Source organism: Microbacterium galbum, from assembly GCF_032464915.1.
Lineage (GTDB): Bacteria > Actinomycetota > Actinomycetes > Actinomycetales > Microbacteriaceae > Microbacterium > Microbacterium galbum.
On sequence record NZ_JAWDIS010000002.1, the window covers coordinates 284,473 to 342,143 of the forward strand.

The 57,671-nt window shown below is 68.4% G+C and carries 49 protein-coding genes and 1 tRNA gene (2 of these 50 only partly in view); 21 read left to right on the top strand and 29 right to left on the bottom strand.

Annotated elements, in window-relative coordinates:
• The 8 genes from RWH45_RS10520 to RWH45_RS10555 all read right to left on the bottom strand — a co-directional run.
• Positions 1-1,060: the 5' portion of a DNA polymerase III subunit delta' gene (locus RWH45_RS10520; RefSeq protein WP_315994852.1), read on the bottom strand. The gene continues 119 nt to the left of window position 1, outside the view; the window shows 1,060 of its 1,179 coding nt (coding positions 1-1,060); its start codon is at positions 1,058-1,060; its stop codon lies beyond the left edge, outside the window.
• 65 nt (positions 1,061-1,125) lie between these two features.
• Entirely contained in the window at positions 1,126-1,800 is a 675-nt protein-coding gene (gene tmk / locus RWH45_RS10525) for a dTMP kinase (protein WP_315994853.1), read from the bottom strand.
• Positions 1,797-4,706 carry a type I DNA topoisomerase gene (topA, locus tag RWH45_RS10530; RefSeq protein ID WP_315994854.1) on the bottom strand — a complete coding sequence of 970 codons (2,910 nt, stop codon included), beginning with the start codon at positions 4,704-4,706 and terminating at the stop codon, positions 1,797-1,799. Before topA ends, tmk begins: the two co-directional genes overlap by 4 nt.
• Positions 4,707-4,766: 60 nt before the next feature.
• Positions 4,767-5,096 carry an Rv3654c family TadE-like protein gene (locus RWH45_RS10535; protein WP_315994855.1) on the bottom strand — a complete coding sequence of 110 codons (330 nt, stop codon included), beginning with the start codon at positions 5,094-5,096 and terminating at the stop codon, positions 4,767-4,769.
• Positions 5,096-5,464 carry a TadE family type IV pilus minor pilin gene (locus tag RWH45_RS10540; protein WP_315994856.1) on the bottom strand — a complete coding sequence of 123 codons (369 nt, stop codon included), beginning with the start codon at positions 5,462-5,464 and terminating at the stop codon, positions 5,096-5,098. Before RWH45_RS10540 ends, RWH45_RS10535 begins: the two co-directional genes overlap by 1 nt.
• Before the next feature lie 110 nt (positions 5,465-5,574).
• Positions 5,575-5,811: a DUF4244 domain-containing protein gene (locus RWH45_RS10545; protein WP_315994857.1), complete on the bottom strand. Its 237-nt coding sequence runs from the start codon at positions 5,809-5,811 to the stop codon at positions 5,575-5,577.
• A 43-nt stretch (positions 5,812-5,854) separates the two neighbouring features.
• A complete protein-coding gene (locus RWH45_RS10550) occupies positions 5,855-6,727 on the bottom strand; it encodes a pilus assembly protein TadB (RefSeq protein WP_315994858.1) in 873 nt (290 codons plus the stop codon).
• The gene (locus tag RWH45_RS10555) at positions 6,724-7,752 is read right to left on the bottom strand and encodes a TadA family conjugal transfer-associated ATPase (RefSeq protein ID WP_315994859.1); all 1,029 of its coding nucleotides are present in this window, start codon (positions 7,750-7,752) and stop codon (positions 6,724-6,726) included. The genes RWH45_RS10550 and RWH45_RS10555 overlap by 4 nt, the downstream gene beginning before the upstream one ends.
• 387 nt (positions 7,753-8,139) lie before the next feature.
• Between RWH45_RS10555 and acs the strand changes: the two genes are divergently transcribed.
• Positions 8,140-10,107, top strand: coding sequence for an acetate--CoA ligase (gene acs / locus RWH45_RS10560; RefSeq protein WP_315994860.1), 1,968 nt, complete (start codon positions 8,140-8,142; stop codon positions 10,105-10,107).
• A gap of 88 nt (positions 10,108-10,195) precedes the next feature.
• Here the strand turns inward: acs and RWH45_RS10565 are convergent, their stop codons facing one another.
• From RWH45_RS10565 to sp36, 3 genes are all read right to left on the bottom strand, one after another.
• Positions 10,196-10,900 (bottom strand): phosphatase PAP2 family protein, encoded by a 705-nt coding sequence (locus tag RWH45_RS10565; RefSeq protein WP_315994861.1) that lies wholly within the window; start codon positions 10,898-10,900, stop codon positions 10,196-10,198.
• A gap of 142 nt (positions 10,901-11,042) precedes the next feature.
• A complete protein-coding gene (locus RWH45_RS10570) occupies positions 11,043-11,510 on the bottom strand; it encodes a RidA family protein (RefSeq protein ID WP_315994862.1) in 468 nt (155 codons plus the stop codon).
• Positions 11,507-11,725: a Sp36 family protein gene (sp36, locus tag RWH45_RS10575; protein WP_108317699.1), complete on the bottom strand. Its 219-nt coding sequence runs from the start codon at positions 11,723-11,725 to the stop codon at positions 11,507-11,509. The genes RWH45_RS10570 and sp36 overlap by 4 nt, the downstream gene beginning before the upstream one ends.
• 117 nt (positions 11,726-11,842) lie before the next feature.
• Here sp36 and RWH45_RS10580 point away from each other — a divergent pair, with 117 nt between their 5' ends.
• The 3 genes from RWH45_RS10580 to RWH45_RS10590 are packed head-to-tail and all read left to right on the top strand — an operon-like array spanning position 11,843 to position 16,827.
• A complete protein-coding gene (locus tag RWH45_RS10580) occupies positions 11,843-14,545 on the top strand; it encodes a transglycosylase domain-containing protein (RefSeq protein ID WP_315994863.1) in 2,703 nt (900 codons plus the stop codon).
• An 11-nt stretch (positions 14,546-14,556) separates the two neighbouring features.
• Positions 14,557-15,465, top strand: coding sequence for a metallophosphoesterase (locus RWH45_RS10585; RefSeq protein ID WP_315995266.1), 909 nt, complete (start codon positions 14,557-14,559; stop codon positions 15,463-15,465).
• A 51-nt stretch (positions 15,466-15,516) separates the two neighbouring features.
• Positions 15,517-16,827, top strand: coding sequence for a recombinase family protein (locus RWH45_RS10590; protein WP_315994864.1), 1,311 nt, complete (start codon positions 15,517-15,519; stop codon positions 16,825-16,827).
• Positions 16,828-16,870: 43 nt separating this feature from the next.
• On the opposite strand, the gene RWH45_RS10595 is transcribed toward RWH45_RS10590, so the two are convergent.
• From RWH45_RS10595 to RWH45_RS10605, 3 genes are all read right to left on the bottom strand, one after another.
• Complete coding sequence (locus RWH45_RS10595; RefSeq protein ID WP_315994865.1) at positions 16,871-17,083, bottom strand: hypothetical protein; 213 nt, start codon at positions 17,081-17,083, stop codon at positions 16,871-16,873.
• 119 nt (positions 17,084-17,202) lie between these two features.
• The gene (locus RWH45_RS10600) at positions 17,203-17,424 is read right to left on the bottom strand and encodes a hypothetical protein (RefSeq protein ID WP_315994866.1); all 222 of its coding nucleotides are present in this window, start codon (positions 17,422-17,424) and stop codon (positions 17,203-17,205) included.
• A complete protein-coding gene (locus RWH45_RS10605) occupies positions 17,421-18,707 on the bottom strand; it encodes a DNA primase family protein (protein WP_315994867.1) in 1,287 nt (428 codons plus the stop codon). The genes RWH45_RS10600 and RWH45_RS10605 overlap by 4 nt, the downstream gene beginning before the upstream one ends.
• A 2,159-nt stretch (positions 18,708-20,866) precedes the next feature.
• Between RWH45_RS10605 and RWH45_RS10610 the strand changes: the two genes are divergently transcribed.
• The 14 genes from RWH45_RS10610 to RWH45_RS10675 all read left to right on the top strand — a co-directional run bounded on the left by RWH45_RS10610 (position 20,867) and on the right by RWH45_RS10675 (position 33,866).
• Complete coding sequence (locus tag RWH45_RS10610; protein ID WP_315994868.1) at positions 20,867-22,354, top strand: hypothetical protein; 1,488 nt, start codon at positions 20,867-20,869, stop codon at positions 22,352-22,354.
• A 188-nt stretch (positions 22,355-22,542) separates the two neighbouring features.
• Positions 22,543-23,547: a phage portal protein gene (locus RWH45_RS10615; protein WP_315994869.1), complete on the top strand. Its 1,005-nt coding sequence runs from the start codon at positions 22,543-22,545 to the stop codon at positions 23,545-23,547.
• Between the two features lie 2 nt (positions 23,548-23,549).
• Positions 23,550-25,196, top strand: coding sequence for a phage major capsid protein (locus tag RWH45_RS10620; protein WP_315994870.1), 1,647 nt, complete (start codon positions 23,550-23,552; stop codon positions 25,194-25,196).
• A 19-nt stretch (positions 25,197-25,215) separates the two neighbouring features.
• Positions 25,216-25,545: a hypothetical protein gene (locus RWH45_RS10625; protein WP_315994871.1), complete on the top strand. Its 330-nt coding sequence runs from the start codon at positions 25,216-25,218 to the stop codon at positions 25,543-25,545.
• Positions 25,527-25,913 carry a hypothetical protein gene (locus RWH45_RS10630; RefSeq protein WP_315994872.1) on the top strand — a complete coding sequence of 129 codons (387 nt, stop codon included), beginning with the start codon at positions 25,527-25,529 and terminating at the stop codon, positions 25,911-25,913. The genes RWH45_RS10625 and RWH45_RS10630 overlap by 19 nt, the downstream gene beginning before the upstream one ends.
• Positions 25,914-25,916: 3 nt before the next feature.
• Positions 25,917-26,330: a hypothetical protein gene (locus RWH45_RS10635; RefSeq protein ID WP_315994873.1), complete on the top strand. Its 414-nt coding sequence runs from the start codon at positions 25,917-25,919 to the stop codon at positions 26,328-26,330.
• 4 nt (positions 26,331-26,334) lie between these two features.
• Positions 26,335-26,844, top strand: a complete 510-nt coding sequence (locus RWH45_RS10640; RefSeq protein WP_315994874.1) for a hypothetical protein — start codon at positions 26,335-26,337, stop codon at positions 26,842-26,844.
• Entirely contained in the window at positions 26,844-28,088 is a 1,245-nt protein-coding gene (locus RWH45_RS10645; protein ID WP_315994875.1) for a hypothetical protein, read from the top strand. Before RWH45_RS10640 ends, RWH45_RS10645 begins: the two co-directional genes overlap by 1 nt.
• Positions 28,088-28,456 (top strand): hypothetical protein, encoded by a 369-nt coding sequence (locus tag RWH45_RS10650; protein WP_315994876.1) that lies wholly within the window; start codon positions 28,088-28,090, stop codon positions 28,454-28,456. Before RWH45_RS10645 ends, RWH45_RS10650 begins: the two co-directional genes overlap by 1 nt.
• Positions 28,453-30,825: a hypothetical protein gene (locus tag RWH45_RS10655; protein WP_315994877.1), complete on the top strand. Its 2,373-nt coding sequence runs from the start codon at positions 28,453-28,455 to the stop codon at positions 30,823-30,825. The genes RWH45_RS10650 and RWH45_RS10655 overlap by 4 nt, the downstream gene beginning before the upstream one ends.
• 11 nt (positions 30,826-30,836) lie before the next feature.
• Positions 30,837-31,709, top strand: a complete 873-nt coding sequence (locus RWH45_RS10660) for a hypothetical protein (RefSeq protein ID WP_315994878.1) — start codon at positions 30,837-30,839, stop codon at positions 31,707-31,709.
• 2 nt (positions 31,710-31,711) lie between these two features.
• Positions 31,712-32,026 carry a hypothetical protein gene (locus tag RWH45_RS10665; RefSeq protein ID WP_315994879.1) on the top strand — a complete coding sequence of 105 codons (315 nt, stop codon included), beginning with the start codon at positions 31,712-31,714 and terminating at the stop codon, positions 32,024-32,026.
• Between the two features lie 105 nt (positions 32,027-32,131).
• Complete coding sequence (locus tag RWH45_RS10670; RefSeq protein WP_315994880.1) at positions 32,132-33,631, top strand: hypothetical protein; 1,500 nt, start codon at positions 32,132-32,134, stop codon at positions 33,629-33,631.
• A gap of 158 nt (positions 33,632-33,789) precedes the next feature.
• Positions 33,790-33,866, top strand: a tRNA-Pro gene (locus RWH45_RS10675).
• Between the two features lie 556 nt (positions 33,867-34,422).
• On the opposite strand, the gene RWH45_RS10680 is transcribed toward RWH45_RS10675, so the two are convergent.
• Positions 34,423-36,450, bottom strand: coding sequence for a hypothetical protein (locus RWH45_RS10680; protein ID WP_315994881.1), 2,028 nt, complete (start codon positions 36,448-36,450; stop codon positions 34,423-34,425).
• Between the two features lie 159 nt (positions 36,451-36,609).
• On the opposite strand from RWH45_RS10680, the gene RWH45_RS10685 reads away from it, so the two are divergent.
• Together RWH45_RS10685 and RWH45_RS10690 are read left to right on the top strand one after the other, a co-directional pair.
• Entirely contained in the window at positions 36,610-36,966 is a 357-nt protein-coding gene (locus RWH45_RS10685) for an META domain-containing protein (RefSeq protein WP_315994882.1), read from the top strand.
• Positions 36,967-37,107: 141 nt separating this feature from the next.
• On the top strand, positions 37,108-37,887 hold the full coding sequence (locus RWH45_RS10690; protein ID WP_315994883.1) for an HAD-IIB family hydrolase: 780 nt from the start codon (positions 37,108-37,110) through the stop codon (positions 37,885-37,887).
• Between the two features lie 115 nt (positions 37,888-38,002).
• Here RWH45_RS10690 and RWH45_RS10695 read toward each other — a convergent pair whose 3' ends face one another.
• From RWH45_RS10695 to RWH45_RS10725, 7 genes are all read right to left on the bottom strand, one after another.
• The gene (locus RWH45_RS10695; protein WP_315994884.1) at positions 38,003-38,824 is read right to left on the bottom strand and encodes a siderophore-interacting protein; all 822 of its coding nucleotides are present in this window, start codon (positions 38,822-38,824) and stop codon (positions 38,003-38,005) included.
• Positions 38,825-38,834: 10 nt separating this feature from the next.
• Positions 38,835-39,608, bottom strand: coding sequence for a FadR/GntR family transcriptional regulator (locus RWH45_RS10700; RefSeq protein WP_315994885.1), 774 nt, complete (start codon positions 39,606-39,608; stop codon positions 38,835-38,837).
• Between the two features lie 62 nt (positions 39,609-39,670).
• A complete protein-coding gene (gene galE, locus RWH45_RS10705; RefSeq protein ID WP_315994886.1) occupies positions 39,671-40,699 on the bottom strand; it encodes a UDP-glucose 4-epimerase GalE in 1,029 nt (342 codons plus the stop codon).
• Positions 40,700-40,858: 159 nt separating this feature from the next.
• A complete protein-coding gene (locus tag RWH45_RS10710) occupies positions 40,859-41,464 on the bottom strand; it encodes a thymidine kinase (RefSeq protein WP_315994887.1) in 606 nt (201 codons plus the stop codon).
• A 7-nt stretch (positions 41,465-41,471) separates the two neighbouring features.
• Entirely contained in the window at positions 41,472-42,944 is a 1,473-nt protein-coding gene (locus tag RWH45_RS10715) for a malate:quinone oxidoreductase (protein ID WP_437127334.1), read from the bottom strand.
• A 100-nt stretch (positions 42,945-43,044) separates the two neighbouring features.
• Entirely contained in the window at positions 43,045-44,115 is a 1,071-nt protein-coding gene (locus RWH45_RS10720; RefSeq protein WP_315994888.1) for an aspartate-semialdehyde dehydrogenase, read from the bottom strand.
• A gap of 227 nt (positions 44,116-44,342) precedes the next feature.
• Positions 44,343-45,629, bottom strand: a complete 1,287-nt coding sequence (locus tag RWH45_RS10725; RefSeq protein ID WP_315994889.1) for an aspartate kinase — start codon at positions 45,627-45,629, stop codon at positions 44,343-44,345.
• 180 nt (positions 45,630-45,809) lie between these two features.
• Between RWH45_RS10725 and RWH45_RS10730 the strand changes: the two genes are divergently transcribed.
• Positions 45,810-47,207 carry a threonine/serine exporter family protein gene (locus RWH45_RS10730; protein ID WP_315994890.1) on the top strand — a complete coding sequence of 466 codons (1,398 nt, stop codon included), beginning with the start codon at positions 45,810-45,812 and terminating at the stop codon, positions 47,205-47,207.
• A 69-nt stretch (positions 47,208-47,276) separates the two neighbouring features.
• Here RWH45_RS10730 and recR read toward each other — a convergent pair whose 3' ends face one another.
• From recR to RWH45_RS10765, 7 genes are all read right to left on the bottom strand, one after another.
• Positions 47,277-47,870, bottom strand: a complete 594-nt coding sequence (gene recR / locus RWH45_RS10735; RefSeq protein WP_315994891.1) for a recombination mediator RecR — start codon at positions 47,868-47,870, stop codon at positions 47,277-47,279.
• Positions 47,870-50,947, bottom strand: a complete 3,078-nt coding sequence (locus tag RWH45_RS10740; protein WP_315994892.1) for a DNA polymerase III subunit gamma and tau — start codon at positions 50,945-50,947, stop codon at positions 47,870-47,872. The genes recR and RWH45_RS10740 overlap by 1 nt, the downstream gene beginning before the upstream one ends.
• 256 nt (positions 50,948-51,203) lie before the next feature.
• The gene (locus tag RWH45_RS10745) at positions 51,204-53,741 is read right to left on the bottom strand and encodes a glycoside hydrolase family 65 protein (protein ID WP_315994893.1); all 2,538 of its coding nucleotides are present in this window, start codon (positions 53,739-53,741) and stop codon (positions 51,204-51,206) included.
• A gap of 121 nt (positions 53,742-53,862) precedes the next feature.
• Positions 53,863-54,597, bottom strand: a complete 735-nt coding sequence (locus RWH45_RS10750) for an HAD family hydrolase (RefSeq protein WP_315994894.1) — start codon at positions 54,595-54,597, stop codon at positions 53,863-53,865.
• Between the two features lie 84 nt (positions 54,598-54,681).
• Entirely contained in the window at positions 54,682-55,839 is a 1,158-nt protein-coding gene (locus RWH45_RS10755) for an N-acetylglucosamine-6-phosphate deacetylase (protein ID WP_315995268.1), read from the bottom strand.
• Positions 55,839-56,624 carry a glucosamine-6-phosphate deaminase gene (gene nagB / locus RWH45_RS10760; RefSeq protein ID WP_315994895.1) on the bottom strand — a complete coding sequence of 262 codons (786 nt, stop codon included), beginning with the start codon at positions 56,622-56,624 and terminating at the stop codon, positions 55,839-55,841. The genes RWH45_RS10755 and nagB overlap by 1 nt, the downstream gene beginning before the upstream one ends.
• A 49-nt stretch (positions 56,625-56,673) precedes the next feature.
• A protein-coding gene (locus RWH45_RS10765; RefSeq protein WP_315994896.1) for a PTS transporter subunit EIIC crosses the window boundary here: on the bottom strand, positions 56,674-57,671 show its 3' portion. 592 nt of this gene lie beyond the right edge of the window; only the last 998 of its 1,590 coding nucleotides appear in the window; its start codon lies beyond the right edge, outside the window; the stop codon is at positions 56,674-56,676.

A 57,671-nucleotide genomic window follows, 5' to 3' on the forward strand; every position in this document is an offset into this window, starting at 1 on the left:
GCGCGGGCGTCCATTGCGTCGCCAGCGCGCGCAGAGCGTCGAGGCGTTCGACGTTGACCAGGTCGGCCTCGCGGCCGTATTGGACCATCACGACATCGCGGAACAGGGATTGCAGATCGGTGAGCACACGATCGATGCCGTCGCGCAGGCTCCGCGTGGCCCGGCGCTTCTGATCGTCTTCCAGCGCGTTCACCTGCCCCCGCACCGAGGGCGGGACCGCGGCCCCCTCGGCCACCCCGAGCATGCGCAGCAGAGCACGTCGCTCCTCCTCGTCGCGAGTGGCGGTGAGCGCCTTGGCGTCCTCCGTGGCCAGGCGCACGATCTGGCCCGCGACCTCGACGGCGTCGCCGATCCCCCGCACGGCCAGCACGGCCGCGAGGGTCTCGGCGCGCCGCGCCCGGGCGTCGTCGTCGGTGGCCAGACGCTGCGCCATGCCGATGTGCCTCTGCGCGTGACGCGCCGACTCTTCGGCCACGTCGGGCGTGACCCCGGTGCGCTCGACGATGAGACCCGCGACATCGGCCACGGAAGGTTCCCGCAGCCGAAGAACGCGCACCCGCGAGCGGATGGTGGGCAGCAGATCGGCGTCGCTCGGGGCGCAGAGCACCCAGACGGTCTTCTCCGGCGGCTCCTCGAGAGCCTTCAGCAGCACGTTCGACGTGCGCTCGGCCATGCGATCGGCGTCCTCGACGACGATGACGCGGTGCCGACCGAGCGAGGGCGCGAAGGACGCGCGCTCGACGAGACGGCGCGCCTCGTCGATGCGGATGACGACCTGCTCCGTCCGCAGAGCGGTGAGATCGGGGTGCGTCCGCGCGAGCACCTGATGCTGCGCCCGCTCGTCGCCCGGGTCGGCGATGAGCTCCGCGGCGAACGCGTAGGCGAGCGTCGAACGCCCCGAACCGGGCGGCCCCGTGATGAGCCACGCGTGGGCGAGCGCGGAGGGGTCGGATGCCGCATGGCGCAGGGCAGCGACGGCCTCGTCCTGACCCCACACGGCGTCCCACGGGAAGGGGGCCGCACCGGCGGCCCGCGGAGACGGCTCGAGCGCGACGGACATGCGTTCCAGCCTAATCCCGGGGTCGGACAGCGCTGCTGAGCATCGACTGTCGGTGCGCGTCCGACTCAGCGGAACCGCGCGACGACGGCGTCCCGTACCCGTGCGGCCAGGACCTCGGGCGTCTGCGTCGCGTCGAGGACGACGAACCGATCGGGCTCGCGTCGCGCGAGGGCCAGGAAACCCTCGCGGACTCGGGCATGGAAGTCGTTCTTCTCCGCCTCGAGCCGATCGAACGGCTTGTCATCGGCGTCGAGCCGCTGACGCGCGGCTGTCGGGTCGAGGTCGAGCAGCACGGTCAGGTCGGGGAGCAGGCCTCCGGTCGCCCACAGCGACAGCGCTCGCACGTCATCGGGGTCGAGCACCCGGCCCGCACCCTGATAGGCCACCGACGAGTCGAGATAACGGTCCTGGATGACGACATCGCCACGGGCGATGGCCGGCTGCACGACGGTCTCCACATGGTGCGCCCGATCGGCGGCGTACAACAGCGCTTCGGCACGCGCGGCGATGTGACCGCGGTGGTGCAGGACGATCTCGCGAATGCGCACGCCCACCTCGGTGCCGCCCGGCTCGCGCGTGCGCACGACGGTGCGCCCGTCGCCCGTGAGCCACTCTTCGAGCATCGACGCCTGGGTCGTCTTGCCCGCGCCGTCTCCCCCCTCGAAGGTGACGAACAAGCCGGGACCCCCGGCCGACGCCGCCCGAGGGGCGTGCAGCGGCCGAGGCTCGAGGCCGGTCACGAGTTCTTCGCCGGGGCCTTGCGGGTGGTCGAGGTCGTCTTGGCCGCGGTGGTCTTGGCCGTTGTCGTCTTGGCTGCCGTCGTCTTGGCAGCCGTGGTCTTGGCAGCCGTCGTCCGCGTCGCGGTCGTCTTGGCGGCGGCCGTCTTCGTCGTGGCGGTCTTGGTCGCCGTGGTCTTGGCCGCCGTGGTCTTGGCAGCGGCGGTCTTGGCGGCCGTCGTCTTGGTGGCAGCCGTCTTCCGCGCGGTGGTCGTCTTCTTGGGTGCCGGTCCCTTGGCGCGCTTGTCGGCGATCAGCTCCACCGCGCGCTCGAAGGTGATCTCCATCGCGTTCTCGCCGCGGGGAACCGTGGCGTTCGTCTCCCCGTCGGTGACGTACGGCCCGAAGCGACCGTCCTTGAGCTTGATCGGCTTCCCGCTCACCGGATCGGCATCGAACTCCTTGAGCGCGCTCGACGCGCGACGCGCGCCGTACTTCGGCTCGGCGTACTTCGCCAGCGCCTCCTCGAGGGTGATGTCGAAGATCTGCTGCTCGTTGTCGAGCGACCGCGAATCGGTGCCCTTCTTCAAGTACGGACCGAAGCGACCGTTCTGCGCGGTGATCTCGTCACCCGTCGACGGGTCGGCGCCCACGACGCGCGGAAGGGAGAGCAACTGCAGGGCGGCGTCGAGCTCGATGGTGTCGACCGACATCGACCGGAACAGCGACGCCGTGCGGGGCTTCGGGGCCGCCTCCTTCTTCGCACCGCGCTTCTTCGGGGCCTCGACGACCTCCCCCGTGGCCTGATCGACCTCTTCGGGCTCCTCGGCGTCGACCTCCTGCACGTAGGGGCCGAAGCGACCGTCCTTGACGACGACGAGCTTGCCGTTCTCAGGGTTCTCCCCCAGCACGCGGTCGCCGGCGACGGGCGCGTCGATCAGCTCCCGGGCCTTTTCGGGGGTGAGCTCGTCGGGCGCCAGGTCTTCCGGAATGTTCACGATCCGCGGCTTGGCCTCGGCGTCGCCCGAGGGGTCGGCGACCTCGAGGTAGGGACCGTACTTGCCGAACCGCAGCGTCGCCGTGTCGGTGATGCGCGTCGAGTTGAGCTCGCGGGCATCGATCTCGCCGAGGTTGTCGACGATGTGACGCAGGCCGACCTGCTTCTCCGACCCGAAGTAGAACGACTTGAGCCACTCGGTGCGGCGCTGCTCGCCGCGGGCGATCGCGTCGAGGTCGTCTTCGAGTGCTGCCGTGAAGTCATAGTCGACGAGGTCGGCGAAGTGCTCCTCGAGCAACCGCACCACGCTGAAAGCGAGCCAGCTCGGGACGAGCGCCTGCCCCCGCTTGGTGACGTAGCCGCGGTCGAGGATCACGCCGATGATGCTCGCGAAGGTCGACGGGCGACCGATGCCCTTCTCCTCCAGCGCCTTGACCAGGCTCGCCTCGGTGTATCGCGGCTTGGGAGAGGTGCTGTGCCCCTTGGGCTCGACGTCGCTCATCGAGAGCTCGTCGCCCACCGCGACGGCAGGCAGCGACTGGTCGGCGTCGTCGTCATTGCGCTTCTCGTCGGCGCCTTCTTCATAGGCCTCCAGGAAGCCCTTGAAGGTGTAGACGGTCCCGGATGCCGTGAACTCGGCGACCTGCGCGGCGGCCTGCACCGTGAGGGTGACCGTCGTCGTCTCGTACTTGGCATCCGCCATCTGGCTGGCGACGGTGCGCTTCCAGATGAGGTCGTAGAGCTTCTGCTCGTCGCGGTCGAGCGACGAGGCCAGCGAAGCAGGGGTGCGGAAGGTCTCGCCCGAGGGGCGGATGGCCTCGTGCGCCTCCTGGGCGTTCTTCGACTTGCTCTTGTAGACGCGGGGGTTCGCGGGGACGGCCTTGTCGCCGTACAGAGCCACGGCCTGCGCGCGGGCGGCCGAGATGGCCTGTCCCGACAGCGCGACCGAGTCGGTTCGCATATAGGTGATGAAGCCCTTCTCGTACAGACGCTGCGCCACGCCCATGGCGTGCTTCGCGCTCATCGAGAGCTTGCGACCGGCCTCCTGCTGCATGGTGGACGTCGTGAAGGGCGCGCGAGGGCTGCGGGTACCCGGCTTCGCCTCGACCTTCGACACCGTGGCGCGACCGGCGGCGGTGATCGCGTCGGCCAGCGCACGGGCGGCCGCCTCATCGAGCACCACGACGGCCTTCTTGAGCTGACCGTTGTCGTCGTAGTCCCCACCGCGGGCGATGGGAGCCCCATCGAGACGGTTCAGTCGCGTGGTGAACGACGAGCCCGACCGCGAGGCGAGCGCTTCGACGTCCCAGTACGACGCCGACACGAACGCCATGCGCTCGCGTTCGCGCTCGACGACCATGCGCGTGGCGGCCGACTGCACGCGGCCGGCGCTCAGCGCCGTGCCCTCGCGACCGGAACCGACCTTGCGCCAGAGCACCGGCGAGACGTCCCAGCCGTAGAGGCGGTCGAGGACGCGACGCGTCTCCTGTGCGTCGACGAGCGAGACGTCGAGGTCGCGCGTGTGCTCCGCCGCGTCACGGATGGCGTCCTTGGTGATCTCGTGGAAGATCATGCGGCGGACGGGGACCTTGGGCTTGAGGACCTCGAGCAGGTGCCACGCGATGGCTTCGCCTTCGCGGTCACCATCAGTGGCGAGCAGGACTTCGTCGGCGGTCTTCAGCGCGCGCTTGAGCTCGGCGACCGTCTTCGTCTTGCGATCGTTGACCACGTAGAAGGGATCGAAGTCGTTCTCGACGTCGATGGAGTACTTGCCGTACGCCGCCTTCTTGTCGGCCGGGATCTCTTTCTTCGACGCGAGGTCGCGGATGTGACCGACCGAGCTGAGCACCTCGTAGTCGTCGCCGAGGTATCCCTGGATCGACTTCATCTTCGTCGGGGACTCGACGATGACGAGCTTCTTTCCGTTTGCCACTGGGGTCCTTTCTTCGATGCACACCATACACACGCCTCCCTGTTCGGGTTCCGGGAGGTCTCACGGGCTCGAGACGACGGGAGGTCCGGCTCGCGAGCGCGCATCGAGGGGAACTCCACCGTACGCCCCGGCGACCGTGACCGTGGCGACCAGGCCGTCGACATGGCACTCCGCCAGCTCCCACCCCGCTGCGGCGGTCACCCGTGCGGCCGCGTCGCACGGGTAGCCGGTCACCGCACCACTGGCCGTGTCGGCCGCCGCGAGAGCCGCCGCATCCGCCGTCTCCGCCACCCGCCGCGCCGTCACCGCAGCACCGCCGACCGCGGCCACCGCCACCGTCAGGGCGGCGACGACCGCCACGACGCCGACGGTCGACGCGCTGCCCGCCATCAGCGGCCGCCGTCGAGGGCGCAGGCCCGCGCCTCCGCGGGCGGGAGCGGAAGGGCGATCGGGATGGAGCGCGTCGCCGACGTCGACACGCAGACGAGACCGTCGCCGCGCACCACGGTCATCGAGCCGCCTGCCGCGGCGAGCGCGGCCGACGCCCCCGCGTCGTCCCCCCGACCGAGGAGCCGGGCTCCCTCGGTCGCCGCCTGCTGCAGACGGAGCGTCGTCATGGCCGTGCCGAGCACCCCCACCCCGAGCGCCAGGACGAGGAGCACGGCGGGGAGGGTCACGGCGAACTCGGCCGCGACCGCGCCCCGCTCCCCCAGCGGGGAGAGCGGGATCCCGGTCGCACCCCGATCCTCCCGCTGCACGCGCGTACCGGCGGCCGTGACAGACCCTCCCCGCGGGAGTCTCCACCCCGCGCCCGTTTTCCGCTCCCCGGGCGGGACGCTCGAGCCCGCCCGCGACCGACCAGGCGTCGTCATTGCACGGTGAGCGCGCGGCGAACGACGTCGGTGAGGATGCCGCGCACCTCGTCGCTGCGCATGATGGCGACGAGCAGCCCGGCGAAAGCGACGGCCGCCATTGTCGCGATGGCGTACTCCGCGGTGGCGGCGCCGCGCTCGTCGAGGAACACGCGTCGCGCGCCGGCTCCGGTCAGCAGCGGGAACGGCGACGTGTCGCGGGAGAAGAGGGATCGGGGGTCGAGGTCGGACATGGGTTCTCCTTGTTCTTCGGAGGGATTCGGGTCGACGACGTGGTCAGGGGACGACGTCGGAGCGGAGCAGGCCGAGCACGATCGGGGCAACGGCGAGCAGGAGGAACGCGGGCAGGGTGCAGATGCCCAGCGGGAGGAGCAGCCGCGTCGACAGGCGCGCGGCCGCCTCTCGACCGTCGGTGCGTGCCCGGTGACGCGACGCCCAGGCGTCGGCGCGGAGCAGCTCGGCGGCGGGGATGCCGGCTCGCAGCGCCAGGTCGAGCGTCTCGTCGATGGCACGCGTCCCGGACTCGCCGGGGCTGCGCGCGCGGCGCGCGATCACGGTCCGGGCCCGCTCGGGGGACGCGCCCGCGGAGAGCGCGACCGCCCACAACTCGGCTTCGAGGCCCGGCACCGACGCGGACGGACGCGCGGACCGCGCCAGCCTCCGCGTCCAGACGCGCGCAGCAAAGACCAGGGCGACTCCGCCGGCCAGGCACCCGCGTCCGATCGGATCGGCGAGGAGCGTGCCGACGGTATCTGCTCCGAGAAGGATCCCCAACGGCACGCCGGCAACGGGGAGCCAGCCGAGCAGGCGGGCCGTCGCGAGCGGCTCGGCCACCGCGACACGCACGTCCGAGGTGACTTCGGCTGCATCGCGAAGGGCCCCCGCGACGGAACGGAGCGTCTCCGCCAACGGTGCGCCCGTCTCGACGGCGACGCTGTAGACGGCGGCGATGTCGGCCCATGCCCCTCCGGCGGCGGTGAGCACGACGCCGACGTCATCGCCGCCCTCGGCGGCTCGGGCGGCGGCCAGCACGGCGGGGTCCCCTCCCGCCGCCAGGTGCTGCCACGCGAGGGCGGGCGCGGCACCACCGCCCAGCAGCACCGCGAGCCGCACCACGACCGCGTACGGGTCGGTCCGCGGCGCCGTCACGACCACTCCTGCGGGCAGATGGTCAGTCGGCGGCCGCGCAGGACGGGGCGCCCCCACCCTGTCACGCGTCGGAGTCCGTCCGAGCGCTCGACATGCACCACCGCGCCGACGGCGCTCACGACCTGCCGCGCCGTGGTCACGGCATCCATTCCGGAGAGTGCGCCCAGCGCCTCCAGACGCGTCGCGACGTCGGCGAGGCTGCTCGCATGGAGCGTGCCGGCGCCCCCGTCGTGTCCGGTGTTCAGGGCCATCAGGAGCTCGCGCAGCTCTTCGCCGCGACACTCTCCCAGAACGAGACGATCGGGCCGCATGCGCAGCGCCTCCCTTAGGAGCCGCGCGAGGGGGATGCCGCCTGCTCCCTCGATGTTGGCCTGGCGGGCCTCGAGGGCGATGTGGTGAGGATGCGCGGGGCGCAGCTCCGCCACCTCCTCGATGGTGATGACACGCTCCGTCGGGGGCGCGCATGACAGCAGGGCGGAGAGCAGAGTCGTCTTCCCCGCGCCCGTCGCCCCCGTGATGAGTACGTTCTCGCGTCGGTCCACGAAGCCCTCAAGACGCTCGCGCTGCGCGGCCGACAGCATCCCGGTCCGTTGCAGCAGCGCGAGGTCGGGTGCATGCCACCGGGGGACGCGGATGGAGATGGTCGTCCCGCGGGCGGCGACGGGGGCCAGCACCGCGTGCACCCGGACGCCCCGCTCCCAGCGCACGTCGACGCACGGAGAAGCATCGTCGAGATGCCGTCCGCCTCGCGCGATCAGCCGGACCGCCAGACGGCGCACCTCCGTCTCGGTCGCCCGCCACGACGCCACGCGCTCGATTCCCGCGCCCCGATCGACGAACAGGCCGTCCTCTCCGTTGATGAAGAGGTCGGTGACGAGGGGGTCGTCGAGGAAAGGGCGGAGGAAGGTCACCGCGGCGTCGTCGTCGGCTGCGACGGCGCCGTCGTCCTGCGCCGCCGGCCGGGATTCGGCCGGCGCGATGCGTGCGGGGGAAGGGAGGGATGCCACGACCACGACGGTAGGCATCGCCGGAGCCCCGGCACGGGGCGGAGACGGGCATCCGTGGACAACGGCCCGGATCTCCTCGCTGGGGAGGAGGGGTCCGAGGGCCCGGAAAAGAAGGGGGCGGCATCCCTACAGTGGGGGGCGAGGGATGCCGCCGCGCGCCGGAGGAAAATTGGGGGGCTCCCCCCGACGCGAGTGCCGGAAGCGATGTTCGGGCGTTCCTAGAGTACGCGCGCCGATGAGCCGGGCCAACTCTCGCGACCTATTCATCGCGATATATCACCTGTTTCCCGGGCGGCGCCGATCCCAACTATCGGAGGTGGCCCCGGTGCAGAGCGGTCGCTAGCGTGACCCGGGTAGAACGCCGCGCATCGACGCGGCGTGACGTGAACGCGAAGGAGCGCCGCGATGAGCAGCCAGATCGACCACCTCCTCAACGAGACCCGGCGGTTCGCACCGTCGGCCGCTTTCGCCGAGAGCGCCGTCGCAGACCGGAGTCTGTACGAGCGCGCGGCCGCCGACCGCGAGGGCTTCTGGGCCGATCAGGCGCGCGAGCTGCACTGGCACACGCCGTTCACGCAGGTGCTCGACTGGTCCAACCCCCCGTTCGCGGAGTGGTTCGCCGACGGCGAGCTCAACGTGGCCTACAACTGCCTCGACCGGCACGTCGAGGCCGGGAACGGCGATCGCATCGCGCTGCGGTGGGAAGGCGAACCCGGCGACCAGCGCAACGTCACCTACGCGGAGCTCACCGACGAGGTCAAGCGCCTCTCCAACGTGCTCCTCGACCTCGGCGTCGAGCGCGGGGACCGCGTCGCGCTCTACCTGCCGATGATCCCCGAGGCCATCGCCTCCATGCTCGCCGTCGCCCGTATCGGCGCCGTGCACTCGGTCGTCTTCGGCGGCTTCTCGGCCGACAGCCTCCGCGCACGCATCGACGACGCCGGCGCGAAGGTCGTCATCACCGCCGACGGCGGCTGGCGGAAGGGGAAGGTCTCCCCCCTCAAGCCCGCGGTCGACCAGGCCCTCTCCGACCGCAACGGCTCCGGCATTCAGGAAACGGTCGAGCATGTGCTCGTCGTCAAGCGCGGCGAGAACGAGGTCGAGTGGAACGCCGACCGCGACATCTGGTGGCACGACGCCGTTCCGCAGGCCTCCGCCGAGCACGAGGCCGAGGCGTTCCCCGCCGAGACGCCGCTGTTCATCCTCTACACCTCGGGCACGACGGGGAAGCCGAAGGGCATCCTGCACACCTCCGGCGGCTACCTCACGCAGGCCGCGTTCACGAACCGGGTCGTTCACGACGTGCACCCCGAAACCGACGTCTACTGGTGCACCGCCGACATCGGCTGGATCACCGGGCACACGTACGTGACGTATGGTCCACTCGCCAACGGCGCGACTCAGCTGCTGTACGAGGGCACGCCCGACACGCCTCACCCGGGTCGCTGGTGGGAACTCATCCAGAACCACGGCGTGACCGTCTTCTACACCGCCCCGACGGCGATCCGGTCGTTCATGAAGATCGGGCGAGACGTGCCGCAGAGCTTCGACCTGTCGTCGCTGCGCCTGCTCGGCTCGGTCGGTGAGCCCATCAACCCCGAGGCGTGGGTCTGGTACCGCGAGATCATCGGCGCCGACGAGACGCCCATCGTCGACACGTGGTGGCAGACCGAGACGGGCGCGATCATGATCTCGGCGCTGCCCGGGGTCACCGAGACCAAGCCGGGGTCGGCGCAGGTGCCCCTGCCCGGCATCTCGATCGCCGTCGTGGACGATGCCGGCGAACCCGTCGGCAACGGCAGCGGGGGGCTGCTCGTGGTCACCGAGCCCTGGCCCAGCATGCTGCGCGGAATCTGGGGCGATCCGGACCGTTACCGCGAGACCTACTGGGAGAAGTTCGCCGAGAAGGGCTACTACTTCGCCGGCGACGGGGCCCGCCTCGACGACGACGGCGACGTGTGGTTGCTCGGCCGGGTCGACGACGTCATGAACGTGTCGGGGCACCGTCTCTCGACCGCCGAGATCGAGTCGGCCCTGGTCGGCCACGAGGGCGTGGCCGAGGCGGCCGTCGTCGGCGCATCGGACGAGACCACGGGCCAGGCGGTGGTCGCTTTCGTGATCGTCAAGAGCCGCTACCTGAAGCAGAACCCCGTCGAGGGCCTCGGCGACGAACTGCGCAAGTGGGTCGGAGAGCAGATCGGTCCCATCGCACGCCCGCGCGACGTCTACATCGTCGGGGAGCTGCCGAAGACCCGCTCCGGCAAGATCATGCGTCGCCTGCTGCGTGACGTCGCCGAGGGACGTGAGGTGGGCGACACCACGACCCTCGCCGACACCGCCGTCATGAGCGTCATCAGCGCCCAGGTGAAGTGACACTCCCCGGCCGGGGATGCCGCATCCGCGGTGTCCCCGGCCGGACCTTCCTCCGAGGCGGCGCCCCCGGGCCCCCGCGCGTCGCGCGTCAGACGACCCGGCGCGCGCGACGGCGTCGCATCCCGGCATCCACCCTCGCGACCGCCACCGCCCATCCCCCGCGCACGGCCGGGAACTCCCCCGCCACCCAGACGAGGGATGCCACCGCGTCGCCGAGGTAGTGCACGCCCTCGATCACGACGGCGGCGGTCATGCCCGCGACGAGGACAGCGCCCATCGCGATCACGAGCGAACGCCACCGGGTCCCCCATGCCAGACACACGCATGCGGCGACGAAGGCCGCGGTGAAGGCGACGTGACCGCTCGGGAAGGAGGCGTCGGCGGCCCGTCCGATCGTCGCCATCGCCGCCTCGCTCATGCCCGGTCGCGGACGGCCGACCACGACCTTGACCGCCTCGGCCGAGCCCCACGTCACCGCGACCGCTCCCAGGAAGACGACGGCCGGCCTCCACGAGCGGGTCAGACCGGCCACCGCGGCCGTCGCCGCGAGCATGATGATCGCCGCGGGCATCGGCTTGAGGGCGAGATAGAACGCCTCCGCGGTCGACCGGAGCGCACCCTCTCGGAGGTGGTGGAGGGCCGCCGACGCGGCGACATCGATCTCGGTCAGGCGCAGCAGGAAGCCGACCAGGACCAGGCCGACGATGGTCGCGACGGCGATCGCCGCCTGCCTCCGCAGGCGTGCGGGAGGGTGCGTCAGCACGGAACCGGTCACCGCGAAAGGAGGAGTCACGAGGGCGATCGTCCTCCTCGCTCCTTCTGAATCAGCCGAATCACCCGTGGTGCCGGACCCGCCTCGCCGCACCGAAGCGGCCGCAGGAACGCCGGAGGGCCGTGGACGTCATCCGCGTCCACGGCCCTCCACGATCACGTCGTCAGGCGACGGTGAAGATCACCTCGACCTCGACCGGGCTGTCCAGCGGCAACACGGGCACGCCGACGGCCGATCGCGCGTGCGCGCCGGTCTCGCCGAACACCTCGCCGAGGAACTCGCTCGCTCCGTTGATGACTCCCGGCTGCCCGGTGAAGTCGGGGACGGATGCCACGAACCCGGTCAGCTTCAGGACGCCGGTGAGGTTGTCGACACCGCCGACGAGGGCTGCCGCGGCCGCGATGGCATTGAGCGCGCACTGTCGGGCGTGGCCCTTGGCATCCATCGGGGTCACCAGACCCTCGGATTCGCCGACCTTGCCGGTCGCCGGCAGCGCGCCCTGCACCATGGGCAGCTGACCCGAGGTGTAGACGAGGTCGCCGTAGCGCTTCGCGGGGATGTACGACGCCACCGGCGGGACGACCGAAGGGACCTCGACGCCCAGAGCGGCCAACCGCTGGCTGACGCTCACTGCTGCCCCTCGAACTGACGCGCTGCCGCCTCGGCGGCACCCAGACCGGCGTTGGCGCTTCCGCCGCCGACGGGGCGCTTGAAGTAGGCGACGAGACCGCCCTCGGGGCCGGTCACCACCTGCACGAGCTCCCAGCCCTGCTTGCCCCAGTTGTTCAGGATCGCGGCGGTGTTGTGGATCAGCAGCGGCGTGGTGAGGTATTCCCACGTGGTCATGTGACGGCTCCCCGGCGGTCGCCGCGCGCGTGGATCTCGCGCGCGGAATCGGATACGTGCGCGCGCGAGCGCACGCCTTCGAGGCATCGCCCAGCAACGTCGCTTAGCATCAACCCTATGCCCGAGAACAAACGAACGGCTAGCGGTGCCCTCGGCGGCATCGTCGGCCTCGTCGGCCTGAGCGCGGTCGCCGGACTCCTCGTCACCGCCGCCGTGACGCCGGCCATCGCCGTCTCCGGCGCGGCCGCGTCGAGCGCGATCACGATCTTCGACAAGATGCCGAGCTACCTGCAGCCCGACGAGCTCATGCAGCCGACGACGCTGATGGCCGGCGACCAGGTGCTGGCGAAGTTCTTCGACCAGAACCGCTCCCCCGTCACCTTCGACCAGGTCAACCCCGTCATGTACGACGCGATCCTGTCGTCGGAAGACCCCCGCTACTACCAGCACGGCGGTGTCGACCTCATCGGAACGACGCGTGCCCTGCTCAGCAACGCCTCGGGCGGCGAGACCCAGGGCGGATCCTCGATCAGCCAGCAGTACGTGAAGAACGTGCTGGTCCAGCGCTGCGAGCGCGACGCGAAGGCCGTCGAGGCGACCGACACCACGCCCGCCATGACGCGCGACGAGGCCCTGCAGAAGTGCGCTCTCGAGGCGATCCAGTCCGACGGCGCCGCGGGCTACCAGCGCAAGCTCCAGGAGATGCGCTACGCCGTGCAGCTCGAGAAGGAGTACACGAAGGACCAGATCCTTCTGGGCTACCTCAACATCGCCAACTTCGGCGGTGTCACCTACGGCATCGACGCCGCGGCCAAGCGCTACTTCAACGTCCCGGCCTCGCAGCTGAACGTCGGGCAGGCCGCGGTGCTCGCGGGCATGGTGCAGAACCCCAACCGGTTCCGCATCGACATCCCCGAGGGCTCGATCAACGACGGTACGACCGCGTGGAACAAGGCGCCCGACGGGTCGATCGACGACGTCGACCAGGGCACGATTCAGGCGCTGTACACGCTCCGCGACAACGGCGAGATCACGCAGGAGCAGCTCGTCAACGCCGCCGACGGCTACAGCGAGACGAAGGGCCGTCAGCTCTACGTGCTCAGCCGCATGGAGGCGGACGGCAAGATCACGCACGAGCAGTACGTGCAGTTCGCGATCGAGCCGATCACCCCGCAGATCACCTCGACCGACCAGGGCTGCGTCGTCTCCGCTGCGCCCTACTTCTGCCAGTACGTCGTCGCGACGATCCTCAACGACCCCGCCTTCGGAACCGAGACCGACGATCGCGTGCGGGCTCTCCGTCAGGACGGTCTGACCATCCAGACCACCCTCGACTGGCGAGTTCAGGACGCCGCGCAGCAGGCGATGAACGACAACGCGCCCGCCATGTACGCCAACATGGACTTCGGTTCGACGGCGGTCAGCCTCGAGGCCGGCACCGGCCGCGTCCTCGCGATCGCGCAGAACACGAAGTTCACCCAGGACCCGGCCCAGGCCGAAGCCGACCCGTCGTACAACTCGATCGTGTTCGCCGGCGACAGCACCTATGGCGGCTCCGACGGCTTCAACGCCGGCTCGACGTTCAAGTTGTTCACCCTGGTCGATTGGGTCGAGAAGGGGCACTCGCTCAACGAGAACCTCAACGGTCGTCTGGGCCCCGTGCCGAACATGACGAACTCGTGCACCGGCGACTGGATCAACTTCAACAAGAAGGACATCATCCAGAACTTCGGGAACAATCAGGGATACGTGGGTACACCGCTTCGCTTCACGCGGGACTCGCTCAACACCGGATACCTCGCGATGGCCTCCGAGCTCGACCTCTGCGACATCGCCAAGACGGCGAAGAAGCTCGGCGTCACGCGCGGCAACGGCACCGACATCGACATGGCGGTCGCGAACAACGTCATCGGCAACGACCCGGTGTCGCCTCTCGCGATGGCGGGTGCCTACGCCACGGTCGCCAACGGCGGCACGCACTGCCAGCCCAAGGTGATCGACAAGGTCACCGACAGCGACGGCGCCGAGCGGAAGGCCCCTGTGCGCGAGTGCTCGCCCGCCCTCACTTCCGACGTCGCCGCCTCGGTCGGCTACGCCCTGCAGGGTGTCATGGCCAGTGGCGGTACGGGCTCCTCGGCGAACCCGTACGACGGCACCCCCGTGCTCGGCAAGACGGGTACGCACGAGGGCTGGAACACCTGGATGATCGAGTCGTCGACCAAGGTCACCACGGCGGTCTGGGTCGGCAACTGGCGCGGTATCGAGACGCTGTTCGGAAAGTACTGGAACGGACAGCAGCTCTCCGACATGCGCTACTCGATCGCCCGGGCGGCCCAGAGCGCGGCCGACGAGTTCTACGGCGGCGACCGCTTCCCCGACCCGCCCTCGAACGCCCTGCGCACGCAGCAGCGCGATCTGCCGAACGTCGTGGGTCAGTCCATCGACAGCGCTCGCTCGACGCTCGAGAACGCGGGCTTCCGCGTCTCGGTCGGCGACCCGGTGGACGCCGATTTCGGTAACGACCGTGTCGCGGCGCAGAACCCCGGCGGCGGATCCGCCCCGGCCGGTTCCGTGATCACGCTCAGCCCCGGCAACGGCCAGGGCGGAACCGTGCCCGACGTGGCCGGCCAACCGGTGAGTTCCGCCCGCGCGGCGATGCTCTCGGCGGGCTACGGCACCGTCTCCATCGGTTCGTGCTCGAAGGACGAGAAGGCGCCCGCAGAGGGACAGGTCGTCTCGACCAACCCCGCCGGCGGCTCCTCCGCGAACAAGAGCACCAACATCGCCCTCACGATCGTCGCCAAGGACTGCCCCTCGTGACCGGTCCGGTGATGAAGGCCGCCCTCGCGCCCCTCGGGGTCGCGGGGGCGGCCGCCGTCGGGGCAGCCGTGTGGGGAATGGGTGTCGAGCGGTACCTCTTCACGGTGCGCTACCACGCCCTGCGCGTGCTCCCCAAGGGTGCGGAGCCGCTCCGCATCCTGCACGTGTCCGACGCGCACATGGCGCCGTGGCAGCATCGCAAGCAGGAGTGGATGGCACGACTCGCGGAGCTCTCGCCCGATCTCGTCGTCAACACCGGCGACAACCTCGGACACCGCGACGGTCTGACCGGTATCCGCGCGGCCCTCGCCCCTCTCCGCGGTGTCGCGGGCCTTGTCGTGCACGGCTCGAACGACTTCCAGGAGCCCGCTCCTCGCAATCCGCTCCGTTACTTCCTGGGCCCCTCGGGCAACCTCCCCGCCCACAAGCACCTCGACGTCGACGCCCTCGATCAGTTCTTCACCGACGATCTCGGCTGGAGCATTCTGGATGACACCGCGGTGTCGGTCGAGGTGAAGGGCCTGCGGGTCACCGCCTTCGGCGTGAACGATGCCCACCGGAAGTGGGACAAGCCCGAGCTCATCCCGCCGGTGCTGGCAGCGCTTCCCGCCGCCGACCTCACGCTGGGGGTCATGCACGCTCCCTATCGCCGAACCCTGGACACCTTCGTCGAGTTCGGCGCCGACGTGCTGTTGGCCGGGCACACGCACGGCGGTCAGGTGAGGATCCCCTTCAGCAGCAAGGCCCTCGTCTCCAACTGCGATCTCCCCCTCGATCAGGCGCGCGGTCTGAGCGAGTGGACCGCGGCGGGGCGTACCGTCCCGCTCAACGTCAGCGCCGGCCTCGGGCACTCGATCTACGCCCCGGTGCGCTTCGCCTGCCGCCCGGAGGCGAGCCTGCTCACGCTGCTGCCGCGCTGACCTTTCCTCCCCACCCGGAGAAGGGATCGATCCGTCCGCATAATGTCAGTTATGACAACGTGCGCGATCTACGTCCGTCAGTCGATGGACAAGGCAACCGGGATTGACCGTCAGCTTGTCCGCTGCCGCGCCCTAGCCGCCTCGCGCGGTTGGGACGTGGTGGCGGAGTTTGAAGACAACGCCGTCAGCGCTTACAAGACCCGCGGAAGCGGTAGCGCCTGGTCAAAGCTTCTGGCCTCCGACGCTGAGGTCATCGTGAGCGTCAACCTTGACCGCCTCCTACGTGGACAGGCGGACCTCCTGACCATCATTGTCACCGGTAAGACCGTCGCAACGGTGGAGGGTGACCTGGACCTGACCACGGCTGACGGACGGTTCCGCGCGGAGCTTCTGACCTCGCTCGCAACCTTCGAAACCAACCGCAAGCGTGAGCGGCATATCCGAGCCAATGAGTCCCGCGTAGCCTCAGGGCTCCCCGTCCCCGGTAAGCGCCGGTACGGCTTTGAACCCGGCAACGTGGTGGAGCGCGAGGCCGAGGCTGACGTGATCCGCAAGGCGTATGCCGACCTTCTCGCTGGGCGCAGCCTTCGAAGCATCGCAGCCGAGTGGGGACGCCCGCCCGCCCGCGTTCGAACGGTCCTCATCAATCCCTCGTATGCCGGTTGGGTACAGCGCCGCGGGCAACTCTTCGAGGCCGCGCCTGAGGTCGCACGCATCGTGGATCGGGAGACTTGGCAAGCCGCGCAAGACCTCCTCATGGATGAGTCCCGCCGCGTCGGTCCCGGCCCCAAGCCCCGGCACCTCCTGACCACCATCGCCCGGTGTGAGTGCGGCGAGCGGATGCACTCCGCATCGCGCTACTACAAGTGCGCAACCGGTGAACCGCATTCGACCATCGACCGCGTGACACTGGATAACTACGTGAAGGCGCGCCTTGCGATCATCCTCACCGAGGACGCCGGAACGCCCGCCGTGGGAGAGGTCGGGCCGCTGGCCTCGCGCCTCCGAGAGCTTGAAGACGAGAGAAGTCGGTGGACCACCGTAGCCGCGTTGCCAGGTGCGGATATGGCCCAGGCGACGCGAGAGCTTGCCCGCATCGCCAGCGAGGCGGAGAAGGCTTCACGAGAACTCGGGACGGCTCGCGTAGCCGGTCACCACGCCGCGCTGATCGATGACGTTATGGCGGCGATCCAAGAGACGCTAGCTCGGGGTGAGGATGAGGACGGAATCCTGGACCTCGACCTGGGCGAGTTCACGCACTACTTTGACGCCCTGGACCTGGACCTACGGCGCGGGCTCGTTGAGAGCAAGGTGACGGTCACGGTCGCTCACGGAGGGAAGGTCACCGTAGCCGCCCGCTGATACGACAGAGGCCCCCGCTCATAGCGAACGGGGGCCTTTTGGTTTAGCCGTAGATGCTGTCGTAACACCGTCCTGCAATGACGGCCTTGTCATATACCGAGGCCTCATAGACGCCACCCGCGGTGACGCACTGACGGTAGTTCGATTCCTTCACGTCGGCAGAGAGGTTGTTGGTTACCACCACGACGATGACCACCGCCGCGATGACGAGCGCGGCCATAACGGAGGTCAGAATGATGGCAAGCCGCTTAGTCATGCTGAACCTTAACATCACGCAGCGCCGCTAGGTCTGCCTCAACCTTCTCGATCCGTTCGGCTAGGTCTTCGCGGTATCGGCGGTGCGCCTCTACGAAGGCGGCTGTGGCTTGTTCTAGATCAGTCATCGCCCGCAGCCTCCCAAACTCCGAACTCACCGGCAGGAGGTGGCGGAAGGTGTTCCTTCCCCCGCGTTCCGGGGTGGTGTCCATCGAGGACTTCGAACATGGCATCCACCGGCAAGAACATAGACCCGATCAGGTAGGCCTTCTGGTGCGCGTTCATGGTCCTGTCAGCCAGCGTGGCGTTCACCACGTCATTGAAGTTGCTAGGCAAGATCATGCGGGCACCGTCCCCGGTGCATACACGTCGATGCCGAGGACATAGCGCTGGGAGTTAGACGCGCGGAACTCGTACCCCAACGCCTTCAGTGACTTGTAGAAGTCACCGGCGCTCTTGCCGTACTTGTACCCGTTCTGCTCACTCCAGGTCATGTAGCGCGCGTGCACCGTGGTTCGGTTGGCGCGCAGTGACTCATTGCCACGGTCCACACTCAGCATCGGATCATTGGCCAGCCAGAAGCGCAGCGGGTCACTGTCCGTCTCGAACTCTTCGCGGGCCTCACGCGCCGATCCCGACACGTCGAACTCTCCCCGCCCGTGCAATTCACGGAGGGCGTTCATTGCCAGGTTGAAAATGCCGGATAACTCCGCGTGCAGGATCGACTCATCGAACTTCTGAGTACGGTCCAGCTTTCGCATGAATGGCAGGATCACCCAACGGCGGAAGTAAGCGCCGGTATCGTTCGCGCTCTGCCAGGTCTTGTTAGCCGAGAAGATCATCTTGGCGAACGGACGGAACTCAAAGCCGTCACGGTACTTGCGTTCTGCCGTGAAGGTGTCACCGCCCGTGATGGACAGGAACAGGCTCGATTCCTTCATGTAGCTGGCGTCGATGTCACCCAAGATGTTGGCTTGCTTGCCGAACAGGGAAGCCGGGGCGAACCGGTTTTCCGTGAGCGCTCGAAGGCTCTGGCTGGTGATGTTCTCACGGCCTAGGAGCGCTTCGAGGATACGAAGGTCCGTGCTCTTGCCCGTGCCTTCTGGGCCGTGTAGAAGGAACGCCTTCTGGAGCGGGTTGCCGGTCATCAGCATGTAGCCCTTGGCCTCCAGCACAAGGTCCACAGCATCCCACTCGATGACTTCATTTAGCCACTTGGTATACGCGGGGCAGGTAGCCGCAGCGTCGAACTCGATGGGTAGCTGGATAGTGGAACGGTAGCTGGGATCATGCGGGTGCAGCGTCTTGGTCTGCCAGTTGTACATGCCGTTTTGCAGGTTGATCCAGGGGTGCCACTCCCCCGGCTTAGGGCCGTCATCGAGGACCGGCAACCCAAAGGCGTTCAGTACGTCCTCAACGCTCTTCACCTGGGAGTTGCGGTAGCGGTCCCCGAGACGGGTGACCATGCGGCGGGTGACCTCACCAGGGGCGGGACGGAACACGCCGCCCTCATAGAGCCAGATGTCGCCGTCAGGGCCGATAGCGAGGCCCTTGGCGATCTTGCGTGCCAGCTTGTTCACCAGGAGTCCGGTCTTCGGATCGAAGAAATCATCCGGCGTGCTCACTGGGTCACCTCCGCAGAGGTGTTGACCTGGATGATTGCTGGGTTACGGCGTCCCAGAGCTTGCCAGGTCAGTAGTTCGATGGATTCACCCTGAGGGTCAGCCTCAGGGCCGGTTAGTCGATCAGACATTATTGCTTTCCTAAAAGAGAGGGGCCACCCTGCAACCCGGACCGTGACGAACAGGGAGTGTGACCCCGGATCATGGTTCACGGTCTTAGTCCGGGTTTGTCCGGGGCGATTAGCGGCCTTAGCGGATAACCGCCCCGGTGAATCCATTATGACAGAATTCCAACCCTAGGTGTTGACGGTATACAAGGGTTAGAGGGCCTTATGTCAAGTGCTTATCCTATTTACCCTGTGAGTTGTCAACCGCAATTCCCCGGAATTCCGCATAAGAGGTTGTGGATAACTTCTTTCCTGAGAGTTTCCTGAGAGAGAGGTAGGTGCACTGATGCACTGGGGGTGAACTGGCCGAGTTCCCTACTCCCGACTGGGATAGTGCACCAGTGCACCCTTTTCTTAAAATATAAATATATAAGGATAGGGGCTATATAGGAGGTTTTGCCTGAACTCATGCACTACCTGCACTGACAAACCCCCGCCTACCCGGAGAGCGTTACTTGATCTTACGCGTCTCTATTCCGGGAGCGGGGGTCTGTATTCGTAGCGAGCCTATTCGCGCTTAGCGCCCCCGGCTAGGGGTCTTCATGTACACAGCAAATTTGTACAATGATCGATCACTCTTCAACAGAGATACACTGGAATGTGGTCTAACAAAAAGCAGTAAACTAATTGTACGCGCAACGGTTGTTGCGCACCTCTATTCTACCGGTTAGCGCGCATTCTGTCACCTTCTCTAATACAAAGTCATTGGTTCCGAATTGTGGGATAATAGGTGTATCCGCTAAACGGCGCACACTTCAACCCGAGGATTACCAGATGTTTAACGAGTACTACCCCACAGCCGAGGCTCTGGTGCGCAAGCACGCAAAGCCAGGAACGCCCAGAACTGTAATCGAAGCCGCGGCACACGATATCGCGCAACGTATGATGAATGCCGCAGTGAAAGAACTTTCGCGGGCGGTCAGAGACGATCTTCCTTACGAACTTCGATGAATGCGCATAGAGCCGAGCGGGAGGGAGTCCCGCGATATAGTCAACACCCCCTAGGCCAGGTTGACGTTTGGGTTGATTGGTCAGGGTATACAGCCGTAATGGTCTGTGCGCTTTGTGGCGCTACTGAGTTCGCCGGAATGGACACACCTTCCGGATTCAGCGCGGCGTTCGCTCACCGTCGAACACACTCCGAGCTAGACCACATCAAGACATACCCGCACCTTCGCAAGCCGCTATGCGGTTGGGGCTATTCGCAATGGGGCGAAGGCCTAGGTGAAACGTGCGACCTCTTGCCTAAGTCTGGGGATTACTGCGCCAAGCACACTGTCCGTGTTGAGGCGCTACTAGAGCGCGGCACATGCACCGTTGACGGTTGCTGGATAGTCCAGATGGAACGCCAGCACCTATGCCACGTACACGCGCGAGCGTGGGCAAAGACGCACGGCTACATGTTCGAAGCGCTGGGCAAAAACGGATCGGTGGTGATCCCGTGAGCGCCATTCACCGCACGTCAGAGTGGGCCACCTTCACCCGTAAGGCACGCCCGATCATTGAGGCCACGCTGCCCGCACCGTGCATCAACCCGGATGCCAAGTGCCCGGGCCTTGTCGCGCCTGGAGACAAGTGGGACGTGGGGCACATCGTGAGCCACCACCTCGACCCACTCCAGCCACTCACCGTGTCAGGCGTGGGACCGGCGCACCGATCCTGCAACCGCCGAGCCGGTGCACGCGAGGGCAGGGCCAAGCAGATCAAGGCCAAGCGAGAAGACCAGAAGCTACCGCCCGCGGACTCCGAGTGGATGACCGGGCGACGAGAGGACCAACCATGACAGACATCAAGTGCCGGTGCGGCACAAGCAAGCGCGCGAATGTGACAGGCAAGTACATGGAGTGTCCTCACTGTGACCGTGTGTGCAATCCCCGCGAAAGAAGCGAGTGGTGCAGCGCGTGCGACAGGGCGAGGAGGGCCGTCCTTTGACACATCGTCATCACCAGCCTAAAGGCAACAAACGAAACCCCTCCCCGACCCAAGGCACCCCCGATGCTCACTGACCTACTGGCTGAGGAGGCTTGGATTGCCCTGCGCGATCAGGCCCTGACTCCGCAGATCGTGACCGATCTAGCCACGACCGAGCAGACCCGGCGTGAACTCATCGAGGGCGCGCAGATGCTGGGCCTTACTGAGTTGCTGTCACACCAACTCCTAGCCGCGGACATGCTGAACGCCGGTCACGAAATCAACGCGATCATGTTTCCCCGTCAGAGCGCCAAGACAGAGACGATGATTGCCGTTGTCCTGGGCCGGTGCCAGGAGCGCCCGAAGTACAACGCCGCGTTCTCCCTCACGACCATGGCCGCTAAGACCTCAGAGGTGTTTGACGACCGTGTGATGTTCAAGCTGGAGACGGCCTACCCTGACCCGGATACGCGCCCCTTCAAGGTGTACCGAGGCAAGGGAAGTGAGCACGTCCGCTGGCCCAACGGCTCGAAGTTCAGCGCCAAGACGCCGAGGGGTGCCGCATTCCGCGGTAGCTCCTATGACCTTGTGTGGCTCGATGAGGCGGGCGAGGCAACCCCCGACCAGGGCGCAGACCTCAACGGTGGCATCCTGCCGACCTTCGACACCCGTGACGGTGGACAGCTTGTGTACACCGGGACGGCAGGTAAGTACCGCAAGGGTCTACTCCTATGGGACGGACTCCAGAACCCCGACGCCGGAAAGCTGGCGTACTACTTCCCCGATGACCTCACCGAGGACAACCTGGCCGCGTGGGAACCGACCCCCGAGCACCCCTACGCCAAGGTCCGCCAACTCATCGAAGTCACGCACCCCGGCGTCCACTCCGGGCTCACGAAGCTGGAGACGGTACGCCGACGCTCAGAAGCGCTGACGGACCGCGCTCAATTCGGACGCGAGTACGGCGGCATCTTCGGGGCGGTTGGTGAGGGCACTACCGCCGTCAGCCCCTCGGCGTGGGGACCGGCAATGCGCGCGGGAGTTCCCGCACTGCCGAGCCGTCTGGCAATTGCCGCGTGCTCGAATTGGGGCGGGTCCAACGCCGCCATTGTCGCCGCGTGGCGGGATGAGAGCGGGCGAGCATACGGCTACGTCCTGGATCACCGACCCGGCACGTCATGGCTGGGAATTGCCGCAGCCGAGTTTGCCGTAAATCTCGATGTCCCGGTGGTCTGGGACACCGCGTCATCCGACGTGCGCGCTGAGGTGCACGTTATGCGGCGCATGAATCCCGCGCCTCGAATTGCGGACCGTGGCTTCAAGGAAGTAACCAGCGCAGCCGCCACCCTCATTGCGGATATCAACAACGGAAATGCGGTGCACTTCGACCAGCCCGCGATGAACGCAGCCGCAAAGACCGCCGTCCGACGCTCAACCGGTGCCTCTAGCTGGGCGTTGGGACCTGGCAAAGAGAAGGACGCGGATATCTCCGCGCTAACCGCCTGGGCGTTGGCGCTTGAGTATTACGACGCAAATCCGCATTACGAGATGGTTGGCCCGATCATGGGTTGACCTCCTGTATCACAATTGCGACCAATGGGATAATAGATGTAACAGTACATGCATCTACTATCGAGGTCATTTTGGCGGGAATTCTTTCTCGGGTCTTTTTCGGACCGGGCGGTGGCAATTCTGTACTTGCCGCCGCCTCCGGCCATTCCATCGTCCCGGAATCTCCCTGGGCTCTCGATGCACCTAACGTGCACGCCATTGTCGCTGCCGACATTTGGGGCACGGATTATCAGCCGGTTACTCGCTCCCAGGCGATGCAGGTTGCACCTATCAAGCGTGGCCGCTCGATCATTGTCGGTTCGCTATCAGACCTCCCCCTGGAATCCGGCGCGTGGAGCGGTGAGACATTCGTCCCTGCTAACCGTCAGCCAACGTGGATGACGCAGACCGCGGGCACACAGACCGTGTGGCACCGCATGGCGCACACCCTCGATGACCTGATCTTCTACGGGTGGTCTCTCTGGGCCGTTGAGCGCAGCACCGACACCGGCGCAATCCTCGATGCCTTCCGCGTCACTTATGACCGCTGGGCGTTCGATGAGCACTCCCCTATCGGTGTGACCATCGACGGACGCCCGGTCACAGACCCCGGCTCCGTCATCCTCTTTGCCGGTCCCGATGAGGGCCTGCTGTCCGCGGGCTCAGAGACGATCCGCGGCGCTCGCGCGATGGAACGCGCATGGGTCGGACGTGTTGAGTCACCCATCCCCGCCATGGTCCTCCAGGAGGTCAACTCCGGTGGTGGCTCCGCGATCAGCAAGGAACAGGCTGAGGCGTACGTGGCCGCATGGCGCGCCGCCCGCACCGCCCCCGGTGGTGCCGTTGGCTTCCTGCCCGCGAACCTCAGCATGAACGTCTACGGCGAGACCAACGCCGACCTCTTCACCGAGGGCCGCAACAACATTCGCCTGGACGTTGCCAACTTCCTCAACCTTCCGGCGTCGGTATTGGACGGCTCGACGGCTACCGCCTCGCTGACCTACTCGACAGCTCAGGGCGAGTTCTCGCAGCTCAATAGCTGGCTGGAGTACTGGCTTGCGCCTATCGAGGCGCGCCTGTCCCAGGACGACGTGACGCCGCACGGTCAGACCGTCCGCTTCGACCGCGCGGGACTGAATGTCGCCGCCTCCCCCGCCGCTGCCCCGACCCTCTCCGAGGGCGCTACGCAGCCTCAGGAACTCACTCAGGACTGACCATGACTGACACCACCTCCGCATCCGTGCAGCCTCTTGTTGAGAATGATTCCACCTCTCAGGTGGGACGATTCTCGTTCGATGCTGAGTCCCGCACCCTGCGTGGCAACCTCCTGCCGCTGGGCGTGAACTCGCGTCCTTCGATGTCGGGTCACGTCGGACACTTCACCGCCGAGACGCTGAACCTTCCGCGTGATCCGTCCGTTGTGACGCTGAACCGCTCGCACGCGCAGCACGATCCCGTGGGCCGCGCCACGCTCCTGGAGGTCCGCTCCGAGCCGGCCCCTCACCTGTATGCCGAGTTCACCCTGGGTGACACCGACGAGGCAGACGAGTGGCTGACCACTCAGCGTGACTCCCTCTCCAAGCTCTCCCCGGAAGTGCTCTACGCCAGTGACGGCGTGCACGGACGCCTGACCGGTGCCGCTCTCGTCTCTGAGGGCGCATGGAAGGACGCGGCCCTCTTCGCCGTCGCTCCCGACCAGGCCCAGCCCGAGGACATGGCGGAACTCGCCGCCTACATCGAGACCGTCCGAGACCAGGCCCGCGCGGTCATCGAACAGGCCAACGCCGTTCTGGACGCACTCCCCACAGACACCCCGGCATCCGCCGAGGACACCGACCCTGACGCCGCCCCGGTGCAGGAATCCAACACACCAACAGAGGAAACAGAAGATATGTCTTCAATCGTTCCCGACGCACCGGGGGCAACCACTCCGGTAGTTCGAGATGACGCACGCGCAATGTTCGCAGCCGTCGCCAACCGTTCGTCCAACCCTGAGGCCCTTGCACCTTTCGCGGGCGCTGGTGCTCTCTTCGCTATCCAGAACGTGCAGGAGTCCGGTCCTTCCGGTCGCACGATCTACGCCGACACCGCCACCCCCGCAGCTATCGGTGAGCTTTGGGACAAGCAGGCTTACAGCCAGCGATTCCTACCGCTCGTTACACAGGCCAGCCTGACCGCTACGACCGTTCGCGGTTGGCGCTGGGTGTCCAAGCCTGAGGTGGGCGACTACGCCGGAAACCTCGCTGAGGTTCCGTCCAACGTTGTGGACACTGAGCCGGTTGAGACTTCCGCTCTCCGCCTTGCCGGTGGGCACAAGATCGACCGCAAGTTCTACGACTTCAATGACCAGAACGCCATTGAGTCCTACTTCCGCCTCCAGGCTGAGGACGTAGCCCGCAAGCTCGACGCCAAGGCTCTCGGCGCTATCCAGGCCGCAGCTACGGTGACCACTCCTGGCACCGTTCCTTCCGGTGTCGCTAAGGGTCTTGCCGCAATCGTGGACGGCGCTCTGGGTGTCATCGGCACCGAGAACCGCCCGAGCTTCGCCATTGTGAGCCCTGAGCTCTACCGTGACGTTCTCCTGACTTCTGACCAGGACAAGCTTGCGTTCCTTAACGCTGGCTTCGGTCTAGAGGAAGGTGACTTCGCGTCCTTCAAGATCGTTCCGGGCAACATCGGCGCGGGCAAGGTCATCGTTGGCGCTCGCGAGGCCGTCACCTTCTACACGCTGCCGGGTACCCCGATCCGCGTTGAAGGTCTTGACGTCCACCACGGTGGCGTTGACGTAGCCGTTTTCGCTTACTACGCCTCGATTGCCAACAACGCTGCCGCTATTCGTAGCGTCACTGTCGCCTCGGCGTAAGCGAAAAGGGGCGAACGTAATGGCTACCTGGCACACACCGCATTCAGCACGCGCGTTCTGGAAGGACGCCGCAGGCCTGAGTGACGAGACTGTCGCCGTCTATTTGACGGTGGCCGCTCAGGCGTGCCTTGCGTTCGCCCCTCTCCCTGACCTGGACCCGGAAGAGATTCCCGAAAATTACCGCCTGGCTCAGGTCATGCACGCTCGAAACATTCACAACGCGGTTCAAAACGGTGGCGGTGCACAACAGGACCAGGATACCGGATTCGTAATCATGGCCCCCGCACCTCTCGACTGGCACATTCGCCAGCTTCTCCGTCCCGTTACGGCATGGGGGGCTATCGCGTGAACGTCCGTCAGCAGGTAGCCGAGCACCTATCAGAGGTGTTCGCCGCAGATACCGACCTCCCAGAAATCTACGTGGTGGCTACAGAGCGTCAGCTTGACGATATCCACAAGCTCACCATTCAACTTCGCGGTACAAGCATTGGCCGACTGCCGCAAGCTCCGCTATCGCAGCGAGCTATCCGCATGAGCGCAATTGTCATCTCCGCACACGACGACCTAGATATGGCCGTCGATGAACTAGACGAGGTTGTCCCCCTCATCCTCGACAGCTTCGACACGTCCTTCCAGCATGAGGATGCCGAGCTAGTCCAGTACGGCACACACATGGCGTACACCATCCCCCTAACCGTAATTGCATCCAAGGAATAACCCATGGCAATTGTAAATGTGACCCCCATTGTTCTAAATGACATCGACCTAGTAATCGGTGCCGACAACTACGAAGTGTCTGTCTCCAAGGCGGAGCTTGTACCGACCATGCCCACTGTCACCTGGAAGGGCATGAGCCCTACCGCGGTGCAGCAGCTTGCCGGTGCAGCTACTTGGGTACTCAACATCGACTACGCCCAGGACCACGCCACGGCCTCCAGCCTGTCTCAGTACCTCCTGACCAACGCGGGCACGGTGAAGACCATCAAGCTGAAGCCCAAGAAGGGCACCGGCATGGCGACCTACACCATCGATGCGCTGATCGTTCCTGGCCCTATCGGTGGCTCTGTCGATCAGATTGCCACCGGTTCGGTTTCGCTGCCTTGCAACGGAGCACCTGTCCGCACGGTGGTCTAAGCCAATGCGAATCGACGTACTGAAGTCGCGCGAGCTTATGGCGACCATCTACGCGGTTCGCTCCGTCGATAAGACCCTCCAGAAGCAGATTCGACAGCAGACGAAAAGCGTTGCCGCCCCTGAGTGGACCAAAGCGCTTGCCGAGCGTGCCGACACTCGCCTAGAACACCGGGTGATTGTCGGCACGGCGGTAGTCACCGTGTCTAACCAGAACGTCCGCGTGCAAGCCGCTGGCAAGGGCCGTGCCCTTCGCGGTGGCCTCCAGCCGAAGCGCGATTACAACGCCGTTGAGTTCGGCGCGAACACCGGCAAGACGACCTACCAGCGCCGTAGCCAGAAGGGCGGCACGCACCGCGTCACCCGAATGGTCAACACCGGACTGAAGCCGCACGCCGGTAAGCGCGGATATGTCTTCTGGCCCGCCGCTCGAGAAATGGTCCCGCGCATGGGCCGCCTCTGGGTCCAAACCACCGTCCGCACCATCGCCAACGCCCTCGAAGGAAAGCAAGAGTAATGGCCCTCACACTCGACATCGCGGCTAACACCCGCCAGGCGCAAGCCCAGGTCAAAGACCTCGGCAAGGCGCTCGATGAGGTGTCCGACTCGCTCGACGATATGGCGAAGGACGCCGACCGTTCCGGCTCGAAGATCGAGCGAGAACTAGACAAGGTGGGCGACGCCGGTAAGGAAGCTGGCCGCGACATCGAGTCCGCTGGGGACAAGGTGGAACGCACCTTCGACAACATGGTGCGTGACGCCAAGAAGGCCGACCGTGCCGTCTCCGACGTAGGCGACAACGGTGGGCGCAGCCTCGGCAAGGTGAAGGACGGCGCCCAGGAAGTACAGCAGGAGTTCGGTCAGAACATGGCTGAGTCCGTGTCCAGCTTCCGTGGTGACCTCCAGGACCTGGGCCAGGTCGGACAGGACACCCTAGGTGGCCTTGCCGGAACGGTCGCGGGCATGGGTCCCGCAGGCCTCGCCGGGGCGTTCGCCCTTGCTGCCGGTGCTGTCGGTCTGGGTGCGCTGACCGCCGCTCAGGACGAAGCCAAAGAGAAGCAGGACGCTCTAAACGAATCCGCCGCCAAGTTCGCTGAGGGCTACCTGAACGGCATCAACGGTGCCATTGACGCCTCCCAGGTGTTCGCGGAAATCAACGCGATCAACACCGACCCCGAGCGCTATAAGCAGGCCGGTGAGAACGCCAAGAATTGGGGCGTTGACGTGAGCACCGCCATTCGCGCCATGGCTGGGGACGCCACCGCCCTCGGAACGATCGATGCCGCTCTGGACCGTCAGAAGGCCGCTATGGACGCCAACTCCGCGGGTGCGGACAACTACGCCCAGAGCATCGAAGCTGCCACCACAGGTCAGTCCACCGCGAACAGCACCTACCTGGCAGGACGTGACGCCCTCGACCAGCTAACCGGCGCGATGGACCAGGGCCGACAGCAGGCCGAGAACGCCCAGCGCGCCCTCTACGACTACGCCCAGACCGCGGGTGTGGCGACCGGTGAGACCGACGACCTAGGCAACTCCATCGTGCGTCTCCCTGGTGGCAAGGAAATCGTCATGAACGCCAACACCAAGCAAGCCAACGAGAACGTGGACGCCTTCGAGCAGAACGTCCAGAGCGTCCGCGACAAGACCACAACCGTGCACGCCGTCCTCGATGACTCCTCAGTCCGCCTCTACCGCCCGCCGACCATTCGCGTTCCCGCGCAGGTTGTCTTCAACAACGGAAGGGTGGCCCAGCAGTAATGCCTACCGTTATCACCGTTGGTGCCAGCACCATCGCACCGCAGCAGGTTATGAACATCACGTCTCAGCAGGAGTCGGGCACCATCGTGCACCCGATCCTGGGCCGCGCTTTCCCTGACATCACGCTTCGCCCTGCCGGGGTGCGTACCGGCACCATCACCATGGGTTTCGCCGGTCCCACCGCCGAGACCGACGCCGCCACCGCACGCGCGCTTCTCGCATCAGGCGTGGTGTTCACCATCGCGCCTGAGGAACGCACCTCCCTGTCCATGGCGTGCATCGTCTCGGGGCGTATCTCCCTCGACCTCGAAGACGTAACCCGGGACGCCTGGGTCCTCACCGTGGACTACCAGGAGGTAGGCCAGTGACCGTTTCCAAGTTCACCTATAGCGCCGCTGTCCTCGGCTCCCCCAACCGCCCTCTGTCGGTACGTGGGGCCAGCTTCTCCCTAGACGAAAGCGCCGCACCGCACGTCACCGCGCGCGTTGACATCGCCTCCCCCGGCACCTGGGGCACGACCGTTGAGGCGTATTCCGGGTGGACCGAGGTGCGCCGCAACTACGCCCAGAACCCTCAGTGGGTGAACGCCTCCCGACGTACCTCGACGGTGGCGGGTGCAACCGGCACGACCAGCCTTCAGACGACGGGTGGGCCGACCGCGGACATTCGCGGCTGGGCGCGCTACGTCATCACGACGGCCCCGACAGCATCCCCGATGAACTTCGGATTCTCGGGCTCCGGTGGCAACGCCGACCCGATCCAGCCGAACACGCTGTACACCTTCTCGGCGTACGGAATCACCGATTACGCGGGCCTGAGTTCGACGCGCATCGATGTCCGATGGTTCGACTCCACAGGCACGCAGATCACAAACGTTGTGGGGCCCTCCAGCAGCGCCTACACACCGGGCGTCTGGCACCGCCGCTCCAACACTCTGACCTCACCGGCAAACGCCGCCACCGTCCGCGTGGACTTCTGCTTTTCCGGGCCTACCGGCATCGCACCGGGCCAGTACATCGGTTGGTCTGGCGCGCTCATCGAGAAGACCGACGAGCTACGTCCCGCCTTCGACGGCACCACTACCAACACCACCCTCCAGCGCTACGTCTGGACCGGCCTAACCAACGCCTCCCCCTCGACGGTGGAGACGCGCACGGTCACGCAGCCGGGAGGTGTGCCGGTGTTCACACCCGACGCCGACACCCTCGCCGCCCTCGACACCCGTATGTCCCCGCCGCCTCGCGTTCGCTTCGAGGCGCGAAGCACTGACGCATCCGGGGCCGAGACGGTGCGCGCATTCAACCTGACCCTGCGCGAACGTCCCATCAGCTCACGGGACGGCACCCTCTCACTGTCCCTGGCATCCGATGAGGCCTTGCTTGCCGACTGGGCACCGCTGGCAGACGATGAGTCGCTGTTCACCCGTCAGTCCTCGCTTCGGTCCGTCGTCTCCTACGTCCTCGGCAAGGTCATCCCGGGCGCATCCTTCCCGTCTGGGCCGGATGCCCCCATGCCGGTCTACGCGGACGCCACCAACGAGATGGCAAACCCCTCCGCGATTGTGAACACGACCGGCTGGAACGCCACCAACTTGGTTGCCTTCTCCCGCTCCACCTCGCAGTCCTGGGCGGCGAACTCCGCCAAGACGGCCTTCAACCTGCGCGGCACGGCGAACACCGATAGCTACATCGATACGACCTTCGCAGCCTCCGGTATGTCGGGCCGGGTGTACCTGCTACGCGCCCGCCAGCGCACCGCGGGCATTGCCCTGCCGTCCGCCAACGCGGGACGCCTCCGTGTCTTCACCTCCAACAACGGTGGTGCGAGCTACCGCCCGCTGGCCGACGCCTACGGCACGACTGCCGCGAACACGACCGCCAACGTCACCATGCGCGTGGGCATCCCGGTAGGCACCACGCACGTCATCGTGCGCGCCTATCACGGCTTCAACAATGACCAGAGCGTCTACTGGTCGGACTTCCGCATGAGCGAGTACACAGGCGACCCCACCGACACCGGATACTTCGACGGCAACACCACGAACACCTCCAGCTACACCTACACCTGGGAGTCGGACGCGGGCCTGAGCGTCACCAAGCGCGTGGCCCTCATCGACCGCAACCCGGAATCGCTCCTGTGGAAGTCAGGCCAGAGCGCCCTAGAGTTCCTCATCCCGCTAGTCCAGTCCGCAGGGCTCCGTCTGGTGTGCTCCGAGACGCGCACCTGGAGTCTTCGAGCGGAGGATTACGCCGCCTCGGGTGCCCTCGCGATCCGCCACGGCGTCAACATGATCGACGCTGAGGACCGTATCTCCCGTGATGATGCCGAGTGGTTTGACGCCGCGGTGACCGTCTACCGCTGGACCGACCGCAACGGTGTGTCCCAGGAACGCCGAGACGCCTACGGCCCTACCGGCTACAGCCGCGTCAGAACGTTTGAGCGCACGACCCCTTATCCGGGTCCCGGATTCAGCGAATACGCCGTGAGGCGAGCGCAGGGCCGCGGACGTGAGGTCACGGCGACCGCGGTAGCCGACCTCCGAGCGAGCGCTGAACAGCCGATCACTGTCGTGCTCGACGGCGCACCGATTCAGACCGGCAAGACAAGCTCCGTCACCTTTGACTTCGACCGTGACGAGATGACCGTAACCACCCGAACAACAGACACCCCAGCCGGGGCTATTGACCTCGCTGTCGGCACCATCGCTCAGGCCGTCGGCACCATCGACGAGAACTAAGGAAAGAACTCATGGCAACAGGAGACAACGCACTAGCGGCGGGCATGGACCTCGTAGCGGGCACCACGCCGCTGAACACCGTAGACACCGAAATCAACAAGACGCGCGACTACATCGCCGAGCGCACCAACGCCGTCACGCCCATCAGCAAGGGCGGTACGGGTGCGACCACCGCAGCCGGTGCACGCTCCGCCCTGGGTGTGACAACCGCGGCGGAGGTGGACAAGCGCGCCTTGAAGAACACGATGAATTGGCCTTACGCCGTCGCGCAGGTTGAGACCAACCCGCCCCACCAGATGGGTATGTGGTTCAGTGGCGGCACCGGGCGTCCGGTTGTCCGCGTGGACTCCACGGATATGAACCTCGCCCTAAAGGACGACTCCGACGCTGCCGCCAGCGCCGCGTCTAACGCCCTCAGCGAGGCCAACGCCCGCGTTGCCAAGGGCGGTGACACCATGACCGGTGACTTGAAGCTACCCAACGCCTCTGCCGCCACCTCCAGCTTCACCGTGGCCTACATCAACGGTGACGGTCGCGTATCCAAGGGAACGTCCTCGATCCGCTACAAGGACCTCCTGGAGGACCCGGACGTGAACACGTTGGGAAACATCTTCCCCACGCTCCGTCAGTACAAGTTCAAGAACGGTGACGGCAAGCCGACCCTGGGTTACATCGCTGAAGAGGTAGCGGAGAGCCCGGACCTCCAGCGCTTCGCCGTCTACCAGACAACCGTTGACGATGACGGCAATTGGGCCGCAACCAACGTCGTGGACTCCATCGACTTCATCCAGCTACTCATCGCCCAGACCGCCCAACTACACGCCCGTGTCTCCGAACTCGAAGACCGACTAGCCGCGCAGGGTGAGCCTGCAACCGGAGAATAACCGTGAACAAGAACGTCGCCTTTGTCGTCTTCGGGGTGCTCGTACTTGCGAGCATCGCGGGCGTCATCATCCTTATGATTCACCGCCCCGACGCCACCGCTACCTTCACGTCCTTTGTCGTGCAGATGCTGGGTCTTGTGGTGGTTGCCGGTGGTCTTGGTGCAGGACTGAACTCGATCCAGCAGAAGGTTGAGACTGTCCAGAAGCAAACTAACGGCACCCTCTCCGCCCTGCGCGAGGACAACGCGCGCCTGTACGTGGAGAACGCCGCGCTGAACCGTCAGCTACAGCCGGAGGACGACCAGCACGGTCAGTGACCGTTTTGACATATCTGACTTTCTGCCCACGGATCGGTCCCTTTCTCGTGCGCACGGGCGGGCGATTCCCAGACGATCGAACTCCTCGATCGAAGGGAATCCCTCATGAACCATCCGCCTCCGTCGTTTCGTCGTCTGCCGGCCGCACTCGCCCTCCTCGCGGTCCTCCTCGGCAGCCTCGCCGTCGCACCCGCCGCTCAGGCCGCCGAGCGCGGCACGGGCTTCGGCACCTGGGCGCCGCTCTCACGCACCGGCTGGCACGGATCCATGCGCGTCGGAGATGTGCACACGTACTGCATCCATCCGGGCCTGCCCGTGGCCACCGACGCGACGACCGATCACGGCACATCGAGCGACGTCAACGGTCTCTCGCCGCAGCAGCTCGCGTCGATCAACCATCTCGTGACCACCTATGGCCAGACCGACGACCCCGTGCAGGCCGCGAGCGTCGGCTGGGCCGTGAAGGCGATCGTCGACCGGCAGACCACTCTTCACTCGTGGGGGTACGAGGGAGACGACCTGCCCGGCGCCATCGACTGGATCATGCGCCGCGCCAGCCCCGAGAACAGCGGTGCGATCCAGGAGCGGACGATGCGGTACCTCGCCGAGGCCGAGGCCGTGCCCGTTCCCCGCGTCGGTGGCACCCTCGCGCTCGGGACCGACGAGGCGGACCCGACCCGTGGTTCCCTCATCGTCGACGTCGATCCAGCCGCGACGGGCACGGTGCGGCTCGAGAACGCGGTCTTCGCCGACACGGGAACCTCCGTTCACGAGAACGTCCACGGCGGTGAGGTCCACCCGATCATCGCCCCCGCCTCGTCCTCCGACGATGGGCGTCCCTACACCGTTCACGCGACGGGTTCCTTCACGGTCCCGGCGGCAGCCGTCCGCTTCTACTCCACCCCCGGTCAGCAGGAATCCGCGGGACCGGCAGATCCCGAGCGGTTCGACCTCTCGGCGGAGGATGCCACGCCGCGACCGGTGCAGTTCTCGCCACGCCTCGAGACGACCGCGCAGGTCGCGGAAGGGCGGTTCGTCGACGAGGTCACGGTGTCGTCCCCCGAGGGGGTCTGGCCTCGGCGCGGCGACGGGTCGTTCGTGCCGATCGCCGCGACGGCCGATATCTATCGCACCGGCGCCTGGCCCGCCGAAGCCGCTGAGGTTCCCGCCCCTCTCACCCCCGTCTCGCACCTCAGCCTGACGACCGACCCCGCGCTGGGCGCCGGCACCTACACGGTGCGAAGCGCCGAGCTGCCCGGCCCCGGCGTGTACACCGCCGTTTGGAGGATCGATCGGGAGGCGCAGGATGCCGCCGTCTCGCCGCACCTCCCTCGGGGCTATGTCTGGGTGGAGCGTTTCGCCTCCCCCACCCAGACGGAGCAGGTCGCACCGCCCGCGCCGCCCACGGCGTCAACCGCTCCGACTCCCCCGCCCGCCGAGACCCCGCCGCTCCCCCCGTCGGCCCCGGCCCCGCTCGCCTCCCTCGCCGCCACGGGGACGCCCGCGACGGCGCTCCCCGGCGCGATAGGGGTCATGACGACGGCAGGGGGACTCGCGGCCGTCGCCTGGGCGTTCGCGCGCCGGCGTCGCACCCTGCGCCCCTGACGACAGCGGGCGGCGGTCCGCCGGGGGCGAGCCGCCGCCCGCCCGTCGTCGCTCGCCGATCGCGGCGGGCGAGCGACCGGCCCGCAGAGAGCGGCGCGCCCGAAGGTCCGCGTGGTTCGGAGCATGGCCCGCGGCAGGGTAGACTTTTCAAGTTGCAACGGGGTGTGGCGCAGCTTGGTAGCGCGCGTCGTTCGGGACGACGAGGCCGCAGGTTCAAATCCTGTCACCCCGACCATCGCATCATTGAGAAGGGCTCCCGCCCAGCGGGGGCCCTTCTTCTTTCCCCGAGGAGGAGTCTGCGGGGTACCGGTGCTGCGAATCCGTCGCAGCTGGACCCTGGTCCCGTACGGAGAGGCGCGTTCACCCGCCGCCGGAGCCCCGACGCCGCCTGAGCGCAAACACCGCCGGAGCCTCCACGCCACCCGGCCGAGACGCGCCACCCGGCCGACACGCGCCATCCTCTCGATAGGCGCCGCGCTGCCGAAATGCGCGTGCCGACATTCAGCGCAGTGTTCAGATGCGGCGCAGTGTCCCCATGCGGAATTGTTCCGCAATGCAGCGCAGTCTCCATATGCAGCGCTGTACCGAAATGCAGCGCAGTCCCCACATGCAGCTCTGTACCGAAATGCAGCGCAGTCTCCACATGCAGCGCTGTTCCGAAATGCAGCGCTGCTCCGACGCGCGGCGCACGACCGACATGCGACGCACGACCCGAAGCTCCGCTCGCACGAAAAAAGCGCCCCCGGACCTTCCGAAACGGGAAGGCGCCGGGGGCGCTCACTCAGGGATGCTTAGCGCACGGAGCGACGCACCTTGCGGTAGCCGAGGGCACCGAAGCCACCCAGCATGAGGGCGAAAGCGCCCCACGCGAGGGGAGCGACGTCACCCATACCGGTGTTGGCGAGGCCGCCACCGTTGCCGCCGCCGGGGTTGCCACCGGGCGCAGGGGTGCCGCTGGGCGAGGGAGCCGGAGCGGGAGCGGCGGTGACCGAGAAGCTCACCGAAGCGGAGCTCGACACACCGTCGACCGTCTGCGTGGCGACCACGGCGTAGTCACCGGCGGCCAGAGCGTCCTTCAGCACGACCGACCACTTGCCGTCCTTGACGACCGTCTCGCCGACCTTCGCGTCGTTGATGGTCACCGTGATGTCGGCGCCCGTCAGACCCGTGCCCGAGATGGCGGTGGGAACCGCGGCGCCGCTGTACGACTCGCCGTCCTGGATGCCGGTGATCACCGGAGCCGACGGGGCGACGGTGAACTCCACCGTGGCTGCTGCCGACGTCTGGCCGTCACGCGCCTGGGTGGCGGTGACCGAGTACTGGCCGATGCCCAGGTCGGTCTCGACCGACCAGGAGCCGTCCTCGGCGACCTTGGCGGAGCCCTTGACGTCGCCGGTGAGGGTCACCGTGGCGCCGGCGAGGCCGGTGCCCGAGATCGCCGTGAGCTCGTTCTCGACCGTGGAGCCGTTGGCCGGCGTCGTGATGACCGGAGCCTCGGCCTTGACCTCGACGGAGGCGTCGACCGTGGTCGAGGTGTTGTACCCGCTGACCGAGGTGAGCGAGAAGGAGTAGGTACCGAGCTTGTCGGGAGCGGGGAAGCTCCAGTTGCCCGAACCGTCGACCGTGACCTCGAAGGAGTCACCGGAGGACGGCTTGACCTTCAGCGTGGTGCCCACCTGAGCGGTACCCGAAATGACGCCGCCGACGCCCACCGAGCCGCCGTCGGCGGGGGTGGTGAGGGCGGGAGCGTCGATCTTGAGGGCGACGGTGTAGCCGTCGGTCTGCGCGAGGCCGGCCTGGAGGTCGGCGGCCCACAGGAGGTCGCCATCCTGGCTGCCGCCGGACACGACACCCACCGCGGTGCCTCCCTGGAACACGGCTCCGCCCGAGTCGCCCTCCTGGACGATGCGGGAGTCGCTCTCGATCGCGAAGCCGTAGACCCAACGGAAGGTCTCGTCGGGCTTCGTGATCTTGGACCACCCCTGCACAGCGGTCACCGTTCCCGTGGTGAATCCAGTGGTGCGGCCGGACTTCGAGGCAGGCTGGCCGACCTGAGCCGAACCCACGGCCTTGACGTCGGTCGTCGACTTCGAGAGGTCATCGCTGGATGCCGTGGTCCAGTCGGTGATCTCGGGGTGCAGCTTGAGGGAGTCGTTGGTGATGTCGATCGTCGCGATGTCGACCGACGTCACGTCGCCCTCGGAACCTTCAGTGCTGCCGGGGCCACCGAACTGGGTGAACGCGAGCGTCCCGAGCTCGTCCGTCACCTCCGCGGTGGAGTTGTCCCCCGCCCCACCGCCGGCGGGGTCGCCCGAGGGGAGCGTCAGGAAGCTGGACGAGAAGAGACCGTCCTCGTTGCAGTGACCGGCCGTGATGACAGCGGGCTTGCCCTGCGGGCTCCAACCCGTGAAACCGATCGAGCACAGACCACCGGGGCCCGGGTTCGCGGGATCGGTCGAGAAGTAGCCGGCGCCGGCGACGACGTCGTTCTCGGCGAGCGCCTTGATGGGGCTGTCGATGACCTTGACCTCGACGTTGGACTTCGACTGGACGAACGTCTTCGCCTCGCCCTGCAGAGCGGCCTCGTCAGCGGTCGCGTAGACGACGACGTTGCCGTTCCCGCCCTTCGCGACGGCCTGGACCTGCTCGTCGCTGCTCAGCAGCTGCTTGGCCGTGGCGTCGAATTCGGGGCCCGACGTGGGCGCGACCGACTGGTCGTCACCGGCGAAGGCGACCGCGGGGGCCAGCAAGCCGGACGCGGTGAGCGCGAGAGCGGCGGACGCACCGGCCCACCCCATACGCTTCATGTTTCGTGTCATCGTCTCATCTCGTGTCGTTAGTGGAAAAACGCACCATGAGGAGGACAGGAACCAGTGACAGGGCCCCCACCCATCTCTCAGCGTCGCCGCTTACCTTACGACAACCTGAGCGTTGGATAAGAATGTTTTTCGCATTCCGTCAGAGATGAGGAGATTCTCATGATCCGCAGGTGGAAGGCCGTTTCGGCAATTGCATTCATCGGCATTGGAATGATCGCTCGGGGCGGGAACTCCGAACCCCCGTTCACCGGCGAACGGTGGGTCGGCGGTGGCACCGAGCACCTCACTCTTCGTGACGGCGAGGTGCGCGGAAGCGACGGATGCAACGGCATCCTGGGCAGCTACACCGAGGACGGTGCACGACTGTCCTTCTCGCTCGGCATCGCGACGCTCAAGGCCTGCCTGGGTGTCGACACCTGGCTGCGCGGCATCCGATCGGCGGAGATCACGGGCGACACGATGATCGTCTTCAACCGGCACGGCGAGAAGATCGGCACCCTCGCGCGCGAGGAGTGACCGCCCTCCTCACCCGACGACACCCCGCGGTCAGCGCGCAGCACCCCCGGTAGAATCGGTCTCTCCCGCGCGGTATCCCGAGGATGCCGATCGACATCCGTCCGCGTGCCGCGCGCGACCATCACCTTCCCTAGGAGCCCCGTGTCCGACACCTCGCCCCGCCTCGTCGCCTTCGACCTCGATGACACCCTCGCCCCGTCGAAGTCGGCCATCGATCCGCGGATCGGCGAACTCCTGCTCGCCCTCGCCGCGCGCGTCGAGGTGGCGATCATCTCCGGCGGACAGCTGCAGCAGTTCCGCACGCAGGTCGTCGAGCGCCTGCCCGAGGCGGATCCGCAGCTGCTGGCCCGGTTCCACCTCATGCCCACCTGCGGCACGCAGTACTACCGCCTGACGCCCGACGGCATCGAGACCGTCTACGCCCATTCGCTGACCGACGACGAGAAGCAGCGCGCCCTCTCGGCCGTGCGCGAAGAGGCCGAACGCCTCGGGCTCTGGGAGGCCGAGCCGTGGGGCGACATCCTCGAAGACCGCGGTTCGCAGATCACATTCTCCGCCCTCGGCCAGTCGGCCCCGCTCGAGGCGAAGATGGCGTGGGATCCGACGGGCGAGAAGAAGAACAGCCTGCGCGAGGCGGTGGCCGCGCGCATCCCCGACCTCGAGGTGCGCTCGGGCGGCTCGACCTCGGTGGACATCACCCACCGCGGCATCGACAAGGCCTACGGCATGGGCAAGCTCGCCGACACCACGGGCATCCCGCTCGACGACATGCTCTTCGTCGGCGACCGGCTCGACCCCGACGGCAATGACTACCCGGTGCTCGCGATGGGCGTCGACTGCCACGCAGTGCATGGCTGGGAGGACACCGCCGGCTTCCTCGAGCAGCTCATCCCCACCCTCCCGGAGAAGGACCAGTCCTGACCTGCCGAGTTCGTCCACGTCCGGACGGGCGCGGCCGAACGAGAGGCGCGCGAGCCGAGAGCCGGGGGCGCTCGAACGACAGGAGCATCGACGCGCCCCCGAGCCCCCGCTCGCCTCAGAGGATCTTCCCGATCGGTTCGCGCTTTTCGGCCTGGAACCGGTCCTCGGTCCGGCCGTAGGCCCAGTATCCCGAGAGCGACACCTGCTCGCGTCGGAGCCCCCATCGGGTGAAGACGATGTCGCGAAGGGCCTTCATCGCCTCGCGTTCCCCGTGCGCGAAGACCTGGCCGCGCCCATCGAGTGGATGCCATGCCCCCACCGTCTCGGCCAGCACCGGCGTCGAACCGGCCGGGGCCTCGCCCCGGTGCACCCAGGTCACGGTCACGCCGGCGGGAACCGTGAGGGGCACATGCTCGTCGGCGCTCTGCACCTCGAGGAACGCCGCGCCGACGGCATCCGGGGCGAGGGATTCCAGCGCGGCCGCGATCGCCGGCAGTGCCGACTCATCGCCGGCGAAAAGGTGCCAGTCGGCCGACGGGTCGGGCGCGTATCCGCCCCCGGGTGACGAGACCACGAGGCGGTCGCCGGGCTGAGCGTGCGCCGCCCAGGGACCCGCGAGTCCCTCCTCACCGTGGACGACGAAGTCGATGCTCAGCTCGTCGCCGTCGACCGCGCGCACGGTGTAGGTGCGCGTCACCGGCAGGTCGTCCGCGGGAAGGGTTTCCCGAAGCACCGCCAGGTCGTAGGGCGGCTCGAGGCCCAGCTCGGGCTTCGCGAACGTGATCTTCACGTATGCGTCGGTGTGGGGACTGTCGCGGAACGCCGTCAGGTCGGTTCCCCGAGCGCGCACGCGCACCAGGTGAGGGCTGAGCCGCTGCGTGGCGACGACGTGGAGCACGTGCTGCGGGCGCGGCGGGCGCGCGGGGCGATCGGTCACGAGGTTCCTCTCACAAGGTGGCCGACGCCCGCACGGCTGCGCGCACGGCGTTACCGACCGCGTCGTCGGCGGTGTCGGAGGGGCTCAGGGCCTGTGCCACCTCGGTGTAGTAATCGGTGATGTGTGCGCGCACGCGCTCTCGCGCGCTGTCGGCATCTCCGCGGGACACGGCGTCGACGATGTGCCGATGCTCCGCTCGGAGCCGGTCGGAGGTCGCCGTCCACGAGTCCAGGCGAGCGGCTCCCGCCTGCGTATAGGCCTCGATCGAGCTGCGGAGCCCTGCCATCATCGCCGACACGACGGCGTTGCCGGACGCCTCCGCCAGTGCTTGGTGGAAGCGCGCGTCCAGGGCGAGGAACTCGACGGGGTCGAGGGACTCGGCATCCATCGCCTCGAGGATGCCGGCGATCTCGGTCAAGTCGGCGTCGGAGCGCGCGAGCCGCTCGGCGACGTCGCACTCGAGCACGACGCGGGTGCGCACCACGTCGCTCAGGGGGAAGCCGTTCGCCGCCACCTGCAGGCGCAGGAAGGCCGCCAGGCCCCCGCGAGGGGTCGTGACGATCATCGCCCCGGCGGAGGGACCCGAGCCGGTCGCGGTGCGCACGACACCGAGCACCTCGAGCACCCGTACGGCTTCGCGCACGCTCGAGCGGCCGACGCCCAGCTGAGCGGCCAGTTCACGCTCGGGCGTCAGGCGGTCGCCCGGGCCGAGGCGGCCGTCGCGGAGGTCGCCCTCGATCCGCTCGAGCACGACCTGCCAGGCGCGCGGTGCACTGTCCGGCATGAGGCTCCCCCTTCGCCCGGCGCGACGATGTGGCCGGACCACATCACCCTACGCGCGCGGGATCACTCCGGGGCGGACGTCGCGTATCCGGCGGGGTTCGTCGTCTGCCAGTTCCAGTAGTCGCGGCAGGCGTCGTCGATCGTGAACCGCGTGCGCCACTTCAGCACCTCGGCGGCCTTCGCCGGGTCGCAGTAGGTCGCCGCGACATCGCCCGGGCGGCGCGCGAGGAACTTCTTGGGCAGCTCGCGGCCGACGGCCTTCTCGAACGAGGCGACGAGCTCGAGGACGCTCACCGGACGCCCCGTGCCGAGATTGAACACCTGATGCCCGGGCTGCGCCTGCTCGAGAGCGGCGACGTGCCCCTCAGCGAGGTCGACGACGTGGATGTAGTCGCGCAGGCCGGTTCCGTCGGGAGTGTCGTAGTCGTCGCCGAAGACGCCGATCTCGTCCAGGGTGCCGATCGCGACACGCGAGACGAAGGGCATGAGGTTGTTCGGGATGCCGGCCGGGTCTTCGCCGATGAGACCCGACGCGTGGGCACCCACGGGGTTGAAGTACCGCAGGACCGTGACGTTGAGCTCGGGGTTCACCCGGGCCACGTCCGCCAGCACGACCTCGTTCATGCGCTTCGACTTGCTGTAGGCGTTCGACAGGTCGATGCTCGTCGTCGACTCCTCCGTGAACGGCAGGTCGGCCGGGTCGGAGTAGACCGTGCCCGTGCTCGAGAAGACGAACGATCGGATGCCGCGGGCGATGCCGACCTTCAGCAGCGCGAACGTGGTGTCGAGGTTGTTGGAGTAGTAGGCCAGCGGCTTCTGGGTGCTCTCCCCCACGGCCTTGAACGCCGCGAGATGGATGATCGCGTCGATCGGGCCGTGTTCGTCGAAGACGGCGGTGACGACGGACTCGTCGGCGGCGTCGCCGACGACCAGGGGCGCAGGCTTGCCGGTGATGCGCTCGACCCGCTCCGCGGCGACGGCGTGCGTGCCGGACAGGTCGTCGAGAAGGACGACGTCGTGGCCGGCCTCGAGGAGGGCGACGGCCGTATGGGTTCCGATGTAACCGGCACCGCCGGCGAGGAGGACGCGCATGCCTCCAGGCTATCGGTCGACGCCGACACCGCCGTCCGCGCCCGCGGCAAGCAGGGCTGCGCAGAGCGCCGAGACGGCACCGCGCGGACAACTCGGCGACGTCCCGCGACGAGGTGTCAGCCTGATGCCGTCTCGCGGTCCGGATGCCGCGGAGGCGCCTCAGCGGCCGTCGAGCCGCCCGCCGGACTCCCGCAGGTAGCAGGCCGCGCACATCGACTCGTAGGTGACCTCTCCGGCGATCTGGCCCTCGTCGATCGCGACCTGGTCGCCGTCGAAGACGAAGCGGCCGCCGACGAGGCGGGCGTTGAAGATCGCTTTGCGCCCGCAGCGGCAGATCGTCTTGAGCTCCTCCAGGCTGTGCGCGATCTCCATCAGGCGCGCGGATCCGGGGAACGCCTCGGTGCGGAAGTCGGTGCGGATGCCGTACGCCAGCACGGGGATGCCGTCGAGCACGGCGATGCGCAAGAGGTCGTCGACCTGGCCCGCGGTGAAGAACTGGGCCTCGTCGACCAGCAGACAGGCGACCGGGGCGTGGCCCGCCGTCGCATGGAACGTCGTACGCAGATCGTCGTCGGAACCGACGAGGAAGTCGACCGGTCGGGTGACGCCCAGGCGGCTGTCGATCTGGTCGGCGCCCTTGGTGTCGATCTCGGGCTTGGCCAGCAGCACGCGCTGGCCGCGCTCCTCGTAGTTGTACGCCGCCTGCAGCAGCGCGGTGGACTTCCCGGAGTTCATCGCGCCGTAGCGGAAGTACAGCTTCGCCACGCGGGACTCAGGGGTTGATCGCGAGGGCGCGAGCCGTGGCATCCAACTCTTTGCGAGCGGCCTCGGGGTGCGTGTTGAGCGACTCGCCGTAGCTGGGGATGAGGTCGCGCAGGCGCGGCTCCCACTGCGGCATGCGCTCGGGGAAGCAGGTCTTGATCAAGCCCAGCATGATCGACACGGCCGTCGACGCGCCCGGAGAGGCACCGAGGAGACCGGCGATCGAGTGGTCGGCCGACGTGACGACCTCGGTGCCAAATTGCAGCACCCCGCCCTTCTGCTTGTCGCGCTTCATGACCTGGGCGCGCTGACCGGCGTCGAGCAGCTCCCAGTCCTCGTCCTTGGCCGTCGGCATGAAGTCGCGGAGGCTGTCGACCTTCTTCGAGTGCGTCTTCAGCAGCTCGCTCACGAGGTACTTGATGAGACCCGGATTGTCGACGGCGACCTTGAGCATCGGACCGATGTTGTGCGGGCGCACCTGCGTGACGATGTCGAGCATCGACCCGTTCTTGAGGAACTTCGGGCTGAAGGTGGCGAACGGGCCGAACAGCAGCGACGACTCGCCGTCGATGACGCGGGTGTCGAGGTGCGGCACCGACATGGGCGGGGCGCCGACCGAAGCCTGCGAGTAGACCTTCGCGCGGTGCTTCGAGACGATGTCGGGGTTGGAGGTCTTCAGCCACTGTCCGCCGATCGGGAAGACGCCGTAGCCCTTGATCTCGGGGATGCCGGAGCGCTGCAGAAGCTTCAGCGCCCACCCGCCCGCGCCGACGAACACGAACTTCGCGTTGATCGAGCCGGGGGTTCCGCCGATCACGTGGCGGTACGAGACCTCCCAGGAGCCGTCCTTCTGCTTCTTCAGCTTCTTGACGTCGTGGTTGGTGACGACCTCGACGCCCTTCTCGCGGAGGTTCGCGAAGAGCTGTCGCGTGAGGGAGCCGAAGTCGACGTCGGTGCCGGCGGGCACGCGCGTCGCCGCGAACGGCTCGCCCTTGCGGCGCTTCTGCATGAGCAGCGGCGCCCACTGGTTGATGACGCGGGAGTCCTCGCTGTACTCGATGCCGGCGAACAGCGGCTGCTGCTTGAGGACCTCGTAGCGCTTGCGGAGGAAGGCGACGTCCTTCTCACCGCGGACGAAGGTCATGTGCGGGGTGGCGTTGATGAACGTCGACGGCTCGTCGAGCACGCCCTCGGCCACGAGCGAGGCCCACAGCTGACGGCTCTGCTGGAACTGCTCGTTGATCGCCACCGCCTTGGCGGGGTCGATCGAGCCGTCCTTGCCCTCGGGGGTGTAGTTCAGCTCGCAGAGCGCCGCGTGACCGGTGCCGGCGTTGTTCCACGCGTTGGAGCTCTCCTGCGCGACGTCGCTGAGTCGCTCCAGCACCGCGATCTTCAGATCGGGCTGGAGGTCCTTCAGCAGCGTGCCGAGGGTGGCGGACATGATGCCGCCACCGATGAGGAGAACATCGACGTTTTCAGTCACCCGTCGATTCTAGGTGCGGGCCGTGAGGTGTCTCGACATCGAGAGATCGGTCGGTTCGATGTCGAGACAACCCCGCGCCCGCGGCATCCGGATGCCGGAATCAGACGGTCGCGGCCCGCTTCTGCGCGACGATCTCGGCGATCTGCACCGCGTTCAGCGCCGCGCCCTTGCGCAGGTTGTCGTTGCTGATGAACAGCACGAGGCCCTTGCCCTCGGGGGCCGACTGATCGGCGCGGATGCGGCCGACGTAGCTGGGGTCGGTGCCCGCGGCCTGCAGCGGCGTCGGGACCTCTTCGAGCGTCACGCCGGGGGCGTCGGCGAGGAGCTCCCGCGCGCGCTCGGGCGAGAGGTCGCGGGCGAACTCCGCGTTGATGCTGAGCGAGTGGCCCGTGAAGACGGGGACGCGCACGCAGGTCCCGGCCACGCGGAGGTCGGGGAGCTCGAGGATCTTGCGGCTCTCGTTGCGCAGCTTCTTCTCCTCGTCGGTCTCGTTGAGGCCGTCGTCGACGAGGTTGCCGGCGAAGGGGATGACGTCGAAGGCGATCGGGGCGACGTACTTCTCGGGCTCGGGGAAGTCGAGCGCCGAACCGTCGCGCACGAGCCGCTCGACGTCACCCTGCGCGAGGACGCCCTCGACCTGGCCGAGGAGCTCCCGCGCGCCGGCGAGACCGGAGCCGGAGACGGCCTGGTAGGTGCTGACGATGAGACGCTCGAGCCCCGCTTCGGTGTCGAGCACCTTGAGCACCGGCATCGCGGCCATCGTCGTGCAGTTCGGGTTGGCGACGATGCCTTTGACGGCTTGATCGATCGCGTGCGGGTTTACCTCGCTCACGACGAGGGGGACCTCGGGGTCCATGCGCCACGCGCTGGAGTTGTCGATGACCAGGGCGCCCGCCTCGGCGAAGCGGGGGGCGTGGGCGCGCGAACCGGTGGCGCCGGCGGAGAAGAGCGCGACCTCGACGCCGGAGGGGTCGGCCGTGGCGACGTCCTCGACGACGACCGAGTGGCCGCCGAACTCGACCGCGGTGCCCGCCGAACGGGCCGTGGCGAACAGGCGCAGCTCGCGAATCGGGAACGACCGTTCGGCGAGGATCTCGAGCATGACGGTGCCGACCTGGCCGGTGGCGCCGACGACGGCGAGGGAGATTCCGGAATCGGAGATGCGGGTCATGCGGGTACCTCGGTGGTTCGGGTGATGGATGCCGCGGAAGCGGCGTTCGGGTCAGGGTAGCGCGCGCCGCGGTGGGACGACCGACGGCCGGGAGCCCTCGCAGGAACTTTGACGGCTACGCGTCGATGAACGGCCGGATCCCGTCGGCGAGAGCGGAGACGACCGGAAAACTCCTGCCGCACGTCCGGACGCCGAGGCGGCGTCGGGCCCGATTCGGGGAGGGTGGCTCAGCGACCGGTGCCGGCGTGGACGGTCGCCTCGGCGTCGCCGTCGAGACCGTACGCGGTGTGCACGAGGCGCGCGGCCTCGGCGAGGTCGACGCCGCGAACGACCACCGAGATCCGGATCTCGGAGGTCGAGATCATCTCGATGTTGACGCCGGCCATGCTGAGCGCCTCGAAGAGCGTCGCCGAGACGCCCGAGTGCGTGCGCATTCCCGCACCGACGACCGAGAGCTTGCCGATCTGGTCGTCGTGCACGAGGCTCTCGAACCCGACCTCGGACTGCTCGCCGGCGAGCGCCTTGAGCGCCGTCGTGGCATCGGTCTTGGGGAGAGTGAACGAGATGTCGGTGCGGCCGGTGGCGGCAGCCGACACGTTCTGCACGATCATGTCGACGTTGGCGCCGGACTTGGCGACGATCTTGAAGATGTCGGCGGCCTTGCCGGGCACGTCGGGCACGCCGATGACGGTGATCTTCGCCTGGCTGAGATCGGTGGCGACGCCGGCGACGATGGGCTCTTCCATGGCTCCTCTTTCGGGGACGAGTGCGGAGGTCTTCGAGGCGTCGAGCACCCAGGTGCCCTCGCTCGCACTGAATGTGGAACGCGCGTGGATCAGCACGCCGTGACGGCGGGCGTACTCGACCGCGCGGATGTAGAGCACCTTGGCGCCGTTGGCCGCGAGCTCGAGCATCTCCTCGCTGCCGACCCGGCCGAGCTTGCGCGCGAGCGGGACGACGCGGGGGTCAGCGGTGAAGATGCCGTCGACGTCGCTGTAGATCTCGCACACATCCGCCTCGAGCGCCGCGGCGAGCGCGACGGCGGTCGTGTCGGAGCCGCCGCGGCCGAGCGTGGTGATGTCGCGGGTGTCGCGGTTGAAGCCCTGGAAACCGGCGACGATGACGATCGCGCCCTCGTCGAGGGCCTCGCGCAGGCGCACCGGCGTCACGTCGACGATGCGGGCGGCCCCGTGCGTGGCATCCGTGATCATGCCCGCCTGGCTGCCGGTGAAGGAACGGGCCTCGAAGCCCATCGAGTGGATCGCCATGGCCAGCAGCGCCATCGAGATGCGCTCACCGCTGGAGAGCAGCATGTCGAGTTCGCGGGGAGCGGGGATCGGGGCGACCTGACCTGCGAGGTCGAGCAGTTCGTCGGTGGTGTCGCCCATGGCGCTGACCGCGACGACGACCTCGTGACCCGCACGACGGGTATCGACGATGCGCTTGGCGACGCGCTTGATGCTCTCGGCGTCGGCGACGGACGAACCGCCGTACTTCTGGACGATCAGAGCCATGAAAAGAACTCCTGGAGGGGTCGTGCGTCGGGATGTCACGGCGCCGGCGCTCGAGCCGCGCCCGTGGATCATCCTAGAGGCGCGTGCATAACCGCTCCGCCATGCGTCTTCGCGGACTCCGCGAGGGCGGCGCGGATAGGATCGACGGGTTCCACCCCTCCCCCCTCCTGGAGCGATCGGATGCCGCCCACCCCCGGCCGCTGGCTGTCGTCGCTGCGACGACTCGTGCACACCGACGATGCGACGTCGCTCGACACGACGCTGCTCCCCGTCATCGACGAGGCGCTCGCCTCGCGCATCCTCGATCTCGCGATCCGCATCGGCGAGACCATGCTCGTCGTCGGAGCTCCGGCGAACGAGGTGACGCTGACCATCGTGCGCGTATGCGGCGCGTACGGACTCGACCCCGTCCACGTCGACGTCACCTACAACTCCATCACCATCGCGCACAGCCGCCCGGGCGCCTCCCACCCCACGACACTTCTGCGCGTCGTGCGAGGGTCGGTCCCCGACCACGCGAAGCTGCAGCGCCTGCAAGCACTCGTCACCGAGATCACCGGCGGCCTCGCCCTCGACGACGCGATCGCCCGTTGCCGGGCGATCCGACGGCTCCCGTTCCGCTATCGCCCCGCGATCGTGATCGCCTCCCAAGCCACCCTCGCCGCCGGGGTCGCGATCATGTTCGGGGCCAACTGGCTCGCGCTGGTGCTGTCGTTCATCGCCGCCGCACTGGCCGCGACGACGCAGTACGTCATGGCCCGTGCGCGCGTACCGTACTTCTTCGCGCAGATCGCCGGCGGGTTCGTGCTCACCGTGGTCGCCGCGCTCTCCCCTCTGCTGCAGTACACCGGCATCGAGGCGGCCGCCGCGATCAGACCGTCGGTGATCGTGGCATCCGGGATCGTGCTCATGCTCGCCGGTCTCACGGTCGTAGGAGCAGCGCAGGATGCGATCGACGGCTTCGCGCTGACCGCGACCGGGCGCATCCTCGAGCTGACGACGCAGACGCTGGGCGTGGTGCTCGGGATCCTCGCGGGCCTCGAGACGGTGCGGGTGATCGGACTGGGGATGTCACCGCCGTCGAACGCCCTCCCCCTCGGACCGGTCGTGTTCCAGTTCGTGGGCGCCGCGGTGATCGCCGTCGCCGTCGCGGTCTTCAACGGCGCGGGGGCGCGCATCATCGTCGTCAGCGCCGCGTTGAGCCTGGTCGCGTGGGCCGGTTACGTCGCCGCGACCGGACTCGGTTTCGAGGTCGCGGCCGCGAGCGGCGTGGGCGCGTTCATCGGCAGCTTCGTCGGCATCGTCGTGGCCTACCGGCTGCACGTGCCCTCGGTCGCCATCACCACCGCGGCGATCCTGCCGCTCGTGCCCGGAGCCGCGGTCTTCCGCGGTCTGCTGGGCATCGTGGAGTCGGGCGACGACCCCGCCGTGCTGATGACCGGTGTCACCACCCTCGCGGGCGCGGCGACGATCGGCATCGCCCTGGCGGTGGGCGCGTCGCTCGGCATCTACCTCGGGCAGCCGGTGCGGGCGACGTTGTCGAGCGTGACGCGGGTGCGGGCGCGGGCGCGGGGGTAGAGCTCTCGCCGCGGGTTCGTCTCGGGTGGGGGCACGCTCCCGTCTGGTGCGCGTCTCACCGCGCGGAGCTCAGAGGGTGCGGCGTCCCTCGAACGCGCGCCCGAGCGTCACCTCGTCGGCGTACTCCAGGTCGCCGCCGACCGGCAGGCCCGACGCGAGTCGCGTGACACGGATCTCGAGGGTGTGCAGCAAACGGCTCAGGTAGGTCGCCGTCGCTTCGCCCTCGAGGTTGGGGTTGGTGGCGAGGATCACCTCTTGCACGGTCCCGTCGGCGAGGCGCTGCATGAGCTGCGTGACGCGCAGATCGTCGGGGCCGATGCCCGCGATCGGGCTGATGGCCCCACCGAGCACGTGGTACAGACCGCGGAACTCGCGCGTGCGTTCGATCGCCGCGACGTCTTTGGCGTCTTCGACGACGCAGATGAGGGTCGCGTTGCGACGCGGGTCGCGGCAGATCGAGCAGCGCTCCTGTTCGGAGACGTTGCCGCAGATCTCGCAGAACTTGACCTTGTCGCGGATCTCGCCGAGGAGCGTCGACAACCGCGACACATCGAACGACGGCGACTGCAGGATGTGGAAGGCGATGCGCTGCGCCGACTTCGGGCCGATCCCGGGCAGGCGCCCGAACTCGTCGATCAGATCTTGGACGATGCCGTCGTACATCAGCTGAACCTCGTCGGGGGCTCGTAGGGTTCGTCACGCACGTAGGTGGCGCCGAGCATCTGCCGCACCACCGCTTCACCGTAGCGCTGCACACCCCCGCGGAGCGGTGCCATCCGGGGCACGACGACGGGCGGCAGCGGCGCCTCGGTCTCGTCGGCGGGCGGGATCACGTCGTCGTCGTCGACCTCGTCGGGCGCCGGGACGGACGGCGCGACCTCGCGCGGCGGCAAGACCGCACCGGAATGCGGGGCGGTCTGTGCCGGCTCGATCACGGCGTCGTCGGGTTCATCGTCGACGGCCAGAGCGGTGGGGGCACCGTCCGACGACGGGATGGGGGCGACCGCCCATTCCGTCACCGACGACGCGTAGGGCGCCGAGGTGGAGGCCGAGCGCGAACCGGATGCCGGGGGAACCGGCCCTCGCGAACTCGCCGGTCCGGACGACGGCGCGTCGGCCGGGCGCCGAGGTGATCCACCGGACCCCCCGTCGCCGTCGAGGCGGGCGAGGTACTTCACGCGCACGCCCAGGACCGCCTGGATCGCCTGACGCAGATCTTCGCTCGGGCCGCCCTCGGGGGTACGGGTCTTGAACGCCGTGAGATCCGCCGTGGTGCGGAAGCCCAGGGTGAGCACGTCGGCGTCGAACGCGGCGACGGTGGCCGTGGACACCACCAACCACGACGACCTGCTGGCGACTTCGAGCTGGCCGAGCACCTCGGGCCAGGCGTCTCGCACGTGTCCCAGTTCGATCGGGCCGACGGGGATGGCGGGCGGGGTCGGGGCGACCGGCTCGAGGGGCGTCGGGTCGTCGGCGGGGGCGTCCGCACCCGTCGTCGCGGACGACGTCGAGGGAGCGGATGCCGCACCGGCGGGCGCGGAAGGAGCGATCGGCTCCGCCGCCGCGGGGCCGTCGGAGCGTTCGCTCGAAGGGCTCGGTGTGCTTGTCGGCGTGGGGCCGGCGGGCGCAGGCTCGACGGTGGCGGGAGTCGCCTCGGTCGGGGTGCGCGCCTCGGACGGGCGAGCGGGCGGGGTCGGTGTGTCCGAGGGGGCGCTCGACGCGGCCTCGCCGGCCGGGGCCTCGCTGGTCCGCGCGTCGCCGGTCGGGGGCTCGCTGGTCGGCGTTGCGGGGCTCGGCGGTACGCCGTCCTCCGTCGGGACGGAAGCGCTCCTCGCCGAGGAAGGGCTCGACGCGACGTCTGGGCCCTGGGGCGGTGCACCCTCCGCCACAGAGCTCGATGCGCCGGGGGCCGACGTCGTCGGCCTCTCGGAGCCGGGCATAGGGGCGGTGTCGAAGGGGTGGGCGTCGCCGTCGTCGTCGAAGGGCGGCGGGGCATCGTCGTCGGTGAACGGCGGTGGCGCATCGTCGTCGGCGGGGAGCGGGGACCCGGGTCGGGCCGACGACCCGGACGCGTTCTGCGGGCCGGCGGAGCCCGGCTGAGCGATGCGCGAGGTCGTCGCCGCGGACGAGGGGGCATCCGCCTGCGATCGGGACGAGGACGCGCCGGGGTCGGCGATGCCGGGAGCGGCCACCGGCGTCGACACGGGCCGCGCGGGACCGGGGGACGCGACGGTCGGCGCGACGCCCGGTGATGCCACGGTCGGTGCCGCTGCAGGCGACCCCGTCGGCGCGGCGCCCGGTGATGCCACAGCGGGCGCGGCCGCGCCGGGCGAGGCCACGGGCGGTGCAGCGACGCCGGGGGCGGCGATGCGGGGCGCACCCGGCGACGCGATGGCGGGCGATGCGATCGACGGCGATGCGACCGGGGGCGATCCGGCCGCGGGGGCGGCGATGCGCGGCGCGCCCGGCGCCGACCCCCCGTCGCGCGAGGCGGCGACGCCGGGCGCGGCGATGTCGGCGGCGGGCGAGGCCGGGCGCCCCGTCGCGGGAGCGACGGGGGCGGAGGCTCCCGCGTGCGCGACGTCGAGGTCGTGGGCGGTCGCCGGGGCGGTGCCCTGCGGGACGCCGGCGTGGGTGAGCACACGGGCCACGAGCAGCTCGAGCTGCAGACGCGGAGAGGTGGCCCCCGTCATCTCGTCGAGCGCGGCGACGACGAGGTCGGCCGTCCGCGACAGGCGGTGCACACCGAAGGCGGTGGACTGCCGGGCCATGCGCTCGAGTTCGTCGTCGGGGACGCCGCGCAGCACGGCCGAGGCTCCCGCGCCGGTGGCGGCCACCACGATCAGGTCGCGAAGCCGTTCGAGCAGGTCGTCGACGAAGCGGCGCGGGTCTTGACCGGTCTGCACGACGCGGTCGACCGCGGCGAACGCCCCTCCCCCGTCGCCCGCGGCGAACGCGTCGACGACCTCGTCGAGGAGCTCGGAGTGGGTGTAGCCCAGCAGCGCCACGGCCCGCTCGTAGCGCACGAGCACATGCCCCGCGGCATCCGCGTCGCTGCCGGCGATGAGCTGGTCGAGCAGTGACAGCGTGTCGCGCGGAGACCCTCCCCCGGCGCGCACGACGAGGGGCAGGACTCCGGCCTCGACGCCGACGCCCTCGCTCTCGCAGAGCTCCTGCACGTACTCGAGCATGGCTGCGGGCGGGACGAGACGGAACGGGTAGTGGTGGGTGCGCGAGCGGATGGTGCCGAGCACCTTCTCGGGCTCGGTGGTGGCGAAGATGAACTTCACGTGCGCCGGGGGCTCTTCGACGAGCTTGAGCAGGGCGTTGAAGCCCTGCTGGGTGACCATGTGGGCCTCGTCGAGGATGAAGATCTTGAAGCGGTCGCGGGCGGGCGCGAAGATCGCGCGCTCACGCAGATCGCGGGCGTCGTCGACGCCGTTGTGGCTGGCCGCGTCGATCTCGACCACGTCGAGCGACCCGCCGCCGCCGCGGCCGAGCTCGACGCAGCTGTCGCACACGCCGCACGGGGTGTCGGTGGGGCCGGCTGCGCAGTTGAGGCAGCGGGCGAGGATGCGGGCGGACGTGGTCTTGCCGCAGCCGCGCGGACCCGAGAACAGATAGGCGTGGCCCACGCGGTCGCTGCGCAGGGCGGTCATGAGCGGCTCGGTCACCTGCGACTGCCCGATCATCTCGCCGAACGCCTCGGGGCGGTATCGGCGGTACAGGGCTGTCGTCACCCCACCAGCCTACGGCGTCCCTCCGACATCGCTTCCGTGACCGGCTCCGACCGGGGCGCCGCCGCCCGAGCTCGCCGATGTCGAACCCCGCGCGAGCCCCCCGACGCGCTCCCGAACAGGGGATGCCACCGGGACAGGCCGATCCCCCGGCATCCGCCCTGTTCTCGGCGGTTCCCCTGTTCTCGACGACCCACGCACCCCCGCAACGACGAACGCGGCGACACCCCGGGAGGGATGCCGCCGCGTTCGAGCAGGATCAGAAGCCGCCGTCGAGGCCCACCGCGATGGGCGACTCGTCGTCGCTCACGAGCGGGATCGCCGCGGTCACGATCGGCACCGACGCCGACAGCAGCGTGCCGTCCTCGCGCACGGATCCCTCGAGCTGGCGGATCGAGGGGCGCCCCGGACGCACCGGACCCTGGCCGTGCAGCGCCACGCGCACGGTCTCGCCCGGCGCCACCGTGTAGTCGACGTCGCGCACCGCGAACGCGACGGGGCCGCCCTCTCCCCCGGCCCGCAGCGTCAGCGCGGTGGCGGTGAGGGTGACGTCGAGGCGGGTGCCGTGCCAGTGCAGCACGTACGACAGCTCGGGCCAGTCGGCGGGCAGGCGCGGGTCGAAGGTCAGGCGGCCGAAGTGGTCGCGCATGCCGCCGAAACCGCTCACGAGCGCCGTCCACACGCCGCCGGCCGATGCGACGTGCACGCCGTCGGAGGCGTTGTGGTGCAGGTCGCCGAGGTCGACGAACGCGGCCTGACGGAAGTACTCCAGCGCGAGGTCCTGATAGCCCACCTCGGCGGCCAGGATCGACTGCACGACGGCCGACAGCGTGGAGTCGCCCGTGGTCAGCGGGTCGTAGTACTCGAAGTCCGCGAGCTTCTCGGCATCCGTGAAGTGGTTGCCCTGCAGGAACAGCGCGAGCACCACGTCGGCCTGCTTCAGCACCTGGTACCGGTAGATCACCAGCGGGTGGAAGTGCAGCAGCAGGGGGCGCTGGTCGGGCGGGGTGTTCTCGAGGTCCCAGATCTCGCGCTCGAGGAACACGGCGTCCTGGGGATGGATGCCGAGGGCCTCGCTGAACGGGATGTGCATGGCCTCGGCCGCCTTCTCCCAGCCCTCGGGCTCCGAGGGGTCGAGGTTCATGCGGTCGGCCATGTGGGCGTAGGCGTCGGGGTCGTGCTCGGCGAGGTCGCGCACCGTGCGGGCGGCGAAGCGCAGGTTGAAGCGCGCCATGACGTTGGTGAAGAGGTTGTCGTTCACGACCGTCGTGTACTCGTCGGGCCCCGTCACGCCGTGGATGTGGAACGAGTCGTGCTCGCCGTCGGCGGCGGCGTCGCTGGAGCGCCAGAAGCCGAGAGTCGACCACAGGCGCGCCGTGTCGACGGCGATGTCCACGCCCTCGCGGGCGAGGAACTCCTCGTCGCCCGTCGCCCGGACGTACTTGGCGAGCGCGAAGGCGACGTCGGCGTTGATGTGGTACTGCGCGGTGCCGGCGGCGTAATACGCCGATGCCTCCTCGCCGTTAATCGTGCGCCACGGGAACAGGGCGCCCGCCTCGTTGAGCTGGTGCGCGCGCTTGCGGGACGCGGGGAGCATGAGGTACCTCATGCGCAGGGCGTTGCGCGCCCACAGCGGCGACGTGTACGCGAGGAACGGCAGGACGTAGACCTCGGTGTCCCAGAAGTAGTGGCCGCTGTAGCCCGACCCCGTGACGCCCTTCGCGGGCACGCCCTGCCCGTCGGCGCGGGCCGCGGCCTGCGCCAACTGGAACAGGCACCAGCGGGTCGCCTGCTGCAGGTCGCCATGACCGCCGATGCGCACGTCGGAGCGATCCCAGAAGTCGGCGTACCAGGCGATCTGCTGCTCGACGAGGCGGTCGATGCCCGTCTCGACCGCCCGGTCGAGGGTGCGGCGGCAGCGGTCGAGGAGCTCGCCCGTGGGCACACCACGCGAGGTGTGGTAGCTCACCAGCTTGGTGATGGTGGTCGGAACGCCGGCCCGCGCGTGCACGCGGTAGACGTTCTTCGCGATGTCGGGCTCGATGAGTCGCCGCGAGGTGTACTCGTTCTGCGTGTCGACGAGGTGGTCGGCGATGACGGCGAGGGTCATACCCGATTCGCTGACCTCGTAGCTCAGCGCCGAGCGTTCGCCGTCCTGCCAGTACTCGCGCGGCTGCAGCACGCGGTCGCTGAGCTTCTCGGTCTTACGCGGGTCGAATCCGGACTGCGTGGATGCCATCGGCGAGCCGCCGTAGATGCCCTCGCCATCCTGGCGGTTGAGCAGCTGGCTGCTGACCGTGACGGGCGCGTCGGAGTCGAGGACGGTGACGGTCAGACGCAGCACGGCGAGGTGCTTCTCGTCGAACGACACGAACCGCTCGTCCTGGATGCGCACGCGCTTACCCGAGGGCGTCACCCACAGGATGTCGCGACGGAGGATGCCCTGGCGCATGTCGAGCACGCGCTCGTACTCGCGCACGTCGGCGACGTCGAGCGAGAGCGGCTCGTCGTCGACGTAGACGCGCATGACCTTGGCATCCGGTGCGTTGATGATCGTCTGGCCGACCTCCGCGAAGCCGTACGCCTGCTCGGCGTGACGGATCGGGAAGGTCTCGTGGAAGCCGTTGATGAACGTGCCCTGCTCGAGGGCGAAGCGCCCCTCGATGGAGTTGCCGCGCAGGCCCAGGTAACCGTTGCCGACGGCGAAGAGGGTCTCGGTGACCCCCACGTCGTCGAGGGAGAACTGGGTCTCGACGAGTCGCCACTCGTCGATGGGGAAGCGATCGCGATCGATCATCGGGCGGGCCTTCCGGTGGCGGGTTCGGGTCGGCACGAGCGGGCGGCATGCCGCTCGGGCGGGTGAGGTTCGGGGGCACCGTCCGCAGACGGAGCGAGGGACGCCGCGCGCAGGCGACGGCTCAGTCTACGAACGCGGCGAGGTCGTCGACGACCACCGTCGCGCCGGCGGTGGAGAGGTCGTCGGCGCCGACGCCGCGGTCCACGCCGACCACCACGCCGTAGCCGGCCGCGACGGCCGAGCGCACGCCGCTCAGCGCGTCTTCGACCGCGACCGATCGCGCGGGATCGACGCCCAGCATGCGGGCGGCCTCGGCGAACACGTCGGGGGCGGGTTTGGATGCCAGATGGTCGCGCTCGGCGACCACGCCGTCCATCACGACGGGGAACCGGTCGCGCAGCCCCGCGGCCTCGAGCACCTCGACGGCGTTCTTCGAGCTCGAAACGACCGCGATCGGGGTGCCGGCGGCCTGGAGCACGTCGAGGAGGGCGACGGACCCCGGATAGGGACGGATGCCCTCGCTGCGGAGGATGCGGGAGAACACCTCGTTCTTGCGGTTGCCGACGCCGCACACGGTGTCTTCGCGGGGGTCGTCCGACGGGTCGCCCCACGGCACCTCGACGTCGCGGCTGCGCAACAGGCTCGCGACCCCGTCGTAGCGCTTCTTTCCGTCGACGTATTCGAAGTAATCGCGGTCGGTGTAGGCCGGTTCGATCTTCCACGCCGCGAACAGCTCGTCGAACATCGTCTTCCACGCGCGCATGTGCACCTCGGCGGTGGGGGTGAGAACCCCGTCGAGGTCGAACAGCACGCCGTCGAACGAGGTGAGGTCGGGCAGGTCGGGGCTGTCGGTCACGGCGTGCTCCAGATCGGGGTGCGGTGGCGCGGGCGCCCGGAGCGCCGCCCCTCCAGCGTAGTGGCGGGGCGACGCGGCGAGGGGCTATCGCGCGGTGACCGAGAGGGCGCGTCCGCCGATCCACACCTGGGACGGATGCCAGTCGGCATCCCACTGCACGAGATCGGCCGCCGCCCCCTCGGCGACGTGACCGATGTCGGTGCGCCCCAGCGAGCGCGCGGCGTTCTCTGTGCAGGCCGACAGGACGGCGGCGGGGTCGAGCCCCGCGGCGATCATGCGGCGCACGCCCTCATCCAGCACGATGCCGGCACCGGCGATCGTGCCGTCTCGTCGCCGGCCGAGCCCGTGGGCGTCGTTGGCGACCGGCTGACCGCCGAAGTCGCACCACCGGTCGGTCTCGAGCCCCGCGGTGACGATCGCGTCGGTGACGCCGACCGTGCGTCGAGCGGCGGAGGCGAGCACGAGCGAGACCACGCTGGGGTCGAGGTGCTGCCCGTCGATGATCGTGCCGACGAAGAAGCGGTCGTCGGAGAGCACCGCGCCGGGGACCCCGGGTTCGCGCGGTTTGAGGGGGCGCTGGGCGTTGAAGACGTGGGTGGTCATCGTGGCGCCGGCGTCGCCCGCCGCGTGCACCTGCGCGGCGGTGGCGTCGCTGTGCCCGACCGCGACGACGTAGCCCTCCCCGGCGAGACGGTGGACGGCTTCGAGCGCGCCGGGGAGCTCCGGGGCGAGGGTGACGGTGCGCAGCGCGGCGCGGGCCGCGGGGCGCTCGAGGAGGGTGTCGAGGTGCTCGCGGGCGGGGGCGAGCATGAGGTCGGCGCGGTGCGCGCCCTTGCGGGCGGGCGAGAGGAACGGGCCCTCGAGGTGCGCGCCGAGGACACGGGCGACGGGTTCGTCGGCGAACCGCTCCTTCGCCCGTCCGACGCGCTCGAGGGCGGCGACGGTGTCGGGCAGGGGCGCGGTGATGACGGTCGGCTCGATCCCGGTGACCCCGCGCGCGGCGAGCCCGGCGAGGAGAGTTCGCCACCCCGCCTCGTCGGCGGCCGCCACGTCGACTCCGAACGAGCCGTTGACCTGGAGGTCGAGCATGCCCGCCGTCACGACGCCGTCGACGACGTCGTGATCGACGCTCTCGTCCCCCGTCGCCGGGCGGATGCGGGTGATCCGCCCCGCGGCGATCTCGAGGACGACGGGGCCCACGAACGATCCCCCGATCAGCGCCCGCGCGGCACGCAGGCGCATCACAGCCCCTGCCCCGCCGGCTTCCCGGCGTAGGTGGTGCGGTAGTAGTCGACGAAGGCGAGCTGGCTCGCGGCATCCTCGTCGACGACGACCGTCGCGTGGGGATGCAGCTGCAGCACCGAGGCCGGCCACCGCGCCGACACGGGTCCCTCGACCGCCTCGCGCACCGCTTGCGCCTTGCCGCGGCCGAAGCCGAGCATGATCGCGTGACGGCTGTCGAGGATCGTCGCCAGCCCCTGCGTGAGGCAATGGGTGGGGACCTGATCGATGTCGCCGTCGAAGAACCGGGCGTTGTCCTGCCGTGTGCGGGGGGTGAGGGTCTTCAGTCGCGTCCGACTCGCGAGGCTCGACATCGGCATGTTGAAGGCGAGGTGACCGTCGGTTCCGATCCCGAGGATCTGCAGATCGATGCCTCCCGCGTCGCGGATGCGCTGCTCGTACGCGGGACCGGCCTCCAGCGGCGGGACCTCGAGGTCGCCCGGGCCGAGGATCGCGTCGGGGGCGAAGTCGACGTGCTGCTCGAGCTCGGTGCGGATGAACTCGCGGTACCGCTCGGGGTGACCGGCGGGCAGCCCGACGTACTCGTCGAGCAGGAACGCCCGCACCCGCGCGAAGCTCAGGTCCCCGTCCCGGTGACGGCGCGCGAGCTCGCGGTACACCGGAAGGGGCGTCGAGCCCGTGGCGAGGCCGATCACCGCCGACGCAGTGGCGTGCAGCAGGGCGGTGTAGGCGTCGGCGACGACGCGGGCGGCATCCTCGGGGGTGGGGACGACGACGACCTCCATCACCGTCCCCCTCTCGCTCGGGCGCCGAGGGCGCGGCATCCGTTCGTCATCACAGCACCTCGAGGATGTCGTTCTTGAGCATCTCGGCGCGGGGGCCGAAGACGGCCTGCACGTTGTCGCCGACCTCGAGCACCCCGGCGGCGCCGAGCTGCTTCAGTCGTGCGTGGTCGACGAGTGTGCGGTCGGCGACCTCCATGCGCAGGCGGGTGATGCAGGCGTCGACGTGCTTGAGGTTGGCGCGGCCTCCGAAGGCGTCGATGAGCTGCTCGGCGGTGGACCCGGTGGGAGCCGGGGCGGGCGCAGCGGCTGCGGCAGTGTCGGTGGCGGTGGCGACGGCCGGCGCGGACGGGGCGATCGGCGTTCCGGCGGCGGGGTCGGCGTCGGCGTCGACCGCGGGGGCGTCGCTCGTCGGGGCGGACAGGTCTTCGCGGCCCGGGGTGCGCAGGTTCCACTTCTTGATGACGAGGCGGAACAGGAGGTAGTAGACGCCGAAGTAGATCACGCCCATCACCACCAACAGCCAGATGTTGTTCGCCGCCGGCGCCGTGCCGTACAGGAGCAGGTCGAACAGTCCCGCGGAGAACGAGAAACCGAGGTGGATGTCGAGCAGGTAGGCGACGGCGAGCGAGATGCCGGTGAGCACCGCGTGCACCACGTAGAGCGGGAACGCGACGAACATGAACGCGAACTCGAGCGGTTCGGTGATCCCGGTCAGGAACGCCGTGAGGCCGGCGGCGCCCAGGATGCCGATCGCGGCCTTGCGCTGCGCGGGATTGGCCAGGTGGATCATGGCGAGCGCGGCGGCGGGGAGACCGAACATCAGGACAGGGTAGAAGCCCGAGGTCAACGCACCCGCGGTGGGATCGCCCGCGGCGAAGCGGGTGAGCTCACCGGTGACGACGCTGCCGTCGCCCTTCGTATACGAGCCCTGCAGGAACCACACGTAGGAGTTGAGGATGTGGTGCAGCCCCACGGGGATGAGCATGCGGTTGGCGAATCCGTAGACGAAGGCGCCGATCGCGCCCGTGCCGCCGATGAAGGCCCCGA

Excerpts from the sequence above, each read along its gene's own strand:
- RWH45_RS10535 (WP_315994855.1), bottom strand. The coding sequence starts at position 5,096 with ATGGCGGGCAGCGCGTCGACCGTCGGCGTCGTGGCGGTCGTCGCCGCC.
- RWH45_RS10545 (WP_315994857.1), bottom strand. The coding sequence starts at position 5,811 with ATGTCCGACCTCGACCCCCGATCCCTCTTCTCCCGCGACACGTCGCCG.
- RWH45_RS10555 (WP_315994859.1), bottom strand. The coding sequence starts at position 7,752 with ATGCCTACCGTCGTGGTCGTGGCATCCCTCCCTTCCCCCGCACGCATC.
- acs (WP_315994860.1), top strand. The coding sequence starts at position 8,140 with ATGAGCAGCCAGATCGACCACCTCCTCAACGAGACCCGGCGGTTCGCA.
- sp36 (WP_108317699.1), bottom strand. The coding sequence starts at position 11,725 with ATGACCACGTGGGAATACCTCACCACGCCGCTGCTGATCCACAACACC.
- RWH45_RS10580 (WP_315994863.1), top strand. The coding sequence starts at position 11,843 with ATGCCCGAGAACAAACGAACGGCTAGCGGTGCCCTCGGCGGCATCGTC.
- RWH45_RS10585 (WP_315995266.1), top strand. The coding sequence starts at position 14,557 with ATGAAGGCCGCCCTCGCGCCCCTCGGGGTCGCGGGGGCGGCCGCCGTC.
- RWH45_RS10590 (WP_315994864.1), top strand. The coding sequence starts at position 15,517 with ATGACAACGTGCGCGATCTACGTCCGTCAGTCGATGGACAAGGCAACC.
- RWH45_RS10595 (WP_315994865.1), bottom strand. The coding sequence starts at position 17,083 with ATGACTAAGCGGCTTGCCATCATTCTGACCTCCGTTATGGCCGCGCTC.
- RWH45_RS10600 (WP_315994866.1), bottom strand. The coding sequence starts at position 17,424 with ATGATCTTGCCTAGCAACTTCAATGACGTGGTGAACGCCACGCTGGCT.
- RWH45_RS10610 (WP_315994868.1), top strand. The coding sequence starts at position 20,867 with ATGCTCACTGACCTACTGGCTGAGGAGGCTTGGATTGCCCTGCGCGAT.
- RWH45_RS10620 (WP_315994870.1), top strand. The coding sequence starts at position 23,550 with ATGACTGACACCACCTCCGCATCCGTGCAGCCTCTTGTTGAGAATGAT.
- RWH45_RS10625 (WP_315994871.1), top strand. The coding sequence starts at position 25,216 with ATGGCTACCTGGCACACACCGCATTCAGCACGCGCGTTCTGGAAGGAC.
- RWH45_RS10630 (WP_315994872.1), top strand. The coding sequence starts at position 25,527 with ATGGGGGGCTATCGCGTGAACGTCCGTCAGCAGGTAGCCGAGCACCTA.
- RWH45_RS10635 (WP_315994873.1), top strand. The coding sequence starts at position 25,917 with ATGGCAATTGTAAATGTGACCCCCATTGTTCTAAATGACATCGACCTA.
- RWH45_RS10640 (WP_315994874.1), top strand. The coding sequence starts at position 26,335 with ATGCGAATCGACGTACTGAAGTCGCGCGAGCTTATGGCGACCATCTAC.
- RWH45_RS10645 (WP_315994875.1), top strand. The coding sequence starts at position 26,844 with ATGGCCCTCACACTCGACATCGCGGCTAACACCCGCCAGGCGCAAGCC.
- RWH45_RS10650 (WP_315994876.1), top strand. The coding sequence starts at position 28,088 with ATGCCTACCGTTATCACCGTTGGTGCCAGCACCATCGCACCGCAGCAG.
- RWH45_RS10660 (WP_315994878.1), top strand. The coding sequence starts at position 30,837 with ATGGCAACAGGAGACAACGCACTAGCGGCGGGCATGGACCTCGTAGCG.
- RWH45_RS10670 (WP_315994880.1), top strand. The coding sequence starts at position 32,132 with ATGAACCATCCGCCTCCGTCGTTTCGTCGTCTGCCGGCCGCACTCGCC.
- RWH45_RS10680 (WP_315994881.1), bottom strand. The coding sequence starts at position 36,450 with ATGACACGAAACATGAAGCGTATGGGGTGGGCCGGTGCGTCCGCCGCT.
- RWH45_RS10685 (WP_315994882.1), top strand. The coding sequence starts at position 36,610 with ATGATCCGCAGGTGGAAGGCCGTTTCGGCAATTGCATTCATCGGCATT.
- RWH45_RS10700 (WP_315994885.1), bottom strand. The coding sequence starts at position 39,608 with ATGCCGGACAGTGCACCGCGCGCCTGGCAGGTCGTGCTCGAGCGGATC.
- galE (WP_315994886.1), bottom strand. The coding sequence starts at position 40,699 with ATGCGCGTCCTCCTCGCCGGCGGTGCCGGTTACATCGGAACCCATACG.
- RWH45_RS10720 (WP_315994888.1), bottom strand. The coding sequence starts at position 44,115 with ATGACCCGCATCTCCGATTCCGGAATCTCCCTCGCCGTCGTCGGCGCC.
- RWH45_RS10725 (WP_315994889.1), bottom strand. The coding sequence starts at position 45,629 with ATGGCTCTGATCGTCCAGAAGTACGGCGGTTCGTCCGTCGCCGACGCC.
- RWH45_RS10730 (WP_315994890.1), top strand. The coding sequence starts at position 45,810 with ATGCCGCCCACCCCCGGCCGCTGGCTGTCGTCGCTGCGACGACTCGTG.
- recR (WP_315994891.1), bottom strand. The coding sequence starts at position 47,870 with ATGTACGACGGCATCGTCCAAGATCTGATCGACGAGTTCGGGCGCCTG.
- RWH45_RS10745 (WP_315994893.1), bottom strand. The coding sequence starts at position 53,741 with ATGATCGATCGCGATCGCTTCCCCATCGACGAGTGGCGACTCGTCGAG.
- RWH45_RS10755 (WP_315995268.1), bottom strand. The coding sequence starts at position 55,839 with ATGCGCCTGCGTGCCGCGCGGGCGCTGATCGGGGGATCGTTCGTGGGC.
- nagB (WP_315994895.1), bottom strand. The coding sequence starts at position 56,624 with ATGGAGGTCGTCGTCGTCCCCACCCCCGAGGATGCCGCCCGCGTCGTC.